Here is a 57,671-nt window from a genome sequence, read left to right as displayed (position 1 = left end):
AGCGAATGAATTCTACCTTGACCAAAGGCAAGCGAATTACGGACGCGACTTATCGCACTCATCTGATTCGTGCTGACGACATTATGTTCTCTGACCTGCTCGTGATAGCTCAAATCTTTTTCCAATCAAAGACAATGGTTAAGGAATGGATTGATAGTCAGTTTCAATTCCGTTCCGTTGGAGTTGAACCCGATAACAAAGAAGCTTAAGAAAGGATTAACCGCTTGAAGGATTTGCTACCCGACATTAAGGAATATCTCGCTGAGACTCTTGTTGTATAAGAAATGAAGTTAGAAATAGAAACGGCTTTCCTAAATGGACAGCCGCTTTTTATTTCCCTAAATTCAATTATGGAGTGATGAAATTGATTACGGAGAAGAAATATTCAAACTTCAACATTAGTGCCTTACCCAATAACTTGGATGTTTTAAAGTCCTTTTTTGAAAAGATGAATGCAACTTGCATTGTGAGAAGTACTGAAAAAGATGTCTATTCCTTTGATTATTCAGATAGTTTTCACTCCAAGGATTTGCATGTTACCGTTCAGTTTAACCTACAGGATACTTCGAAACCCAGTTTATTAATCCGAATTATTTGGGACGATTTATTAAACAGCTATGATATTGATGATTATGCCAATCATCTATTTACACAAATCTACTTGAAATTAATGGAGGGACCAACACGATATGTTGTGAGAATATATGCTAAATATTATGGTGCGAGATCACAGAACTTGAGTTTTTCATTTGAATGGGTCAACAAGATTAAAGTTACTCCTTATTATATAGAAGGACGTAATAAAACCTTTAGTGCAGATGATAGAGTCACAAGCTCGCCACACGAACAAATGATATTTTTTGATTTAGAAGTATACGCCGTTAATATAACGTCAGCTAGGACGTTAGCGTATAATAGAGCCAAAGAGGTTTTTGCATATTTTTCTGTCTTATTTGATTTAGGAATTAGTGAATTTTTATCTGAGCAAGTTTTAGCACTCGATTATAATGATTATAGGCAGCAGTTTTTTGGATTTGCAACGAATAAAGGTTTCTATGACGATGAATTGGATTTATTAGTTTTCGATAATCTAAATGGATTAGTCACCATTAATGAAGATAATACTATGAATTTGAGTGAGTATGAGCTATTTAGCTTTCTAATAGATGGTGAGGAGCAATCGACATTAATAAATTCAAATGACAATTCACAATTGGATATACTTTTTAAGAATCGGGAAGTTTCTTTTCAAAATAGTGAAATTGAACAGTCAGATTTAGTGAAGGACATAACCTTTTATAATACACCATTAAAAGTTACAAGTGCTCATTTGTCCTTCTTTAGAAAACTAAGGATATTCGAAACCAACCATTCTGAGAAGTTTAAGCGGTTTGGGAACGCCTGTAAAATGTATAATAAAGCATTGACTGTTTGCAGCAACGAACCAACTATGCTGATTTCATATTTATTAGCATCCCTCGAAGCATTGCTCAAAATGGAAGAAGAAGAGGATTATTTGAAACACACTAAAGGGGACATGAATAAATTTTTGGAGTTTACGAAAGCTTATTCTACTGATGAGGAAAGCTACGACCGGAATTACTTTAAATATTTATATGGGAGGGTTAGATCGGGACATTTTCATTCTGGTGAGTTTAAATTTCTTGAGTATAGCACATTATTCAATCATTCGCTTAGCAGTGATTTTATTAATGCACGAAACGACTATTTAAAATATAAAATGCATATGAGAGAAATCTTTATAAATTGGATTGAGAGAAATATTTTGTCTTTATCTAATGCCTGAGAAAGATCAAACTAAATTGCTTAAACTTTTTATGCTTGAGGTGCTGAGAAAATCAGCACCTCTTTCCTTTTATCCGATGAAGTATCCTCTCTTGTCACCACCAAAGTCAGATTTCATACCTTTAGGTGATGTGACGAATAGTCGATAGACGTTCCCCCGTTCCAAGGTAAGAGAGCCTTTAGTGGGTTTGTTCAAACAAGTACTTGCAAGCCAGCTCTGTTTCAAGTTAGAACTACAAAAACCTCAATAAGGGGTGTTTTCCTTACTGCAATGAAAATAATATGGTGTTCTTTTCTTACATGGTATTGGAACAAGGTGCATTAACTGAAAAATATAACGCGGAAAACCCTTTGCCAAGTGGCGCCAGAAGAGGCGAGGCATTTAATCCAGACATGCTTGCCAAGATCGATAGCTTAATTCAAGTAATGAGCGAAATTAGCAGCAAACACAATGCATCGATTGCACAAATTGCTACTGCCTGGTCCATTGCTAAAGGGACGGTACCGATTATTGGTGTTACAAAGGTCTCCCATATTGAGGATGCTATAAAGGATTCCGAGGTCAATTTGACAGATCAAAGTGATTTTGAATCAATTGGAATATCATAAGCAACGTTATGAGTGAGTTACAACAGCGGAAGCACGATCCTTTTTTAGAAACTACTCAGTCCATCTTTTAACCATCTGCAATAGTTATTAAATGGCAATATATCAGGAGCTTATAGTTCGGTGTTATTTAGTACTTACTTAAATATAACTCCTCATAACCCACTCCAAGCTTTATTCACATTCTATTTCTGCAAGTTCACTTATACTTATATGTGTTTTAAATTGTGTATTTTTAGGAGGATAGCAGCTATTATTTCCATTAGCCTGGTAAGCTATCAGGTATTGCCGAAATGAAAGTAACAGCAACTTCTGTTAGTGTTTTGTTGAATGATCAAGCGGCTTGAGCCAAGGAATTTTTTTCGGCTGGGGCTTTGATTTTTTTCATATCTCAAAAAATCAATGTGAACAGTTAGCTGACATCGCTCTTGGCAACACTGATATGAAATGGGTTTGGGCTAGTAAATGAGGTCAAACAAAATGAATCAGGAGTGTGCTTTTAATGAAGCATTGGGCAGGGAAGCTAGAAGATGTTTTGATAAAAGTTACTATTGTTATGCTATTTGGTTTTGGTGTAGGGATGATTATTATTCGGGAGGATTGGATAAAGGCAATTGAGGCGCTCGGTATCGGTATGTTAATGTTAGCGATTTACTTAATGGGCAAAAAGATAGATGGGTTCATGAAGGATGATGATGAGCACTAAGAAGTTGTCTGCACAGTTATGCATCAAGGGATATATCTGAAGATTAGTGTGGAGTGGAGGAGGTCTAGCACGAAATATCTAAAATAAGATATATGTATAAATTATATATTAAGGGATAAAATGGTGTTAGAAGAATATATTAATCTATGAAGGAGTTGTTCTATGGAAATGAAAAAACATTTACTGAGAAATGGATGTGCGAAAGTGACGGCACGAGGCATTATTTTCAAGGGTGCCAGATATACGTGCCCAAGAGCAATCAGAGATCAGTGGTTCGAAAAAGCAGCCTTTGAGAAAGAGTGGCGGGTAAGGATTCTATATACCCTCCAAAAGGAATTATCAGCGATTTACATGGTTGAAGATAATGGCGACTTGGAAAAGTGCAATCGAATATATGATACCAGGAGGCCTTCGGACGTTAAACTTCAGCTTTACTTTCAGAGCATTCAGAAACTTAAAGCATTACGAAAAAATGCAAAATAACAATGCGCACAACATAAAGCGAGATAAGCAAAGGTGGGAAGATGGAAGAATTAATTGAAGATATCGAACAAATCATCAACGTTTACAAGTTGAGCATCGAAAAGAAAAAAAGTACTATGATTACCCGTTCACAAACAACCCGGATCATTATTATAAACTTATGATGCTCCAGAAGACATTAGAGGTTTGGATAGTCTGCCTAGAGAAAATCCTGAGGTAAAAAAAACAAAGATGGGGACCGGTAGAACCAAGAAGAAGCAAGGAATTCACTAGTAGGATTAACATCGAGAGGAACGGCGTGCCCGGTTTTGTGACTCCATATACTCTTGAGGCAATGTTGACCTATATGAAGCGCTTAGAGAGTAGAATCGAACAACTGGAAGGCATATCTGTATAGAGGGAGGCCCGAACTCTTGTGTTTCCCCCTATTCATGATGGGCTTCATCAGGTGAAAATGAAACAAGAGTATGGAGATGGAACGATGATTTTTAAGATTACAGAAGAGATGTTTCAGAAAATAGAAGACTGGGATTCATGCAAACCTGTTGACGTTACAGGCGCTAAATTCGCTTATACCTTCGTTCCCACTGGGCTTGGGGTATTCATCGAGGTGCAATGTGATATATGCAAAAGGGTACTGGATCTAACAGAAGATTGATGATGCAGTTGAAATCACCTCATAACAGTAGAGAATCTTGATCCATACTTGCCGGGGAATCAAGCGGTTCCTCTTCTTTATCCTCACAGATCTCTTCGTTATTTCTGTTAATTATTGCCTCAATGATAGTGGCGATCAGTTTCTTGTCTTTAGGGGTAATTTCTTTATTATCTGCGGTTAGTGTAATGCCAGAACTCAGCAATTTAGGAAGATCCCAAGCTGCTCCTTTTACAAAAGAGTAGTCAATTGCAGGCATAAAGGAAATTTGCCCGAATGGGTCCCGAAAATGTGGTTCGGGAAAATTGCTTAAACCAAGCAAGTAGTCTGCCGAAACCTCAAAGGCATTAGCTAATGCGGTAATTTGCTCTGGGTCTGGATTACCTTTGTTGCGTTCCCAATTAGAGATGACGTGTTTCGTTGTGTCGATTTTCCCGGCGAGTTTTTCTTGAGTCCACCCTCTAGATATACGCGAGGTTTTAATTCTTTCTCCTAATATTAACACATATATCCCCCTACCCATAATCTGCTTATCTGAATACAAAACTGAACAGTAAAGTGAACACTTTACTTTATGGTAGCATATTGCGTTTGAGTTGTAAATTACTCGACTAATGGTGTTGACAAGTTGAGTAAATATCGATTATTATCAGAGTCAATTATAAATTGTTCAATTTTATTAAAATATAAACGGAAAATCGATTTTGGTGCGGAGGAAATAATCATGTCGAAAAGACGTCGACACACAACAGCAGCAACAATTGAAAGGTGGATTAAGGAAGGGCGTGGTAATGGGCACTTTGCGGAATATAAGCCTTGGTTAACCATTCATGATGTTCCATCTCATGGAGTTGTAACGAGAGTTCGGGGTTGGAAGAGTGGGCGATTGCATCATTATTTGTCGGAGCATTTTGAATTAGCTCATCATTATCAAATGGAGTGGGCTATGGACGTTATTGATATTAGAGAGCAATATCCTTTGTTACCATTAGAAAAAACGTTGTTCATTGCACAAAAGTTGGGCATCAGACATCCAATTGATCCGAAGACCAAGCATCCCATTGTAATGACCACAGACATGCTATTGACCGTAAAGTCAGGTCAAGAACTTAGGTTCATAGCTCATTCCGTAAAACCATCGTCAAAATTAAATCGAAGGGTATTAGACAAGCTTCAAATAGAGAAGTATTACTTCAAAGATCTGGATATAGACTGGCGGCTGATTACGGAAAATCAAATCAATTACGATTTGGTTAAGAACATGAAATGGTTACATTCGGCCAAGGTTTTGGATGAGATGGCGTATCTTAACAATGAACTGGTTTGTGAATTGGAACCAGTACTGTACGAATGGATTGTTAATATAGACAAGCCCTTGGCCAAAATTACCTTGGATCTTGATGCAAAGATGGATTTACCAATGGGGACCAGCATGAATGTTGTCCGATATCTGATCGCTAATCGCTTGTGGGATGTTGATATGAGTCGTCGCATTTTTCCTACACAAAAACGATTAGAAATACAAGCGAATCATTTTCAAAACTGGAGGGCTGGGCATGAAAATAATCTTATTAGCATCTCTAGAAAATAGCGAGGCTACATTAAAGTCTGTTTTAGAGTCCGAATTAACAAAGGAAAGTCAGGCGATTCAAACGATCAAAATAGATCAAACAATAGCTGATATATGCGTGATTAACTCGACCAATCCTACTGAAATTATAAGACCTATTCTAAGCTTTATTGAAATAGGAGGAGAATAACATGGAGTTGTTTATCAACACTCTGCTTGAGAAAAGAGATGCTGATTCAAAGCTTGTTGATTGTGAGAGGGTCATTTGGCTGAAGCAGTCGGAGGATTGTGCGGTTACTATTTCTATTATAAAAAAAACCGGGGTTCCTGAGTTTAAGCGTATCTCATCTATTGAACAGGAACTTATTGAAGGGACGATGATTAAGCGCGAGCATGACCCATATGCAAAGTTTATGGTTTCGGAAGAACTTCTAACCTCTAAAGAAATTAAACTCAGAGATGAAGCATGGGAATGTATCAAAGACATTGTTGAACTAGAGCCTAACATCTACAATCCAAAAGAGCGGTATGAAATTATTAAGAGCGAAATGGAGAGGACCGGTAAGGGGAAAAAGTTTTACTATAAATACTTACGCTGTTACTGGACTGGAGGGAAAGTGGTAAATGCTTTGCTTCCCAGATTCAGAAGATGTGGAGGGAAGGGAAGTAAGAAGAATCCAACTAAAAAGATGGGTAGACCCAGAGAAACCAGCATTTCGGTTGATCCCAAGTTAAAAGGAGTCTTAATAAGTGAGGGTCATCGAAAAATATTCGATAAGGCTATAAGAGATGTTTATTTGAAAATAAATCGAAGGGACTCCGTGAAATATACATATATTGAGATGCTAAAGAATCATTATAAAATTGATACCATCAAGAAGGGCAAATATGAGATCCCGATAATACCCCCAGGACATGATGTGCCAAGTATTGCTCAATTGCGATATCACATCAGAAGGTATTATACCAAACGCAAGCTGTTAATCGCTCGAGAAGGCGAAGTTACATTTAATCGTGATTTCAGGCCTTTGCTTGGATCTGAAACAAGGAAAGCAACCGGGCCAGGACAAATCTACGAGGTTGATGCTACTGTTGCGGATGTATATTTGGTAAGTTCGATTGATCCCAATATTATAGTTGGAAGGCCTGTCGTATATATTGTTGTCGATGTATACAGTCATATGGTTGTCGGGTTATATGTTGGATTTGAGGGCCCATCCTGGCTTGGAGTTATGATGGCTATTGAAAATACAGTGGAAAATAAGGTTGAGTTCTGCAGGCAGTATGATATTGAAATTACAGAGGAAGAGTGGCCGTGTCACCATATGCCAGAAAGTTTTTTGGCTGACCGAGGCGAGATGGAGAGTAAAAATGCTGACTCGCTTGCTAATGCGCTAGGAATCAAAATAATGAACGCGCCTCCGTATCGTGCTGATCTAAAGGGCATTGTGGAACAGCAATTTCGAACATTGAATGTGACGCTCCAACCATGGACGCCTGGTGCTGTAAAGAAAGAATACAAAAAGCGCGGGGGACCGGATTACGTCTTAGATGCGAAGCTCACACTTAAAGAATTTACACAAATGATGATCGAGATGATTCTTCAAAGAAACAACTATCATTACATGGAATATTACCCTTTAGACAAAGATCAAGCATTAGATAAAGTCCGGCCCGTTGCAAGGGATTTATGGAATTGGGGGATATCTCATAATCACTATTTGAAGAATGTTCATCCAGATATCGTTCGATTGAATGTATTGCCCGAGGCAAAAGTTTCTGTGAATCGGGAGGGGATATACTTTGAAGGGATGTATTATGGTTGTGAAGAATTAGCGCGTCAGGGTTGGTTCGTTAAGGGGAAAACGCAGAAAGTGCCGATCGCTTATGACAGAAGATGTATGAATCATGTCTATGTGAAGACGGACAATGGCAAGGGTTTTATAAAATGCGATCTATTGGTCAAGTCTTCCCGATTCATAAATATGAGCCTTGAAGAGGTCAAATCAACCCGGTACGAGGAAAAACTGTCAAGAAGCATGTATTATGATGAAACGGAACTTCAGGAAGAGGTAACCCTAAGCGCGAAGTTAGAAGCGATTAAGAAAGAGGCAATGAAGCGGAGTGCCGATAATCAAGACCATTCCTTAACAAAGTCTGAACGGAAGTCCAATATTAAAGGAAATAAAGCCGTTGAAAGAGATATGCTTCGAAAAGAACAAGCTTATGAGTTGGGTAAATCTCCGAATGAGGAGACTGACGAACAATCTAATCCTGACGATCATGTAATCCCTCTAGAAACATATAGGCCTAAATCAAAGTTGGGTCTACTCGCAAAATTGAAGGAAACGGAGGAGAAGAAGCATGGTTAAGCAAGCTCAACAGCAGGCCGACTTATATCATTATTCCCCGAGTCTTATAGGCAGGCAAGAGGAGGCGAGCTATTCCGATCAGGAGATTCCTGACTATAGGGATAATCCTTTTATTGAAGGTTTACCTCCGATATTTGAAGAAGAAGATGTCGCATTACAAATCAGAAAATACCCTGATTACGATGAAAGGCAACGTAAATTAGGACGGCAGACAAGGCTGCATCTTGTTCAACAGATATCCGATTATGTCGAGCCTTTACCTACACATTTTCTTGTGGAACAAAGGATTTCAAGATTAATCCGCCATGGTTATAAAGCCAGAAATCCTTTCTCTCCAGCAGTCATAAGACAATTCCATATAGGGTTTAAAGAAATTCTTGAAGGGGGAGTTGATTCAACAGAAAGTAATATCGCAGGGGTGAGATCTACTGCTGCCGGATTCGCTATCCTCGGAGTAAGCGGACAAGGGAAGACCACGGCAATCGAGAGCTCGTTACTCTTATACCCGCAGGTAATCCATCACTCAACTTATAAAGGGCAACCTTTTATCCGTAAGCAAGTGGTGTGGCTTAAGTTAAATTGCCCGTTTGATGGTTCGCTGAAAGGGCTGTGCTTTAACTTTTTACAATCCGTAGATTCGCATTTGGGTACTAAATACTTCCGGAAATTTTCAACTCAAAAAGTATCGGTAGATATGTTAATTCCAGTGATGGCTCATATCGCTACATTACATGGGTTAGGAGTACTAGTCATTGATGAAATTCAAAACTTGAGTTTTCTTAAGAGTGGCGGCGCTGAGAAGATGCTTAATTACTTTACTCAATTGATTAATACTATTGGTGTTCCTGTGGTATTAGTAGGGACCTTTAAGGCAATGAGGCTTCTTTCAGGTTCCTTCAGTCAAGCAAGAAGAAGTACGGGACAAGGGGATCTGATCATGGATAGATTAAGTGAAGGTGAGGAGTGGGAGTTCTTCTTAAATGCTCTGTGGAAATATCAATGGACTGCTACTGAAACGCCTCTAAAGCCTCATTTGAGTAAGAAAATGTATGAGCTTTCTCAGGGAATTGTAGATATTGCGGTTAAGTTGTACATGTTAGCCCAGTGGCAAGCCATCGAGGACGGAAACGATAATGAAAAAATAACAGGGGCTCTCCTGGAGACCGTCGCCAAACAGCACATGCAGCTGGTTCAGCCTATGTTAAAGGTTTTGAGAAGTAAAGATCCCCAAGCATTAGAGGCAATTGATGATTTATATCCTAAATGGAACGTGTTGGATCAATATTTACAAAAGGCAGATGAGAAAGTCAATATTCAAGGTGAGCTCAGAACAAAGGTATTGCGTGATGAAAAGATAGAGCAGGACGATGAGAAGCTAATTGAACTTGTAAAGACAGCAATGGATTTTGGGACTTCTTACGATATGGCTTATGACGCTGCTAATAAGGTTCTTCAGTCTAATGAGGCTGAGAAGGATATAGTAGATTTACGAAAACAACTTATTAAAGATATTACGTTCAATTCCATGACGGATGAAGAGGAAACTCGTGGTAACGAGGAGAGAGTGGCTCAAGAAAAGGGGAACAGTAAAGCCCCAAAGAAGAAAAAACAGCACCTTATCCTTGATGAGGATGACCTGAGAAATGCCGTAGCGAATAATGAGAAAGATACGGAAATCATTTACGAAAAACTAGTGGATATAGGGAGTATACCGTCGGAGGATGAGCTTTCAAAATTCATAGTCTAATAGATTTATTAAGTACTAGCATTATGTAAAACGGGGAAAACTAGCAATAGGATCTTATCTGAAAGGGTGATTCTATTGCTAGCCTATTTTCCGACGCTTTATGAAGATGAATTGCTTTACAGCGGCATTGCCAGATATCATGTAATTTCAGGCAATAAGACACAAAGACAAACCATCGAGGACCTTTTCGGTAATCGATCGGTTTGTGCGACTGCAGATCTGCCAAGTCACCTGACGAGTCTTGTCGTTAATCTGAATGGACAATATACGACTCACCAAATCATCAATGATCATACCCTACTTCCCTATTACACTTACTTTATGCAGCAAAAGAAAATTCATCAAGTACAATTAATGATGGAAAATGGGAGTAAACAAGGGGAGGTTCACGCCTCCCTGGGCTTGCTTGCTTCTTCTATAAAATTGCCGACGAAGCTCAGATTTTGTACTGAATGCTATAAAACAGATAGTGAGATATGCGAGCCTTATTGGCATCGCTGCCATCAGTTGCCCGGTGTAATTATGTGTCCATGGCATAAGGGCATATTAAAGGTCAGCGCGGTAGAATACTCCACTCTTCATCACAAATTTTCATTTGTGCCTTTAGCGATGCGCGGCGAGTCGGATTATACCGAACCCGCTATCGACGTCAACTGGTTGGATCATCTGGCATTTATTGCTGTTCAATCAAATTTACTTCTACAGTCCCAAGCAAAATCTAAAGAGGAGACTGCATCCTATAGAAGAGTGTTGCCAATGGAAAGATACCAAACAGTAGGCGGCCGGGTACGGTTTAATCGTCTCATTCAGGATTTTCGTAATTCATATACTAATGAACTATTGGAATATCTAGATTGTGATGTCGATCCTAACAGCTCTGATACATGGTTACATAAAATAATCAGGGACCAAGAAGAGATTAAGCATCCACTAAGGCATTTACTACTAAACCGTTTTATTGAAAAATCTGTCAGTGCCATTTCGGTCACCTCCAACAATTATCCATTTGGAAGCGGGCCCTGGCCATGTCTCAATAAAGCGGCTAATCATTACAATCAAAGTGTTATTGAGAAATGTGTAGTTACACGATGCTTAACAACTTCAAAGCCGGTTGGAACCTTCCATTGCAGTTGCGGATTTGAATATTCAAGAAGAGGCCCGGATACATGTGATGAGGCTCGGAATCGGATAGGCAGAATTAAAGCGTTTGGTCCGGTTTGGTATGACAAATTAAGATGCCTTAATAAAACGAATACATCTCTACGTCAGAAAGCAAAAATTCTCGGTGTCGACCCTGGAACTGTAAAAAATCAAACGGAGCATCTTGATACGAATAAAGCAGGTTTGAATAAGGCTAGAAACCAAAGTCAAACTACCGGGTCAAGGAGAAACAACGAGAAACGATGTTCGCTTACGAAGGTTAACCAAAAAGTGGATTGGGATCAGCGAGACGAGATTTTGTATGATGCGGTGATAAAGGCGGTCGGACAGATGAAACAGTTGCCTAATCCGCAAAAAATATCGTTGGCCTCAATAGCTAGACATACGGATTCAGGTAACCTGAAACATAAACTTATGAGGAATCTAGACAAGCTACCCAAAACCAATGAATTCATTAAGAAGCATGTCGATTCTACAGAGACATATCAAATTTGTAGGTTAACTTGGGCTGCAAACAAGCTTCATGAGTCCGAAGGTAGGGTATTAGGATGGAAATTATTGAAGCTAGCAGGCTTAAACCATCCATTAAGGAAAATGGTTAATGATAAATATATGGAACTTGTCAAGTAACAGTCATGAAAGAGGGCCGATTTGATGTTATCGTATTTACCGAGCTTATACCCAGATGAAGATAGTAGGTCCATTACATTTAGGTACCATGTGCTTTCGGGTAACAGCGATTTTTCGGTAACAAATTCAGAGTTATTCGGAAGAAAGGTCTACGGTGTAAACGTATTTCCTCGCAACTTGAATTTTTTGTTTAACCAGTTGCCAAACCAATTTATGTCAATGGATGATTTTTTGTTTAGCCACACCTATTTTCACTGGGTCAAACCATTCATACCTAATGATCGGTTATCAAGAGTCGTTGAAGAGATCACCGAAAATGCAGGTGATTCCAACATTGCTGTTTTACTAGGCAAGGGTAAAGATCGGTTGATTTCAGAGGACATACGATATTGCCCTGTGTGCATAAATAATGACAGCCAAAAATATGGTGAAGTCTATTTGCATAGGACCCACCAATTAAGCTTCTTAACATGCTGTCCGGAACATGGAATTAAATTGATTGTGAAATGTCCAAACTGTAATAAGAAGTTGGCAAGAGCGAAAGATGGACAATTATTAGCTTCTATAGAGTGTGAATGTGGTTGCAATTTATCGGGTTGCCAAGAAAAAATGACCTTCTTCAATTGTGATAGCGAACATCGAGTTCTTGCTAATTTCTATCAGATGGTTAGCTACTCTAAGAAGATATCGCGGGAAGAGATATTTGCAAAATTGAAAAATATAATGGGACTAAAAGGATATATGAAGTATTCTGGCGGTGTTGAAAGAAAGAAAATTTTTCAGCATTTCGATAATTTTCTAAAAGACAATGGCTTAAAAGGTTACATGGCTACAGACTGGAAAGGACAAGTTAATTCGGACAGCTTCTTTCTTTCATGCAAGGGTGTTAAAAGTATCCTGTTCTATGTGCTGCTTATGATGTTTTTATCTGGATCAGTTGAACATTTTATATCGGAGAACGGAGCCTTTAGTATACCAATTCCTTTTGGAAATGGGCCGTGGATTTGCAATAACCCGGTATGTGAAGGATACGACTTAGGAGTTATCAAAAGATGTGTTCGTGTTGATCATGATGGAAGATATATTTCGGGATTATTTGGTTGTCCGCTATGTGGTTTTAGTTTCTCAAAAAGATGGAAATTAAACGACCATAGTAACGAGAAGCCTTATGCAGTGTTAACAATGGGTCCATTGTGGCATTCAACTGTATTGGAACTTCATTCAAGTGGTTTAAGTAATAATGCTATTGCAAAAAGGTTAAAGACATACCCAACCCAAGTAAAACGTTCATTGAACCGGCATAAAGAGCCAGTTTCAGATACTAGAATACTTCAGTCGCTTGAAATGTTATGGGCATCGTCTATGTATAATAATGACGAAGTTGCTGCAACATTAGAGGTCTCCACGTCGTTAACAGAAAATCGCAAAAAGATACTTGCAATAATGCGGGGAAATAGCCACCTTTCAAGAACTGAGTTGGCTAAGAGCTATAATCATCTGTATCATAAAATGTTAAAGAACGACCGGGATTGGATGGAGCAAAACTTGCCTCCTAGCAAAAAAAATCGGATTCGGAAGGATTGGGCCAAGTTAGATCTAGAATACAGCGAAGTTTTAGCCGCGGCAGCAGATGATCTGTACAGATCAGATCCCGCTGAGCAGATAAGAAAGTATACCATTTTGGCTAATGCCCCCAAGATTATAACCGAGCATTTAGAGTATGCACCTGGAAAATTCCCAAGAACTACAGAGTTGATTAAATACAAAGTTGAGTCGGACGAAAACTACCTAATCCGCCATCTTACAGTAATTATTGAACAGATGAAAAAATACAACAAGAGAGTCATTTCCCTTGAAAGTATAAAAACGTTCAGTCCGATGTACAGGAAAAGTACAGCAGAGGTGGACGAAAGGATTATTAACCATTTGGAGACAATGACATTTTGACTGTAGAAGAGCCAAGCAATCGATGTGCCTGGTTCTTTTTACAAGACTTGTCAATTGAATTATGGGATAATAAACTAGGTATAAAGTATTAATATGGCTGAGGATAAAGCATATGAAATGAACTCGGGGGGAGATTAGGTGAGCCAGGTGGCCCTATCGGCATAGACTTTGTCCAAATTTCGTACATGCATTACCCGCGGCAGTATTTACGAACAAATATGGGGGTGAAAGTACTTGACTTTACTAGATGATACCGAGAAAGTGGCGTTTCTGATAAGTTCCTTGGACCGTCATATTAAAAAACTACCTAGTGAAAATGCCTTTGCTAATTATCTTGAATCAATCCGAATTTTCTTAAGCACAAACGATTCAATCAATCAAAAGGCGGCAATTTCCAATAGTGAATTATTCATAGATCATCTTACCTACCAACTATGTAACCAGATTACTGCAAAAAGGGCAGTAGGTACGTTAATAGCTTCTTTGAATAAAGTAGGCTATTTGGAAGCGATGGATGCTGCCGCGATCATTCTTGAGTTTGAGCAACTTCTTGAACAAATGTCTCTTGAGGAAGCAGAGAATATTTGTAAAGAACGTTGGGAAACGCAGGAGCAGTAATTATTATACGGCATGGATGATGCCGATTCGCATAGTATAAAAGGACGGCCTCAAACTGCTACAACTTACTTGGGTCCTAACGGGGGTCTATATATTGGCCAGGTTAAACACGTTTATAAGAATCTATAAGAATTACAACAATAAAATCATTTTCAAAGTTTTGCGCCGTAGTCGGAAATTAGGGATAATAAATCGCTTTATTATTGTTGATGTTCTTATTCTTTTGATTTATTTCTCCTCTTTATTGCCATGGTACTTAAAAGTATTATTAGCAGCATTATGGTTCATTCCATACTTGGGAATAACCGCATCTAAGACCAGACTAGCTAGTCGTCTGTGGAATAGAATTAGAATGTGTAACTATATTGGTATTGATAATACAGCTGAGGATTTAAAGGCTAGATTGAGATTGTTCAGAAAGGGCATCTCGCTGCTATTTTCTTATTTTGTGTCTTTTGGCATTATTATAAGTTGGATGTGGGGACCTTTCGCTTTTTCATTAGATAGGTGGTTGTTTAATGATTTTTTCTTTGCAGGATGGCTTGGATTAATCTTTTATGCCTTTTGCTTTTTATCCATTACGCGCCGACGCTGGCTTATACTATTGATTTCTTTAACCAGCCCATTTATTTCCTTGTCGTTTCTCCTAAGTGTATTAAATGAAGTAAACCAAATCTTATCCCATATTACAGGCATTCCATATTCGATACCAATTAAGAATTTTTTTGATAGCTATGTTTATATGTTTGTTCAATCTGGAACAGACAAAAGATTTGCCTTTTATAATTTTATGTATTCGTTCGCATTTCAACTACTATATGTCATCATTCAACCCGTATATAAATTAGAAAAAAGTAGGCTGGCCCTAGAGACAGTGGCCTTCCTTTTCGGAGCAGTATCGGTTCTCGGACTTCTTATGGCGCAGCCTATTTCACAAATATTGTTCGATTATTTGCAGACTAACAAAGAAATGCTTTCTTATTTTGAGTTGAAAGACGAAACTGGATTTAGATTGTTTTATGAGCAAACATTGAAATATGTGATCTTGCCCTTTTCATTAGGTACAACATTTCCAATCCTTATATTCAAATATAGAGAAGCGGCTAGTAAGAGTAAAGGACAAAAAGTATTTGATAGCACATGCAGCAACACCAACATCCCCACATCTGAAATAATACACTTGTTACGTAAGGCGATCTATTTTGGAGGCGGCTCGATCCGTGGGATGATTCATGGTCACTATATCCTACACTCATGTGTGCCGTTATTGAACGTGTACCGATCTCGTCGCAAGAGTTGGCTGCAAAAAAAGCGTGCATTAATTATCTCACGATGTAAAAAAAAGCTAGAGCGATTAAGGAATTTACCAAATTTGGTTCGACTGTCATTGTTGCAGATAGGTGCCTCATCTTATACAAGTTATAAAAACTTCCGTGTAGAGCTGGAACAAGTTCGGAATACGCGGCACTTTTGGGTTAGACTCACGATAGCTTTATTGTTCGCTATTGGTTCGGTTATATTGATATTATCGGGTTTTTTATCCAGAATGTTCTCAGCCTTATATGTATATTATGTAAATCTTTATGGCTCTGATGTTAAACGGGCACATGCTTCTTTTGTGGTTCTATATTTGCTTGTGGCTTGCTTGTACTATATGGGAAAATCATTAGCAAATCGCAATCACTCTTCGATTTTGCGTTTAGAACTGCGTAAGTTGTTTCTTCATCTTCTGTTCTTAGTCTTAACGGCAATAATCGTCTTTTTGACAGACTTTATCTACAATAAATGGTCAGCGCTTCTCATTTTACTTGTAATGCGGCATGCTATTTGGTTTTTAGATCAAGTTAACCGACCAAAACTAAATAATAAGATTGATACATTTGAAAGCTACAAGAAGTGATGCGATTATGGAGTCGCATAAGATCAGACGAGAAATAATGAATCGGTTAATGCTGGCATAACTATATAAGTTGAATCAAACAATTTCCAAAAACAAGCAAGGGATTTCCTTATGGCCGTCGAACTGGTTTCGTAAGATTCTGGATAAGGCGGTGAATGGGATGGCGAACAAAGACGCCCTGACTGAAGTGGAAGAACGGCTGAGATCCACAAAGGGCCGTCGGATGTACGAACGATTGCAGACGGTTCGGTTACGAATCATGGGAATGCCGGTTAAGGAGATCGCTGGCATCCTCTGTCGATCCGAGAAAACCGTTCGCAGTTACATCCATACCTATGAGACACAAGGGCTACCCGGTCTGCACATGGGGTTCTCTCCCGGCCGGACCTCGAGGTTGACCCCGGAACAACGAGAGGAATTGAAGAAAGTCATTGTCCATCAGGTGCCGGCGGATGTGGGCTTCACGGCCAAATTCAATTGGACGCTACAGCTGATTGCCGATTACATCGAGCGAACCTATGGATATCGTTACTCGCTACGCGGTGTGTCGAAGCTAATGGAGCATATGCAGATGAGCTATACGAAACCGACGTATACGCTTGCGGCCGCAGATCCCGTCAAACAACAACAGTTTGTGGAAGTCACATTCTCGACTTTAAAAAAGGGTTGAAACTGGCGAAATTGCTCATCTTTTGTTTGAAGATGAAAGCATGATCCGGGACTACCAGGCCCTTCAGCGGACCTGGTTTGAAAAGGGCAAACAACGGATCGTCCGGACGACCGGCAAACATCGCGGGGTGAAATTGCTTTCGACCGTCGATTATGGCAGTGGCCGGATCGTTTGGCACGAGGATGAAGCGTACAATGCCGAAACGTTTCTGGCTTTCCTCAAGAAGGTGCTCAATGCGTATCCGTCGGGCACGATTACGATGGTGCTGGACAACGCCCGCATCCATCATGCCAAGCTATTGAAACCGTTTCTGCACGAGAACACACGGCTGAGCCTCGTCTTTCTGCCGCCGTACAGCCCCCAACTGAATATTGTGGAAGGACTCTGGAAGTGGCTGAAAGCCGATGTGGTGAACAACGTTTTCTACCACACGGTAGCCGAAATCCGTAAAAACGTCTCTTCTTTCATGAATGCGGTCATGCAGCAACCTCTAACCGTCATTGACCGTCTCTGTATCCGTATGGAGCCTGATCATGTTGTGGAATTTCTTTAATTCAACTTATATAGGTCAAGAAAATAGCTTTTATTACGATACCAAGCGAACCAAGTCCTCGGGGACAAAGTTTCCTAAAGTAAGTTGCTCATAAGTATTAAATTAAGCATTATTTGGAGCGTGAAAGCAATGATTAGATTTGTAATGATCGACAGCAATCACAAACATTTTAATTTTGTTGAGTATACAAATGGTCTCATGGAAAAGGTCAAAACTGATTTAGGTGCTTTAGAATATGAGTTTTATTCAAACAAAGATCGAACTAGAAAAGCGACCATGGCAATTAACAAAAAAGAATACTTCATTCAATTTACATACATAATGACACATGGCACATTCCAATTAAAAATAGACATCTCAATGGTAGAAAAAAGTGCGCTTGACGCTAGTCTTCACGATTTGAAAATTAAGATAAAAGATTTAGTGATAACCGATTGGGAACAATGTGTTTGGTTAGAGGATCGTCAATCAGAAGCTTTTGCTGACAGTTTGTATAAAGATATTCATTTGGTAGAAAATTCGTTGCGGCGGCTACTAAACACTGTATTATTTTATAATTTAGGTGCCGATTGGTGGGAAACGTATATGCCCATTGATCTCACTAAAAAATATAATCAAAGGAATGATCCCTATAAGCGCCGGGCACCTAGCTTTGATAATATACATACCAATCTAATGTCAATTGATACGGGAGACTTAGTAAAAATTTTGGGTTTCAAAACCTATAAAATAAAAGAAAAAAACATATTTCAAGGTCATTCAACCGAATTGGACGATCCGTTTACCGACGCTAGGCAAACTTTTTCTTTAAGTAGAGAAGAAAAGGAAAATTTAAAGCAGTTTCAAAATATTATGAATAATATCATATACGACGAAGGAGCGGCAGTTCACTTTCAAACTAAGTTATCTTCACTCTTGGCTAATCAATTAGTAATCGATAAAGACTTTTGGAAGGACTACTTTTCAAATTGGTTCTCCTGTGATTTTCGTCAATTTGAAGGTCGGTGGGGAGAATTCAATACTGATAGGAATCACGTTGCACATAATAAGTTGATTGACAAAAAATTGTATGAAAAATTTAAAACGAGCATGAGTCAATTACAGAAAATTATTGATGAGGCTGAGGAGAGGTTCTCAGCTTATCTTGAAACCGAGATGTCCCAGTTTCTTGATGAGCTGGAACGAATGAATGAAGCTGAGTCGTTTCAAAGAGAACTTGATTATAAAAGTCTTATCGAGGAAGAATCTGGAGTTAATATTCGCCAACACGATTCGATAATTGAGTTATTTCAAGAGCATATCACTAATACCTTTGATGAGTTCAAGCAACAATTATATTACCGGGCTGATTTAGAAATCACGTATAGTGAACCGCTTTTAACTAAAAATGTTGAAGTGTTCTGCATTGATTACATGGTTGGTCAGAATAAGCTAAAAGTTATCACGGAGCCTTTTATAGATGATTCAGAAGGTGCGACTAGCTATGTTAAATTCAACATCAGTTATAATGATGTGGATCTTCAGAAAAGATTTAGAATTAGCTACACAAATGGTGAAGCAGAGTACAATGAAGACCAAACTAACTATATGCCCGTTACAATAGATGAACTGTGTGTTGCTGAACTTGAAGAACTTACAGAATACATTGATACTTTTCTTGAGGAGCATATGCCGGAAGTCGATGATGATGAAATAGCTGAATATGCATGCGAGGCATGTCATCAATTTACGATATTTTTATCAACTGAAAATGAAGAGAAATATGAGCAAGGGAAATGCCTGCATTGTGGTCATTCGAACCCGATAGGTAGTTGCATTAGATGTGAGTCGATATTAAATCAACCTACAGACGGACTATGTGATAGCTGCCAGGAATATATCGATAAACAATAAATAGTAAAATTTGTGAGTTGAGAGGGGAAGTTAATAATTAACTTGACTGTTGCGAACTAACGCCATTTCGAATTAAGAAATAATCAATATTAAATGTATTGGAACCAACAGATCGAGGACGAATTCTCGATCGACTACCAGAGATGAAATTCCTCCCTAGTACAAGATTAATGCTCGAGAAGTATGTTGAAACGAAGGAAGATTATTTAATTCGACATGTACCCAGTATTGTATCTCAATTAAAGGCAGCGGGTTACCGTACCCCAACGTTTTAAAGCATTGTTGCTTTTCGTAGATCTTATCGAAATCTTCCATTGAAAACGCAGATTAAAATAGAAGAGAAACTTAATGAAGTAATGGCAACATATGACGTCACAAGTATGCTAGAGAACAATAACACGCTTAACATTCTGTTGACGGATGGCTAGTATCGCGGTTCTATTGGTTGTTTTGGTCAGACAAACATGATTACATGTTGGGGCGGTTTGACGCTTATATAGCAAGAAATAAGAAGTTCTTTGCTTTATTCTTTTCCGTGGGCTTCATTAAAGAATCGTATATTTTTCTTTATGTCTTTTAAAATCTTTTTCTTTAATGAAGTAAAGCTCATTTGTAACTCTCGTCATCGCTACATAGAGTGGATTTATTTGGGCAGGTGTTAAATGATCACAAGAGAAATCTTCTTCAAATAATGATTCAAACGTCTTGGTTAGTATAATACAAGTTTTTTTGTAGGTATCGCCTTTAGAATAGCCCCAGTTTATAGTTGGCAAGCAGTTATATTTACGACTATCTCTAAAGAACAACTTTATTACATTGATATCTTCTATAACCTCGATTATTCTAGAATTTTCTTCTAATAACTCAAAGTGCCCTTTAACTATGCTTGATGACTGTATATGGATGCCTAGCTTAGTACTAATGAAATCACATATCTCTCTTGGAACACGTCTGCTTTTTATTAGAGTGTTTTCATCTATATGTGTTCCTTTAAAAAGTAATTTGTATTCATCTTTTGATATATAGTCTTTCCCTTTTGTAAATGGTTTACTGGCTGTAAAATTAGACTTACTAACTGAATGCTGGTGAAAGTCCCCTACTGCAAAGACTTTTACATTTTTTTCTTTTATAAGCATTGATAATAAATCAAAATCTTTACCCATAAAATCCTGAAGTTCATCAAAATAAAGCTGATCACAAAAATTAAATAAACGTTGAATTATTATTTTTTTTACTTCCTTCGATTGAGCTAAAACTAAACTGGAAATTCTTGATGCATAATACTTCTGATTAGTTATATAGTGTCTATAGTCATCTTGTTTACGATATTTATGATTTGGCTTTCCATTAATTCTTTGAGGTTCAGGTTCTTTATTTATTTCCACTCCAGCAGTTATTATAGCTGTTCTATCTCCAATGGTTAAGATCGGTTCGAAGGGTTTTAAGAGCCATCTATATACAAAACTAGTAAACGTTAAAACTTGTGTGTTTTTAGGTAGTTCTCCATGTATAATTTTTATTTCTCTCTTAAGATTCGCAACATTCTGTTTAGTATATGTAATGATTAGATTTTTTGAAGTTGGATTTAAATGCTTAGCAATATAATACGTTTTTCCTGAACCGGCCGCTGCAAGCATTATTGTTGAACGAGCCATTCAATTCCCTCCTGGATGTACTTCGGTAATACAACGACCTCTTTATAAGCATCTTCTTCGGATATCCTTAAAGCAGCTTCAGTTTTATTTTTAAGCATATAAGCTAAATTTTTATCTGTAGGAACGTCACGATATTCAGCTTTTGTACCTGGTTTAACATCCGAAATATTACTAAGGTTTGACGCATTCTTTTTAAAAAGACAAACTTCAAAAGTAAACTCATTAACAGAATCGGGACATTGGATTTGAATATTTGTATGTTCCTTATTTAACTCACGAATAGAGTCAACAGTTTCCTGATCTCCATCATTATCGGTTATAACTAATAAAGAGTTATCTACTACTTCTGATAGTTCAATATAGTGTTTATAAGTAATACCTCCACCAGATAAAATCTCAATATTTTTTTCTTCTAATGTATACAGTAGGGAATTCTTTACAAGTTGTGGTAATAGAATATATTCACTATTTCCCTCTACAAGAATTACCTTTTGAGCTAATATAAAATTTAGTAACTGTAAATTATCTGTTTTCATAAAGTAATCCGCGGCAACCTTATTAACTTTAGTTAGAGAATGACTTTTTTCTTTATTAATCCATATTGTATTTTGCAAATTTAATCTGCTGACGATCAATGGATTATGCGTAGTAATAATCATTTGAGCATCGCGGCACATAGTTTGAATATCATTAATTAGCTTCCTGGTATTGATATAGCTCAAATGGTTTTCGGGTTCTTCTAATAAAATTAGATCACACTCGACCTCTAAGGCAATTTCCGTTTTAATTAAATTTTCTTTCCCTTTTCCTTTGTTTTGGATTGATACCCCATCACTCTTTAAATCGAGTAAATTTTCTAATACAGTTTTGTCTTCATCAATTCCAAAATTGTATTCTTTTATATTAAGTTGTTCGGTATTTTCGTTTACGAAGTTTTGAATTTTTTTTCTAAATTGATACGAAAGATTTTGCCTATCTGTTACTTTAATATTATTATTAAAGATTCTTTTTGAATAAGAATCAAAGAGGTTATTTTTTCTAATTGAATTATCAATCAATACATTTTTTAAAGGGGATTTTTTATTAATATATTTTCTGCCAGCAAAAGTAACCCATTCTGCTATGTAGTAATCTGTCGGAATTAAGTTTTCATCATAACTCCCGTCATACATGCGCTCAAGAAGTTCACGATAATTTTCGTCAAATTTGTATGTGAAGTTAATACCGTTCTTCGATACGGGAGTAGAAGATGAATGGAGTCCATTAAAATACTCGGAATTTAAATCTTTCTCATCACTAAAAAATATCTCTATTTCAATTTTAGGTAGAGTATCAATAGAAGGATTTTTTTTGTAGTGATTAACAATATCATTATTAAAATATTTTTCTGAGTTATTCGTAGAATTAAAGATTTTTTGATTAAGTACGATATCAATAGCCTCCAATATTGTACTCTTACCAGCCTCATTTTCCCCAATTAGCACATTTATATGTTTGTTAAAGTCAATAGTAAAAGATTGGAACTTCTTAAAACCTTTAATCTTCAACTGTTCTATATACATTTAGGTCCTCCTCAATCGACCGGGTTATCATTAGTAATCAATAAAGATAATATCAATATCTTGTTATATTTGATTGAAGGCTCTAACAAGGCTAGCGTCATCTTAAGAATACTTTAACTGGGAATGTTTGTATATGTTCTTCTGTCGGAGAAGGGGAGTAAATGATAGGGGAGTTCCTTTGGTAACTCCTTTTTTTATATTCAGCAATTCTATTAGTTAGTAAAATCTTATATTTAAATTACTCAGTAAATAACATAGCAAATAGAGAGGGATAATTGTTTATTTCGTCGAATAATGTTAATAAAAGGAATCGGGTCTTTGGGAGGAGGAATTCTAATTGAAGCTATTCGAGATAGTTCCAGAGTCCTTTTTTCGATTGTTATCGGGGACCAATAAGCAATTAAACGCTGAGGCTGTCCAACTATTATATGAACATGCTAAACGAGAGCGCTTTGGTATACGAATTGAATTAATGCGAGATCTTTATCAAGAACTAATTGAATCGTGGGAAGAGTTGGGTGCGCAACTGGAGTGGGATGTAGAACCTTTGGTGAACTCTTCTGGACAATTGAATATAGAAGACGTATCGCGTGCTAAGGCAAACAGCTTGATACGAAGGTTGGAAGCACTGGGCTGGATTGAACTAGAGACACGAGATCGTTATGAAGTTTACATTGTATTGCCTCACTATTCCATTCGGATGTTGTCACTCATTCAGGAACTATGTGAAGGGAAGGCTATTGAATACCAGCGTTATGCTTTTGCTACCTATGGTATGTTGTCCGGTGAAGAATCAAGGGAGCGTCCTGCTATGGCTGTTCGGGAAGCGCTATCCAATACCCTTCAGTTTGATCGGGAACTCTTTACTCTTTACAATAATATGAAACATCATATGGAACAGGTAGTCAGTAAAAAATCGATTCAAGATGTGTTGGACCACCATTTTGATCATTATCAGAAGGAAATTGTCGAGAACAGTTACCATCGGTTGAAAACTTCAGATCATGTGGCCAGGTATCGTCATCAAATCCTTGATATAGTCCAGCGCTGGCAACTGGATGGAGCTTGGATGGAGCAAGCCGTACAGGATGGAATTTCAGGCGGGTTATATGCAAGTTTTGAAGAAGCAGAGTCACACCTGAGACAGTCATTACGAGATATTGAAGCAATCTACTTAGGTCTTGATGACACCTTTTACCGGATTGATCTTCGTCATAATCAGTATTTACGCTCTTCCTACGACCGGGCAAGATATTTGAGTCAGCATCACCAAGGAATCGACCAGAAGCTGGCGTCTATACTGGAAGCCCTGGGGGATTTATCGCTCTCTGTTCCAGACGAAGCTCTCACTCTACTTTCAAGATTACAGCGTATTCGGTTTTTAAATGAGGGATCGCTTCTCTCTGTTAGAAAAAAACGGATTCCCCACCAGCCTAGAGAACATTATGTACTGCCTATCCCAGGAGAAGTAAGGGAACAATTGCGTGAGGAGCGAATTGAGCGTATGCGTAAGGCTATTACGCGTAAGAAAGTGGATGATTTCGTTCTTTCTCGCTTGCAGAATAAAAATAATATGGAAATCGCGGAGCTGGCTCCTCAGAATGTCGAGGAAGTACTGCTCCTGACTTATGTTTATTTATATGGTCAAGATGGTGGTTCTCCCTACCAGATTGAACGTAGTAAAGATCGATTGATTTTACACGCGGGTCCCTACCGTTTTTACAACCATAAGATCAGACCACGAATATCTGAAGGGAGGCAGCGAACTTGATGTGGGAAGAAATCAGCGAACAAGAACGGCAGAAAATCAAGGTTGTACTTAACGGGCTTCTCGCGGTTAATTTTCTCATCCGAGAAAAAGATCGCGATGGATATGCTGTAGTCCGCCGTCATAAAGGAGCTATAGAAGATTATCTAAAAATGCTGGATTGGGAGATGATTGTCGATGAGAGGCACGAGTGCGTGTTTTTACAATCACCCTATAGCTCATTTCGACGCACTCTGGACCGAGAAATGAGCATTTGGCTTCTAATTTTGCGGTTGCTGTATCAGGAAAAACGACAGGGACTGAGCATCAGTGCTTTCCCCGCGACGACGATTCATGAAATACGTACGAAATACGAAACCTTTCGTCTGCCCTGGTTAGGTAAAACCAAGTTGGATCAGGCTATCAAGCTTTGTACCAGATACCAGCTTGCAGAGGCGCTTGACACAGATATTCGTTCCGACGATTGCAGAATCGTTCTTTACCACACCTGGCTATACGTTATTGATTTAGAACAATTGAATGGACTTCAGGATCGCATTGAACAATATGTGGCAGGGGAAGAAAAGGGGATATTTGATGAAGTGGTTCAAGAAGCTTCGGTTGATTAATTGGCATTACTTTGAAGATGAGGTCATGGATTTCGGCAAGCAAACCTTGATTACAGGAAAAAATGCTGCGGGGAAATCAACCATTATTGACGCTCTACAAGTATTGTTTGTAGCCAACCAGAAGATGATTAAGTTTAACCCAGCCGCTCATGAGGATGCCAAGCGTTCATTGTTGGATTATTTAAAGGGCAAGATTGGTAGTGAAGAACGGGGATATTTACGGGACGGAGATTTCAACACTTATTTGCTCGCGGAGTTTGAGGATCAGGAAAAACGGGAGTCGTTTGTAGTCGGCATGGTCGCAGATGTGTTTTCTAATCAAGAGCATGCTGAAGAGTTTTTTATTCTGGCTCCAATGACTTTAGACACGCTTGAACTGATTAAGAACGATGGAAGATTACGAAACCGAGATGAATTCAGAGGGTATTATCAAGGGACCAGTGTTATTAAATCCGTGTTTGAGCAGAACAAATCACAATATCAGAAAGCGTTGCTTTCCCGGATGGGACATGTACATGAGCGTTTTTTTCAGACCTTTACCCGGGCGTTGTCATTTAAACCGATACAGAATATTCGTGATTTTGTATACCAAAATATTTTGGATCGTCAGGAACTGCAGCTCGGTTTGATGAAAGAAAACTTTACTGTGCATGAGCGTTATAAGTTGGAGTTACAGGAACTACAGAAACGCAAAGACAAACTGGAACATATCCGTGATCGATTTCAAATTGTGGAAAAATACAGACATCTTGTCATTGAGCAAGACTATGTGCTTCGTTCACTGCGTGTACTCAAGGAACAGGAAACTTTTGAACAACTGGTGGTGGGGTTGGAGCGACTAAGCCATAAACTGAAATTGACCCTTAGTAATTTGGAACTGGCAAGAAAGAAGAAAGAGGAGGCAACCCTGCAAAGAGAGGATATCTCCCGGAAGCTATATGAAAACAATGAAGAAAAAAGAAAAAATGAACTGGACCAGAGCATAGAGAGCGGAGAGAAGCGTTTAAACGAACTAGAGCAACAGCTTGCCGTATGGCAGCGCTCTATGCAAAAGCAGGTTGAAAATATCACAAATCTTGGTATGTGGATCGGAAACGGGATTTGGAACTGGCAAGACAACGAGAGGGTGCAATTGCAGCTAGCTGCAGATCTGATTGGCGGAATAGCGTCGAATCTTTACGGTTATGACCATGATATCGAATTGGAAAAAGTGCATCTTCAGAAAATAGGAGAACAACTGGAGGGTATTCAAGACCGGATGTCCGAAACACGGATACGTTCGGGTGACCGTCTGAAAGAATTGGAACAAAAGATCAAGGATACAGAAGGAACTATTCGCAACCTGGAGCAGCGTAAGCGCCCTTATAGTGAAGGGGTATTGGCGCTTAAAACTCTACTGGAAGAACGACTTGGAACCCGTTCACCAGTGTGGATATTCTGCGAAGAGATGGAATTAAAGGATGAAACGTGGCGCAATGCGATTGAAGGCTATTTGAACACTCAGCGTTTCGATCTTTTGGTTGAACCGTCCGTATTCCGCGAAGCTTTGGCAATATATGAACGGGAGAAGCATAGTCGCCGAATTGAGGGTATAGGCTTGGTCAATACCGATGCGGAGCGGCAATATTTGAATACAGCACAAAAGGGCTCCCTAGCAGAGTCCGCGGAGGCATCTCATCCTGTTATCCAAGCCCATTTGGAGCATCTGTTGGGCAAAGTGATTAAAGCTGTCGATGAGCAGGACTTGCTGAGTTACCGTACTGCGGTTACAGCAAGTTGTATGGGTTACAGTAATCTAGTGGCCCGGCAAATGCCCGAGCGTCTGTATTCTCCTCCCTACATTGGATCGCATGCCGTCATTCGCCAGTTGGAACTGAAACGTGAAGAGCTTGCACAGTTGAATAAGGAGCACGGTATACTTTCTGTCGAGTTGGAACAGTTGCGAGGCTGGATAGAGCAATTGAAGGGTAAAAGGTCATTGTTCGACATACTGGCTGATCAACTTGAGCTTCCTCACCAGTTGGAGAATTGCTTGACAGATCTACAGTGTTGGCGAAATGAACGAGAAACAATTGATTTAAGTGAAGCTGATCTGTTACGCGAGCAGATAAAAAATTGGAAAAAGACAGAAGAAGATTGGGAGGAAAAGCGCGACAGTCTGAATCAGCAGATAGGTTCTCTAAATACAGAGTATCAGGAAGTTGAGACAAAAAAATATTTGCAAATCAATATCGTAAAAGATAAAGAAGCCATTGTGGAGCATTGGACGGCCACATGGCCGGAACGCCTGCAACAGGCATTGGGAAGATTGGAAGAAGCTAATCGCTCATCTATTGCCACGGAGTCTAAAATTAACAATTGGGAAGGCAATCGCAAAGGAAATGAAACAAGGCTTGCAGAGGAAGCCCGCAACTTATCGCAAAAAAGGACCGAATATAACACGGAATATACGTTTACAACGGATATTGATACAGAACAGAACGATGTTTACGATCATCTTCTGAAACAAGTGGAGGGACTGGATATTCCCGATTATCTTAAGAAGGTGGAGGCAGCACTCCAGGTTTCTGAAGAAGAGTTCAAGTCTCATTTTGTCTTCAAGCTGCGAGAAGCTATTGAGATGGCGAAAAGAGAATTCAGAGAGCTAAACTATGCGCTGGATCACTTTCCATTTTCATCTGACAAATATAATTTTCAGGTAGTACCCAGCGAAAAATATCGGAGATATTACGATGCGGTGATGGATCCTAGATTAATGGAGCGAGGAAACTTGTTTGATGTTATGGATGATGAAAGGGCAGAAGCATTACAAGAATTATTTGAACAGCTTGTACAAAATGAAGCAGAGGACATGGATGAGTTCACTGATTACCGTCGGTATTTGGATTATGATATCTTGGTTCGGCAAGGGGACAGTCAATACCGCTTCTCACAAGTGCTGAAGGAGAAGTCCGGAGGCGAAACCCAAACGCCGTTCTATGTGGCAATCCTTGCTTCATTCTATCATTTGTATCGTTCCGAACGAACCCTTCGACTGGTCGTATTTGACGAAGCATTTAACAAAATGGATGAGCAACGGATTCAGACTAGCCTTAAGTTAATTAAAAGAATGAATCTCCAACTGATAGCAGCGGTACCTGATGAAAAAATACAGCATATGGCACCCGAAGTGACTACTACACTTATTGTCACAAATCAGGATTACCGGTGCTTTGTCGATATGATCGACCGTTGGGAGGATGAAGAAGCTCAAACGATTGAGTCCAAGGAGGATCAAGAAGATTGGCAGCAGGAAACATTGTTTTGAGGTGAAAAAGGGTGAATGAACAGGAGTTTAAAGAGGAGTTCAAATATAGGTTGCTCAACCATCTAATAGATAAGTATGAGCGAAGTACGGCCTTTATCAAAGGGGAAGCAACTAAGCAACGGTCGCAGCTGGAATTAAATGATGTACCTTTTAAAGCAGACTACGAAGACGAGATGGATTTTCGCAAACGTGAATGGATGCATCAGGTCGTAGAGGTACTTGCGCTAGAAGGAATTGTCGATGTGAAACGAGAACGCTCATCTAATTTTATTAAAAAAGTTTATCTAGAATGGGATAAGATAACGGTCGCTTATGGACATGTGGACAGGCAAGCGAAAAAGGACAAGTTGGCCGAATTGACAGATATTCTTAGAGAGCTGAACAATCATCCATGGGACTGGGTAGTCAAATGGACTCAAGGGATAGTTGCTATGTTGGAATCACAACGCTCAGCGGGATTGGATTTAAATGATTTGAAAAGTTATGAAGATGCGGTTCGTGTATTGCAGGAAATGCCGTCTATATCAGGAGATATCCCAAAGCGTATGCTTAGCATGAGGGTTTTCGGAAACAGCAAGTATTTCGAGCAATTTGTTGAACGAAGGCTTCTTTCCATTGTCAGGCAGGGCATTGGAGAAGCGTCCGATCTGGAAAAAGGAAAATTGGATCTGATTGGAATCGTACCCCACCCAAAACCTGTCTTGATTGGAGGATGTGGTCACTTCAATCTAAATGGGGCTCATTTGTCATTGGAACTGTTCCCCGATGGAACAGCATTGTATCCTGAGACCTTAAAAACATTACGATGGACCCAGTTGGATGTTGAGCGAATTGTAATGATCGAGAACTTAAGTAGTTATCATCAATGGTTTCGAGTCCGTCAATCTGTGCGGGAATTGGTGATTTACACCGGCGGATTTCCACACCGTATTCTTCAATCATTCCTGAGAGATTTATGGGATATAGTTAAAAAAAGTACTGAATCCATTCATGTATTTCACTGGGGAGATATAGACTTAGGTGGCATCCAGATTTATCGGTTTCTACAACGAGATTGCCCCCTTACTATTCATTCTTTGTTTATGAGTGAGGGAATACTTCGGCAATTTGGAGAAACGGATTGGGATCATCCAGAGCGTTATCGAAAGAGAGCAAATGATCTAATTCAAAATGAATCGTATAGTCAGTGGCATGTCCTGTTGGCGACTATGGCTAAAACTGGTCTTAGGATGGAACAAGAGGCAATTCCTGATCAATTTGTGCAAGAGATTTTTAGTTCAGGAAGCACCAATATGAGATAAATTCAATTCGCTTCGGGATTGTATGTTCAAAAACTATGGAAAAGATTTAAAAGAAACCGGGCAATTAGATTTTAAACAAGAATGACGAAACCATTTACATGAACATATGGATTTTTAGCATCTATTCTATTTTATGGTTACGCGGATTGGAAAACGCTATCCTGGAGTCTCAAGCGACAATGCAGAAAGGTGGGGGGACTTAGGTTCTCCCTTTTTCTATTGATAAAGATATTGTATGGAAAATACTACCGGACGTTGTCGGTTGTATTATAATGGAAGGAGGGGAAAAGACAAGTTAGGAAACATCTGGGGGGATAGAATTGTTCATAAAACAAATGAGGATATGTAATTTTAGAAATATTGAGGACATAAACATTGATTTTCATAAGGGACTTAATATTTTAGTTGGAGAGAATAATACGGGTAAATCCGCAATAATGGATACCCTTAGAATTTGTCTTGGCTTTGGCAAACAAAATAGGGACTTATTATATAAAACAGAGCGATTTTCATATTGACAGTAACAGTATAGAGTCGCCTATAAAGCCAATAGAGTTCCATTTAATATTCGAAATGGAGAATCCTACTGAAAGTGGCGTTTTTATTGAGTTATTCTCGCAAAGCCAAGATGGTACTCAGAAAAGTCTTCAAATTCATTATAAATACTATTTGGAAGAGAGAAATGGAATGTACCGAATGAACAAAATAAAATCATTTGGGAAAGAAGACTTTTACAGCATTCAATGACAGGCGTTAGTGGTTAATTTACTAATTTATTAATTAATCTAAAGCAAGGAAAACTTTTGATAGTAGGATAGGTGATATTATGAATAGTACAGAGTTGAGGCCAGCGTTGAAAAAAATTTTTAATGATAATATAAGTTATAAGAACCCAACACAAGCAGCAAATCAAGCTGATTCTATAGCTGCTTTATCGGTAGATCTTTATACAGATTCAAATAGATTTATATATGAGCTTCTACAAAATGCTGATGACTCACCTTGTAACACTGATGGAGTTAAAGTTTGGGTAAAAGTATTTAATGATGAATTGGTAGTAGCACATTCAGGTAAAGTGTTTGATGAAAAAGATATTCGCGGTATTTGTAATATTAACAGCGGGACAAAAAAATCCGACTTAAAAAAGACTGGATATAAGGGTATTGGATTTAAATCAGTATTTGGTCAATCAAACAATGTCGTAATATATACTAACGGCGAATTTTTTAGATTTGATAGTTCTTATAATTTTGAATGGAATTGGGAAATATCGCAAAAAGAGTGGGAAGACGAAAATAATCGAAGATTTCAATATCCTTGGCAAATAATCCCGATATACACAGAAACCATAGAGGTTAGAGCAGAAATAAGAAGGTTTATTTCTGAAATTGGTTCAAGTGTTGCAACAGTACTTAAAATAAAGCATATCGATGAAACAAAAGATGCAATTCAAAACTTATCTCAAAATATGAATATGTTTATCTTTTTGAAAAATATTACAGAAATTCATTTTGAAGATAAAATTATTACAATTGATAGGAGTAGCGTAAATAAAATAATCTTAGATAAAGGAAAAAAGTCTCAAAAAGACTGGTTGATAAATAATGTAAGCTTAAATGTTTCAGAAGAGCTAAAAAAGACTCTTGTAGAAGAACGGCATATCCCTCCCAAATTATTAGATGCGGACTTTATTGAGATGACCTTTGCAGCAGAAATTGATAGTAATGGCATAGTTTCTTTAGAAAAAAAAGATAGAGTTTTATATTCATATTTACCGACTGGTGAAACAAAATATGAATTCCCAGTGTTAGTAAACTCTAATTTTCTTATATCCGCTAATAGAGAAAGTATTCACAAAGATTCAAAGTGGAACCAGTGGTTGTTTGAATGTATTTCTTATGAAATTTTTAAATGGATCTCTAAGCTAGTGCCTTCTGATATTTCATTTGAGGCATATAAATTAATACCAGATGAATCCCCATTTAGTGATGATTTGGCGAAATCTTATAACAAGGGGATTAAAAAAGCAAAAGAAGATATTGCTTTTATTCTATCTCGTAACAATACAATAATTAAGATTAGCGAAGCCTTGATAGATTTTACATACTTATCAGAAAAGAATTTTATTGGTGAAGAACCTATTAAAAATTTTATTACAAAACAAAGTTCTAATGCTGCAACTAAATTTTATGTTAAACAATGTAATTATTGGAATAAATTGAGCAAACTTGAGGTTTCATGCTTTGAATGGAAAGATTTTAAATTATTTTTGAAATCTGTGTTTTTTAAAGAGACACATTCGATTCAAAAAAATATTCAGTTAATAAAATTTTTAAGGTTGTCTTGTAATTCAGAAAAAGTTAAAGGTGTAACCGATGAATTTGTAAGCACTCTTCCTTTTATTTGGGATCATAAAAATCAAATTAACTATCCCAAACAAGTCTGTTTTCCAACAGCTGATGATGAAAACTGGAATAAAATAGACAATGAATTATCTTTTGTTCATAAAGATATATTGAGTTGGTTATTACACGAATTAGAGACAAAAAACTGGTTAGAAAGCCTTGGAGTAAAAGAAAAGACTGATATAACCTATATAACACAAAACCTCCTACCTCATATAAGTAACTATATTAATAAAGATAATGCAATATCTGAAGTTCAAAAATTATTTTCTTTATATAGAAAAGGTGAACTAAAAGAAAATCTTCTCTATCAATTATCAGAAATAAACCTTATGACTACAAAAAATACGCTGTTACAAGCATCTAAATGCTATTTATCTGATTTTTATAATCCAAGATTGAAAATCGCAAAAATACTTAGAGAAGATATATTTGTTAGTGAACAGTATTGTGTAAATACACTTGATAAAGATGAGTGGAAACGATTTTTCAAGATACTAGGAGTAAATGATGGTATAAATACCATACATTATAGCCAGAAAATCAATAAAACTTTATTGATAAATAAGGGGTTAGCTGTAGAATATTTTTCAACATCTGATATGGTGTTTAAACCATATATGAGTTCGTTTAGGGCGGATGAGTTTATAAATATTTATACTTTAACATTGATAAATCATGTTTCAGGAAACAATAAGTTCTCTAATTTGTTTTGGCGTGATTATATTGAAAACTATCAGCCCAGCGAAATTGTTGTTGGTGCAACTGCATATTGGGGCAATGATGGGATGCCTGGGCGTACCAGTGGTAATATAGTTGGCAATTATATACCTTGGTTAATAAAGAACATGAACTGTATCCCAACACTTTCAGGACAAATACTAGTTTCTTCATCTGTATTTTTAAATACAGATGAAATTAAGGATATTGCAGGAAAATATCTACCAGTATTTAGCGGTCCAGAATTATCACAAAATTGGAAGGCCTTTTTCAATTTTAAAACTCAACTCGAACTTGAAGATTATTTAGTTATACTCGCACAAATTCCATTGAGTATTCAAGATGATGGTAATATAAAAAGCGAAAATTATGAAAGAATACAATTAATATATTCAATTTTATTAGATAATTCTACTAATTGGAGTTTAGATAATATTGAATTAATCAATATTTGGTCAAATACAAACTCTCTACTGAATAGTAAAGACTCATTTACGGAATGTAAAGCTTTGCATTATTTTTTAGATGGCAATGAATCCATTTTTCAAGAACAATATGATTTTATAAAATTGAATGCAAAGAATAAAAGTCATCCGAATCTCAAAAAAATGTTGACTTATTTTCAAGTGAAATTATTAAGTCAAAATCAGTTTAATTTAGTCTGTGATAATGTAGAAATATGTGACAAATTGAAAATAAAGTTAAAAAGCATTGTTCCATACTTAAAAATATGGATAGAACATGATGAAAATGATGATAATATTGAGCAAAAATTATTGCAGATGCAAGATAAAATCAATGTTTTAGAAATTTATCAATCAAAAGAGCTAAAAATCACATATGATGAAATGAACTTTATAAAATATGTGAATTTGCATGTTGATGAAAATAAGATTTATGTAACAAACCCGTGGAATTCAAATAGCGTACTATTAAGATTAGCCGAAAAGCTATGTATTTATTTTGGCTTAGAGGGATATAGTAGTAAACTTGATTTTTTATTAAGAGCTGATGATGATGAAATTCGCAGATATCTTTCCCACGAAGGTATTGAATTGACTTTAGAAAATTTAGTAGGTGGAACTAATGTAGCTACATCAGAAGATGGTAAGGACAGCTACAAAGAAGACTTATTTGAAGACTTTTTTGAAGTTTCAGGGCAGCATCTTAGTAGAAAAGCATATATACAGTCACTTATTCCAAGAGCTATAGATAACGTGATTAAACATCTTAATACATTACCAGAATATGATTGCACGGCTGCAGATGTAATTTCAGAAAGCATTATTGGAGGAATAACTAAAAATGGAAATGATATAAAAGTGGTTGCTAGACCATCAGATAATGATAAAATAAGACTCTATTATGATTCTGAATTTGATGTCCTTGAATATGTAGATGCAGAGATTTGGTATGAAGATGGTGTTACACCTCCTAAACGGTTTACACTTGGTCAGCTCTTGAAAATGACAAAAATTAATAAAATACCAATCAAAAAAGTTGATATTAAAGATACTGAATTCAATAATCCGAAATCCGATATATTAGATTTTGATGCAGTACCTTTTTCACCTGAAAAAACAGCGAAAATCATTTCATCTTTCGCTAATACTAGCGGTGGTACTATAGTTTTTGGGATAAAAGAGCTTTCTCCAATGAAAAATGAAATAGTTGGCTTGAGTACTGATTTCAATGTAATTGATATTACCAATAAAGCAATCTCAATGCTTAATCCAACACCTAATGTAAGTTTTGATTGGATAATAAAAGGTGAGGAATTAGTATTTGTTATTGAAACAGAAAAAGCAAACGAGGATATACTTTTGAATAATCAAAAATATATCCGACAATTAACTTCTACAGTATTAATAAATGATAAAATAAGAAAAACTGATTTAATTGTAAATAATCCACAATTCAAAAGAACTATAGCTATTATTATTTCAATAGAAAACTATTTCCCAAAACAAAGAAATCAAATACCATCAGTAAAATATGCTAATAATGATGCTGCGAAATTCAAAGAAGTATTAATAAATAAATTAAATATAGATGAAAGTGATATCATAATTTTAGAAAATGATAATGCCATAAAAAATGAGATTGAAGATGTTATAAAATATCACTTGTTCTCTTTGACCAGTGACGATAGACTGATATTTTATTATGTAGGACATGGTTTTCATGATGGTGCGACTAACTACATCTCAACATACGATATGAGTAAAACAGATATTTCGAATACTGCAATTTCATTGAGAAAGTTATTGCTTGATCCTTTAAAACGCTCTGAATGCAATAATGCACTAATTTTTATTGATGCTTGTGCTCAGAGTTTTATAGATGAATATTCTAGAAGTACTATTTCTAATATTAATGACGAAGATTTGTTCATTTTATCAAATGAATTTCCTCATTATGCATTATTCTTATCTTGCCAAGATGGAGAGAAATCCTATTCTTGTGATGAATTAGAAAATGGTATATGGACTTATTATTTAACGAAAGCAATAAATGAATCGGTAGATGAAGTGATTTTTGGCCATCGATACCTCACAGATAGAAAGCTGGGGGATTATTTATCTTTAAATGTATCTCAGTATGCAAAATGCAAATATGATTGGAATCAAAATCCTAAGATAATACTTGATTCAAGCTATGAAAATGTTATAGCTGAAGTTAAATAGGATGAATGAGATGAAAAGATAACACCAAAAATTTTATTCAAGGTAATAATGTTTGAAGATCGGAATTGAACTGCCTCCTTCCAAGTAGACAATGTAAAAACAACAAAGTTAGGTTAACCCTCAGCTCAGATTAACAGAGTTGAGGGGGGGGATGCAGCCAGCTTGCCGGTAATCATCTGAATAATGCTAGTTATTGAAATAGGCTACATGAAGAGTGCTCTTTTTGAGAAGGAGATTTTGGAGTGGAATAGTTTCATTAAGAATATAGAAAAAAATCAAGTAGTTGGTTCCCAACTTTCTTTTCATGGTAATTCCTGGTGGTTCCACACTTTCTTTTTTTCATCTTTATCACGTACCGCGGCACACCCAGTAAAATCAACAAAATTGGTTCCACAGTTTTTTATCACCTGACAGTGGTTGTTCAATGACATTAAAGTTGGTGTATGGACATTAATATTGGTGTCTGAACATTATTGTTGGTGTTCGGACATTAATGTTGGTATCTGAACGTTATTCGTAAATTAAGATTATTGTTTGTTATTACTTTAGAGGTTGCCCTGATTCGAGGGCAACCTTTTTTTCATGATAATAACCTTTGAGTAAAATTAGGTTATAAATTGATATTTCGATTGCCTTGCCGTTAAGCTAATGGGCAGGATAGCGGAATTGATAGGAGGAGTTAAATGGAAATGCAACATCAGTGGCCCTTCGAGGAGTTTAGAAACGTCATAGTATTTACAACAAAAAGTATTTTGGAGCGAAAGCTCCCAATTCTATATATGTATCTCATGACGAAGACGATATGATCTGGCAATTCCTTTTGGAAGAAATCGTGGATATAGATTTAGGGTTGATAGAACAATCAGATTTGTCTATAGGTTGGTATGTCTGGAGAGACGGTATTAATAAGCCATGGAAACGGGCTTTAAAAGCAAATTAACGCGAAACTATTTGATCAATTTAAAGATTTAGGATTATTGTACCTTGGGCTGTCAAAGAAGTGTTGACCCTCGTCTACGATGACGTTATTCATGGATATCCTGATGGTACCTTCAAGCCTAAAGGATTATTGAATGTGACGGGGCAATGTACTATAGTTCTCCAAGTGCCCGAGATCTGGAATCCAGAGGCTAGACGATTGAGCGAATCTGGAGCCGAAACTGGTGGAGAAATCCTATAAATGAAATAGAGCGTATTGATCAGCGGATTAAGGAGTTAATTCGTAAGAAAAAGGTAAGAGAAAGAGTAGAAATGCTGTAGTGTAGCGATCATAAATATAGTTTGAAGATAAGAAAAAAAGGTGCTATTTAGTTTTCTAAAGTTAAAAAACTATAGGCCCCTTTTTTATAAGCTTTATCGACATGCACTACCTTTAGATCGGCACGGAGAGCCATACCATAATTGGCGGTGAAAAATTGGGTATAAAGAAGGATAGAGAGAACTGTGAGATGACGGAAGAAGAGACAACAGAGTTATGTATATCCCCCTAGAGACGGACTTAAGGGGGATATTTGTATGACTAAATCGACAATGTTTTCCAAATGCGTGATATAATTATCATACGTTTTTGGGAAATTGGAAGACATGGATACGGCGAAAAACTGAAGTATAAATGATATTAATAATTCTATGGAAGTGGGGAGGAACATGAACTGGGCTGCATTTCAATCACACGGAGAAGCACTTACTGGTGCATTCGAAGCATTTTGTAATCAACTATTTGATTTATACTGTAAGCGTGAATATAGTGGCCGTATCATCTCCTTCGCAATCGTGAACGGATCTGGTGGGGATGGTGGGGTCGAAGCGTATGCAAAGCTAGATGACGGTTCGTTCGTAGGAATTCAATCAAAATGGTTCTTAAACTCTATTGAAGCGAGAGAAATCAGCCAAATTCGTAATTCTGTAAGAACTGCCATGACCGTACGACCAACATTGCAGAGGTATATTGTATGCATACCCAGAGACTTGGCTTCTTCGACTGCAAGAACAACGAATTCGGAAGATGCCCGTTGGGCTTCATTTATCAAGGAAATGCTTGCCGTGTACCCTAATTTGGAGATTATCCTGTGGCACGAATCCAAATTGCGTGAAGAACTCCAACTTGATGTAACAGGGGGGATTCGGCGTTATTGGTTCGAACAGGAAGAGCTTTCGATCGAATCGATGAAATTTCAGTTTTCTAAGGCAAAAGCGGGGTGGCTGCAGCCCAAATATATTCCGTCTTTGCATGGACAAGGGCGAATTCATGACGAAATGAAGAACATTTTGCCGGATCGCTCGCGACACGATGAATGGATACGATTGCTGAGACGCAATTTGGAGTCCGTACAATTCATCAGAAAGGAAATCGCTCATGCAATTGCATTTTTTCAACAAAAAGAATTGACTGTAGAGCTTACCGTAATTGATCAATACTTGTCTCAAGTAGAGCCAAATATTGTACAACTAGTGGAGAGTTGCCAGTATGGTACCGAACCCAAGGAATTCTCGATGTCAAAACGTCCAAATCCGAGCCCAACTTTAGAACTGTTGAACAAAATTCCGATCCGCTCATTAACCTCTATTAACAAATCTGACATTACGAAAGCAATAACTCAATTTGCAGAGCTTGAGGTTGAAGAGCACATGCTACAAATTAAAAACTTAATAAGCCGGAAAATGTATGCGTTCTTAGGAGATCCTGGAACAGGGAAGACCCACGGAGTTGCCAATGCAATAGAGGAACACGTCGAATTGGGTAACAATCCGGGGTTTATCATACAGGCGAAATCGTTTACTGCAAGTAGTACATGGCGTTCTATTTTGGCCGACTCCGTTGGATTATCAGCATCTTGGACGGAGGAAGAAATATGGAGAGCGTTGGAAGCCTCCGCATACAGATGCGATGTTAGGAATGCGAGAGGTACGAATGAAAATCATGAGTTTGTACCTACTAAGATCCTGATGTGTATAGACGGGCTCGATGAGTCGATTCCATGGGATCATTGGCATGAAAAAATACGCGAATTGCAAATCATTACAGAACGTTTTCCACGTATTCGTGTTGTAGTCGCCAGTAGACCGTATGTGTTTTCTTCTGCTACCTTGCATGGCCTGACACCTATTCATCTCTCTGCGGAAGGAGACCTGCGGGTCGGCGACTTGTTCGAACGATATTTAAAGGCGTATCATATCCGTTTTGAAGAGGCGGAATACTTTGCATGGCTGAGATGGAGTTTGAAAACCCCTTTGGCTCTACGTTTATTCTGCGATCAGTACTGTGATCAAACGCTTCATAAACAAGATGGCGTTTCCACCACGATATCTCATCTACTCGCAGGGAAAATCAAGCAAGTCGATGAAGAAATAGGGAGGAGCCTTGGAGCTTTATGGAATACAAAGGACCAATTAGTTTTGCGTGCATTATTGTCTATCGTAAACCATGTACTTGAACATAGCAGCATAGAAAGGTCTTTGTTGTCCTCACTTATATTGGACAGTGTGCCTAACGGTGCGATCAATGCGAGTGCCGCTTTACATATGATTGATTTTTTGACGAAGTACGGTTTGCTGTATGAAATAGCAGAGCAGACGAATCCATTAATCCCGACAACTGTTCGATATGAGGTAGCTACACAGCCGTTAATGGATTACTTGCTTGCAGTCAAACTTGTTGAGGGTTTTAATCAAAACGGCAAAGTATCCATTCCTGAAATCTTTTTCAAGCGGGTCGGCGCGCAACAAATGGCAGCGATCATGTTGCTGCAGGACCATAATACTTTAGTCACTCAACAAATAGGTTGGAATAGATCAAATCTGTTTGACATCCAACTTTTTGCTCTAGCTAATGTTTCGGCAGATAAAACAGTGCCTTACGTGGAAAAAACCAAAGAAATGCTCGTTAAGTCGATGCCCTTGAGCAGACGAATCGTAAATGAACTAATTGGAAGAGTAGCGCGTGTGCCTAATCATCCTCTTGGTCCAAATCTACTTCATGGTGTTTTGGATGCTTTTAAAACGCCAGCAGAGCGTGATTTGTTCTGGTCTTTGCCTGAATATGTTCCGGGTCAGGGGTATTATAGCTGGGAAGGGCATGGCGAGTGTATTTGCTCCATTGAAGAGTATGAATTATTTCCCGACGATCTCCACTGGGGTTTGCCGCTTCTTTATGCATGGAATCTCACGAATACGGACAATACAATCCGAAATAATGCCAGAAAAAAATTGACAAGGTGGGGGATGCAAAATCCGAGTGAGTTTACTGAACTGCTTAAACTGACATTTAATACGAATGACCCGCAAATGAAAGAAGATCTTGCATGCTGCGCATACGGAGTAGCAAGCCGTCTGACTCATGAACGTATTGCCTTAAAAGCGTTGACGGAATGGGCATTGAATGCGATCTTTCATAAAGACCGGATACAAAGTAACATGAATGCTGTTGTTAGATTTGCTGGCCGCGCTATAGCGGAGCGTGCAATGGTGTATGGGGCAATCACTGAAGAAGAAATACAGATGGCTCGCCCACCGTATTCCCCTGCCACGGAACTCATGATGCTCAATTCTGAGGGGGCTTCAGCAGGTCGTGACGGTTTTGAACCGATAAATAGTGATTTGTCGTGGTACGTGATAAAGAAAGGATATGAAGACTTCTTCCAAATTGATGATGAAAAAGAGTCGGGTCATCCTCACACCCAAATCGAACGAGCACCTACATCATTACTAGTGAAACTGGCCGATCACATCCAGGACATATCGGTCAAACAAGAAATTGAAAAGGAATTGCTTCAAAGAGATGAAAAGGGTAAACAGTATGAACAATTTCAGAGGATGCTTCACAAGGACTATGAGTTGTTCAACGTATCCCATGAATATGATGTCAATGAAAATGAAGTTCAAGAAGCTGAAGATGATATTGATTGTTTGTTGAACGATGTTCTAAATAACTTGGAGAATAGTCGCCAAACTGAAGAAACTATGGAAGTCAGTGCTGAGCGAGACCGATATTCTAGGGAAGCGAGAGAATTCCTCAAACGACATGCCATTAATGCGGGACTATCCAAGTTGACGCCGCATCAGTTTGCAATTGCGAGCGCTTCTGCTTATTTGAATCGGATGGGATGGAACCGCGAGCAGTTCATCGGAAAGCCGAACGGTGGAAAATCAGGCGAGGTACTTGGTGTGGATATCTCAATTATTCGTGCGTACCAACAGGCTACTCATGGTAGTCGCAGCACGGTTATGCCCTTTAGCGAGAAATATGTTTGGTGCGCAGTGCATGATATGTTAGGTTACCTAGCGGATAGATTGCCTCATTACTCCTATGGTGATGACGGTAAAGAAAAAGTATGGGTATCGGACTACAGTATTTTACTTAACGTTCCGAATCCAGTTCAAGAATTGTCGAGCCAATCGCCTGATGAGGTTCGAGGACGCACGGGATGGTTTATCCCTGATGATTTGTCACCTTCATTATCTGAATGTGACGATGACCAACCCGAAACAATCACTAATTGGATCAGAAATGCCCCCATTCCAGATTTTAAGCGTTGGATCTACTCGACAGAGGATGAAATGACCGCTGTTTCTGGAGATTTGACTGGAAGCTGGGTTTGTTTATGCAACCAGACCACCCTGACAGAACCGAATACATTGTCGGACTCTATTCTTTGGATGAAGAGTTGCATTATCAAAGAGACGGACTTTCCTTTGTTCATACAGGATCTGCACGAGAAGTCCAGTCAACTAATTGATAATTTGTCCGATCCAATCGACCAATTACACTCTTCTCCCCGTACGGATACCTATATGAATCCATCGGCTTTAAGTTGGATGCATTGGATAGAGGATTTGTACAGTTCATTTCGTGTTTTTAGCGTTAATGAGCAGGACTTGAAAGAGTACGAAGTATGGAAATGCGTATCGGAAGTAACTCATAGCTCGGTAGAAGAGCGAGAATTCACTTTTACACTTCCATCAAAAATTATCCGAGACATGGTACAGGTTGCGGACGGAGATGGATGGCGTTATTGGGATCAGAATATGAATGTTTTATCATTTTATAGTATAGCAGGAAGCGAGTACCGCAATCATCAGGAGTTGCTTTTTGCAAGTAAAAATACATTGGATAATGCATTGGCTCAGCATAAATACCGAATGATCTGGGTTATTCGTATGCTACGGGAACCGTCACCTAAAGTGAGGGAGAAGCATGGGGATTTCTTTATTGAACATGATCGCGTATGGGTAGCATATGAACATCAAGGAACGTTCCATCTCTCATTGATTAAAGAGATTGTTGATGGAAGGCCTTAAATACTAACGCTTAGTTAGAGCCGAAAATATGCGGATTGGAAACAAGTATTTTGTATGGCAATGCTGTCGCCATTGCGAATGAATTTGACATCGTTCGCGGGTATGACAACGGCAATTTCAACGGCAGTAAGCAAATCACAAGAGAGCAAGGCTTAGCGATGATTGTCCGCACGTACTGCTTTTTCCAGTTCGAAGGTTTGCGAAGGTGGAAACTAACGGCGTATGGTACACCGAGAACGGTGAAATACCTTTGAAGGTTAAAGGGAAGAAACTATCTGGCCAGGTAGATGTCCTAGCCTATAAGCCGGACAAGCAACTCCTGGTCATGCTGGAATGCAAAGTTTACGAACTACCAAGTTCGCCCAATCAAATGCTGAATCTTCTGAACAAGTTCGGGAGTGGTGACCGAAAGAAGATTCACAAAGATCTAGACGCCAAGCTTGAATGGGTGCTTAAGAGTGATTTATTTGCAAATAAGGAGCTTAATCTCTTCAGGGGGCTGATGCTCGATCGGAAATTCCCAGGCATGTACCATGACGACTTTACCGTTATGGATCCCAAACTATTCGAGGAAGTTCTTCAGGAACTGGAAGAAGTGGAGCGAATTCCTGTGCGGAAGGACGCCATTGGTTAAGAATCTGGCTAGTGAATTTTCCTTAAGTCAGGAAATTCCTAGACTCAACTAACGGGAACGTTAGTTCAATAAAACATCGGTAGTATAGGACTTTATTTTTCTATCCGAGGTTACTTTGAAAATCGAGTAGTTGAAGTTGATGAAAGACTTCGTGGAAAAGAAGTAAATTACTATGAGAAACAGCTTAGGGAAGAAGGGCGTGGTTGGATATAGCCAAAACAGAGAATGGATTAACCAATTCGTTCCGTGGCAAGTTCATCAGAAGCTTACCTAATATGAAAAATCCGTTTGTAGCAATGCCCGTTCCAACTATCTTTAAAAGTATCACAGCCCAACCATAAGAGATTTACTACTTCAAGGTTATATCACTTATGGTTGTATATATTTTTAGAAACAAGACAATAAAGAAGATATGAAACATTTTTGGTTATAAGCTAATGTTCTTAATAATGTAAACTTGTAGAAATTGGATGTAAATCGTATAATATATTTGATAAATTAACAAAATTATCCTGATGGCTTCGCCTTTAAAAGGCGAAGCCATCAGTTGTATATAGGTATCTAATATATTAATTAATATATAACTTTGTTCTTGGGGGTGTAAGGATGTCAAAGCGTGGCTCTCGAATGGCTCAACTTCAGAAGAATTACATTAAGAAGGGTAGAGGATTGGGAAGAGGAGCAGACTACAGACCATTTATCCAAGCCCATGACAATAAGATTGCTTCAGAAGGCTGGATTACCCGTCATAAGGGCTGGAAGACTGGAAGGACGCATCATACACTCTCGGAACATGAACGCAAATATCTGTATTACTGTGAGTGGCTTGACATGGTCATAGATATTAGAGAGCAATGGCCGTTATTACCAATTGAAAAGACGATCGAGATTGCAAAAAAATTAGGCATTGAACACGCCAATCTTGATGGTACCCCTGTAGTTATGACTACCGATTTTAGACTTACCTTATCTACTTCAAAAGGTGATTTTGACGTCATTCGAACAATCAAGCCAACTAATAAATTAGATAATAGAACAATCGAATTGTTTGAAATAGAGCGAGTGTATTTTGCGGAAGAAGGGATTGATTGGTGTATTGTCACTGAAGAGAAAATTCCAGATATTCTTGTCAAAAACGTTGAATGGATGGCAGGTGCGAAATATTTAGAGACTAGGAAGGGGGTAAACGAGGAGTTGTTATCTTTGGCTTCGGAGCCACTGTTTCAGTTATTCGACGATGATGCTGGTAGAACCTCGGTAGCAAATTTATGCCTTCGTGCAGATAAACTTTTCGGGTTACAGTCAGGTACATCGATGTTTATTCTTCAACATAATCTTGCAAATAAGCGGTGGGGAGCAGCAATTGAACAGAAACTTATTAGAGAAGGAGAGCCGCTGGTCATATCGGATTTGACAGGGGCTAAGGAATCAAGCCGGTTTGCGTAATGAAAGGAGCGGGAGTTCATGAAAATCGTTGTTAATTCTGTGATTGAAAGATTATCCGAAAATAATGAAATTGAAGATCTCTTGCGAGTTTTGTGGATTGATGCAGAATTGGAAAATGTAGTTGTAATGAGTATTAAAGATCTTAAAGAGAAAAGAATGCCTATTATTATCAAATATATTGTCTTAACAGAAGAAATCGCTGGGGGTAAAAGCAGGATTATTGAATTTGATGAGGATATACAACTATTATCTCCTGATGAAGATTACTTGGAGAAGTATAGAGAAAATCGGAATCGCCGGTGGGAACTTATTAAAGAAATCGCTCAACGTGAACCCGATATTTATATATCCAAAAATAGAGGGAAGCTTCTTAAGGAAGCACACTTGGCAACAGGTAAGCCTATTAAAGTAATAAAGGATAACTTGTTGAAGTATTGGTTTCACGGAAAATCGATAAATGGCCTATTGGACAATTACCTGTCCTGCGGGGCTCCCGGAAAGGGGCGAGTTTATAAGCAAAAGCCAGGACCTAACTCGACAAATAGGTATATTGTAACTGAGGCTGATACTGAGATTTTCAAGTCTGCCATACGTATATTTCACATTCGGCAAGGAATGAATATTTCATCGACGCATGAAAGAATGTGCGAGACATTCTATAAACGTGGATACTACAGGAAATATAGTGTACGAGTACCAATTGTTGACCCCGACAGGTCGCCTAGTTTACGTCAGTTTCGTTACTGGTACACAAACAACACATCAGCATTTGGCCGTGAAGAAAATAAGCGGGGGAAACGGAGAGCCGCAATGAGCACCCGTCCGTTAATTGGAAATGCTTCAGAGAGAGCTAACTGTGTAGGAGCTGTTTATGAAGTAGATGCGACGAGGTCTGATATCATACTAATATCCTTTGACCGTAAGACCATATTAGGCAAGCCAACTTTGTATGTAGTTTTAGATGTCTTTAGTAGGCTTGTTGTTGGATATCATGTCAGTTTGGCATCTGAGTCTTGGTTCGAAGCTATGGTAGCCATAGATCACGCAGCGACTAATAAAGTTACATTCTGTGCTCGGTATGGAATTCAGATCAAAGAGGAAGATTGGCCTTGTCAGGCTCTACCTCAAAGCCTGGTCGGAGACAGAGGAGAACTGAAGGCTCAAATGTCTGAAAGGTTTGTGAATCTGAATGTAGATGTTTTAAATGCACCATCTTATCGAGGAGATTTGAAGCCCTACGTAGAATCGCACTTCCATATTACGAATGAGACAATTAGGCAGTTGCTCTCCGGATCCACAGAAGCTAAACAATTAGTTAGGGGAGATTATGATCCTGCTCGTGAATCTGCATGGACAATTGAAGAATTCAATCGATTCTTGATCGTATTTTTCTTAACTTACAATAAAAGTGCGCTAAGTAAAGATTACGTTCCTACTAAGGATATGTTTGCGGACCAGGTAGAGTTAACCCCCCTAAAAGTTTGGAATTGGGGTAAGGGAAGAAGATTGCTCCATGAAAAAACATCAGATGAACTTCGTCATAATCTATTGCCCCGTGGAATTGGCAAAGTAACCCGCTTTGGTATCGAATTTAAGAATTTATTCTATACATCTCAATTGGGGATTAATGAAGGATGGTTTGAAGGGAACGGTTTGGGAATAGATGGAAACCGCGAAGTGGAAATTAGTTATGACCCTAGGAACTGTAGTAGTATTTTCATCAAGCATGGTAAAAAGCTTGTTTTTTGTTTCCTAACCGGTAGGTCAAAGGAATTTGAGAATTTACACTTTGAAGAGACCAAAAAAATATTTGAATATCGTGACAACCAAATTAAGGAACAAGAAAAAAATGAAAAGCAACACCGGGCAGAGCTTCACGCATACACAAGTGAACTTGATAAATCGGCCACAAAGTCTACGAAAGAAGCAACTCAAGATACTAGCTTTTATTCTAGAAAGCAAAATATGCGTGAAACACGCGCAACGGATAGTAAAACTTGGGGAGCAAAGTCGGCTATAACTCACGTTGAAGGCTCAAAGCCCGTAGATGGAATATCATTGTCAACCGCAGAGGTTATCCTATTTCCTAATAAGGAAGCAGAAGAAGAAAGTCCACTAACCACAAAAGACAATGTTGACATCCACACGCTGTTTTCGAGAAAAAGCAAAGAGAGGAGGAGAAACGATGAGCCAACAAAATAAAGGTGGGTTTTCGGGCTTTAATGGTCCACATGTTACAGCAGAATATAAAGAGCAAATTAACCCTAAAAATAACGGTAATCCCTTTATTGAGGCGTTGCCGGATCGAGTAGGGATCGAGTCTTTTATTGATGTACTTACTTCAAGACCTCCTGACGATCCAAAGTTTAATCAGTTACCTACGGAGGATAGGCTAGAACTTGTGCAGCAGATTAGGCCTGATTTTTGGGTTCCATTTCCGTTTCATTACGATAAGTATAGGAACTTATACTCAATGATAAAGCTGGGATACCAGTCACGTAATCCGCTTCAAGCGATATATAATCGGCAATTTGCAATAGGATTAGATAAAATCTATAAGGCGGGATTGGACGAAGAGGGTAGAAACTTAGCCGGTAATGTTCATACATCACAGAGCTTGGTGGAGATCGCTATTAATGGCTTTGGAAAATCACAAGTGTATGATCGTATGCTAAATCAACTTTTCCCAAAGGTCATTCACCATAGTCAATATCACGGGAGGGCTCTCCCGACAACTCAACTTGTATGGTTAAAAGTCGAATGTCCGTATAACAAGTCTGTGGGCACTTTTATTAAAAGCTTTTACTTAGAGGTCGACAGAGCTCTTGGTACAGCTTTTTATGATAAGTGGGGTGAGAAGCCAGGCAACATCGACAAACACGTTATGCGAATGATTCAAGTAGCTGCGCAAGTGAATCTGGGTGTGTTAATCATCGACGAGATCCAAAAAATCCAGAAGGCATACTCCGGCGGGGAAGAGAACATGATCAACTTTATTACTCAACTCGTCAATACATTAGGGATTCCAACAGTACTAATAGGGTCCTATAAAGCGTTGTATCTATTCAAAGATTCGTTGGCAAATACTCGTAGAGGTATTCCGAATGGGTTTGCAGAGAATATATCTGGTCATCTGTTAGAGGACAGTTGGGAATGGGAACATTTTCTCGAAAACCTATGGGATCAGCAATATACTCGAAGTTATACAGAACTTACGCCAACCCTCAGAGAGGCTATGTACTTTTACTCCATGGGTATTCCCGACTTTGCAGTAAAATTGTTTATACACGTACAATCAAAGACGATAGTCAACGGTGGATCTGAAAAAATTACAGCGAGCCGAATCCGTGAAGTAGCAGAAACAAGTTTAGGGCTAGTACAGCCTATTTTTAACAAGATCCGTTCTGGAGATTACTCAGCCTACAAAGATTTAGACGAGGTAAAGCCAGATTGGGCACCTCTAAACGGCTATATTAAGGAAGTGTCTCACCGAATAAGTGTTCATGGTAGTGTTGCAGAAGATCATGCACGGATCCTACAGAAAAAGAAGAAGGACGAAATTCTTAAGCAATTAATTGCTTTTGCAATGCAATTCGGCCGATCAGCAACAGTGACCGAAGACATCGTGAGCCAGGTTTTCGATGCAGGCGATGGTATGGGAGACATCTCACTAATGTATGCTCAAATCGCCAAGTTGCTTTTAGAAAAAGAAGAGCTTCAAACGAAAGATAAAAGTGTGAGTCTCAATCGGCTCCCCCAAAAAACAAAATCAAACCAAACGACTCCCACACATTCCGCAGATGATATCCGGTATGTTGTGGATGAGGGTCATAAAAAGGGATTGACTACGGAAGAAGCGCTTGAGCAAAAGGGATATATCCGGGATGAAGATGAACTGTTTAACTTTATCTCCTAAACGAGGTGGAAAACTTGAATCGTCTTATTTTTTTTCCTGAGCCCCTACCAGACGAAGACTTTAAAAGCCTAATTTTTCGCTATCATATTCGTTCTGGTAATAGTGAAATATTTCAAAGTAAAAATGATTTATTCGACGTTCGTTCCTACAAACACACCTTTTTCCCAAAACGCTTACAAATCTTACTCGATAGACTGCCTCTCGGACATACTGTTACCCTTGATCAACTCATATATGATCATACTTGGTATGGTTTATATCGGGCATTCTTTACATTAGATAGGCATATTACAATGCTTAATGTGATTAAAAATGGGTCAAACAATCAAAAAAATGCAGAAGGCCAGCCAATAGTCTCCTCCGATGCAGTTATCTCAACTGAGATCAAATATTGTCCTCATTGTGTACTTAACGACTACGAACAATTTGGTGAGATCTATTTGCATCGAGGACATCAGGTATCATTCCTGGAGTTCTGTCCTATCCACAGCGTATGTTTGGTTTCTAGATGCGCTATATGTGAAAGTCAGTACGGATCGATTGAGTCAGGTCAGTTGTTGCGTGAACCATTTTGTAAAAATGGTCATGTTTTATCTGTGAAGATGGTTAACAGAAATGAGATGGAAAATCAACTTCAGATTGCAATGATGGATGATTTGCTTTATGTTCGTGATCATCATAAGGAACTTACAGTTCAAGAAATCAAAATAAAGTTTCATGAACAATTGTTTGATAGAGGCTATATAACATTAACCGGCGTCATTCAGAAAAAACAGTTGTTATCTGATTTTGAAAAATGGTTCACTGAGCAAAAATACACAATTTTCAATTTTAATTTCCTTAGTAGTACATATTTTAAGAACTCACTATTAAGACCGGACTCGATGGTTCAATTCATGGGGTTTTATTTGTTGCTTGCTAGGTTTTTGTGTGGTTCACTAAAAAGGTTATTGTCAAGTCAGAAGCCATATGCATTGCCTATCCCTTTTGGTAATGGTCCTTGGTCATGCCATTATCCTATGTGCTCAAATAAAGACATCCCCCAAATAATAAAATGTACACGAAGCGTAATTAACGGACGAACCGGTGTGTTTTCAATTCGTTATTTCTGTCCAAGTTGTGGGCGACAAAATATCATTAGAGGAGACCACACCGGTGTAACATCAGTTAGATCGAAGAGTAGCACTGATATGAAGGGGACATCCATTCCTAGTGAAATTGCCCTGGCATATGAACAAATCGCGATTGCTGGGGATATAAGTACTTCTATTCTAAATCGGCGTACAAAAATCAAAGAACTCATAGGTAGTCATTCACTCCGTAATCGCAAAGAAATTAGAAATGCAGCTGAATCGCTATACCGTTGGTTACAACGTAATGATAAAGAGTGGTTAGAACAAATATTGCCTGATAAGATTCCAAAAAGTCAAGTAAAGCTTGATTTCGATACACTGGATAAACAATTGGCGTTCAAGATTCGAACAGCGGTATCTAGGATAGATCCCCAATATAAGCTGCCCATTAGAAGAACAACAATAATTAATCTCTTAGAACCGTCTGATAGGAATCAAGTTCGTCATTATCACCGTCAACTCCCATTATCTATGAAGGAGATAAATCAGCATATTGAAAGTAGTAAGGATTTTTTGATTCGTAGCATACCCAGACATTATTCGAAAATCACAAGCGAGGGAGCTGTTGCAATAACAGTTAAAGATTTTAAACGAAAGTCATCAGTATCCTATTATTTAAATGGTGATACTGAAGTGGACGATCATATACGTGCTTTTTTGCAAAAGAAAGGAGCATTAAGGGAGACATAAGCGGAATATGCTTATGCATTGTTGGGGAAAATATTAAAGAGGTGAGCTCTTTGATATATTTCCCTGCAGTTTATCCAGGCGAATTATTATATAGTGCATTTGCTAGATACCACCGAAACTCCGGAAACGAAAGCAGTAGGCAAACCATGAAAGAACTTTTTGACAATCCATCCACATGCTCCTCAATTTGGTTTCCTTCACAGTTAGATCATCTTACTAGTCAAATACCAGGCCACGTATATTCTTCAGACGAACTAATTCAAAAACATACACTGATCCCTTACTTTACCCCATTTATCCCTCCCGAAAGAGATAAAAGAATAAAAGAAACTGTAAAGGTTAATACTTGCTCGTCCGTAAATATGTTACTAGGTCGAGCCGCTTTATCGGTCAAGCCTAAGCAAAGATTGATGTATTGTACCGGGTGTGTCAGTGAAGATAGAGCCAAGTATGGGGAGGCATATTGGCATCGTTGCCACCAACTGGAAGGTGTGTGTCTTTGCCCTAATCATGTTGAACCGCTTTTACAATCAAATATTTCTCATCAGGTACAAAAGAGCCGGTATCAGTATATTACGCTTGAGAAAGCACTCGTTGATGTCGGAGTATCAATTTCTACTGACATATCTCCCGGTGGATACTCTCAATTTATTGCAGCTCAATCCCTATTGTTATTAGAAAAACAATTTCCCTCAGTGGGTTTACAAAGCATTAATCTATATTATGTGTCAAGGTTACGAAGTGAAGGATATGTATGTAGGGCAAGTAACAGAATTAGATGGGATAAATTAATCCCTGCCTTTAATTCATACTTTGGGAGTGAGTTTTTGGCATATTTTAGTGGAACGATAAATGAACATGATAGTTGGCTACATAAGTTGCTACGTAAGCCCAGAGTATCGTGCCATCCACTCCGGCATCTTCTATTACTCTGTTTCTTAGGAGAAAACGTTGAGAGAATGTTGAGGAGCTTATCAGAAGTGCCATTGATCGATTATGAACCATTTGGAAAGGGACCTTGGCCTTGTCTTAACAAAACAGCTGAGCATTACAAGCAGCCTGTAATTATGTCAGTTAGGATTACTCGCGGCTCCAAAACAGGTAATCCCGTTGGTACATTTATTTGCAGTTGTGGTTTCGTCTATTCGAGGACAGGACCGGATAAGACGGATAGTGACCGGTTCAAGATCGGAAGAATTAAAGAATTTGGTGTCGTGTGGAAAAATAGACTTAATGAGCTCTCTTGTCAGCAACTAGCTTTGAGAAAAAAAGCAGAGATACTGGGGTGTGACCCTCAAACGGTTCTGAATCAACTGAAGCGAATGAGTTAGGATCTATTTCTGCAGTAAACTGGCATACGACGTAATTTTGTTTGGAGAAGGGAAATTACGAGGTCTTTTTTTAATTGAAGTATTTTTGGTATAAGTGAATTAAGGACTCTGGTTTGTATTTTTGGCTTCGCCCTTCTTGTGATGGGGCGAAGCCTTTAATAGTTAGTGGCCACCTTGTTTTGGTATAGAGGACGATTTATTGCAGAGCATATCATTTGTGAATTTCTATGTGCCAGTGCAATCATGGACTTCAAAACGATAGGCAGTCTAAGGTCGGGTATCTTCCAATACAAACTAAAAGTAGGCCATTAGATAATTACAGATTTCTACAAATATTGAAGGAAGAAATAGGTCTTAAGTCGAAACAAAGAAATACATAGTTTTTTTTGGCTACTAACAAAGGGAGGGAATATTTTGACGGAGAAAAGAACTCTCATGCTGCTCAGGGCAAAAGAAGGCTTACAAGCGATATTTAAGTACTGTAAGGAAAGAGTACTAGCTTCACTAAAAAGGACGAATGAAGTTAGTGAGGGGAAAAGTAAATATAAGTTTCAAAAATTGACTGCATATGATGAAGTTGAGTTGAATTTATATGAGGATGCAATTAACTATTTATTTGATAATCCAGATGTTGTTAATGTAGCTATATCTGGAGCGTATGGAGCTGGTAAAAGTAGCGTTATAGCATCATATAAGAAACGACACAGAGACTTACGTTTTGTGCATATATCACTGGCTCACTTTAAAACATCCGATCAAGAGAATGAAATAGAGGTCAGGGAATCTGTTTTAGAAGGAAAAATACTAAACCAACTTATTCACCAGATACCCTCAAATAAAATTCCTCAAACCAATTTTAAAGTTAAGAGAACAGTTGAGACTAAAAGTTTTGTAATTAGTACTTTGTTAATAATGATATTGTTTATTTCGTTAATGCACATTTTATTGTTTGAAAAATGGAACAAGTATGTCTCATTGCTATCTGCTTCTTGGCTGAAGGATTTACTGAATTTTTCTACAAATAGTTATTCTTCCTTAGTAAGTGGTCTATTATTCGCTATCTTGTCCTCTATATTTCTTTACAATTTGATAAAAGTACAAATAAATAGGAATATCTTTAAAAAAGTCAGTATTCAGGGCAATGAAATTGAGATATTTGAGAAGAGCGAGGAATCCTATTTTGATAAATATCTTAATGAAGTTTTGTATCTATTTGAAAATATTGAAGCAGATGTTATTGTGTTCGAGGATATGGATCGCTTTAATGTAAATAGGATTTTTGAGCGACTCCGCGAGATAAACACGTTAGCAAATATTCAAATCAAAAAAAAGAATACCCCCCCTCCGATTCTTTTATCTTTTGAGAGATGATATATTTGTTTCAAAAGATCGCACGAAATTTTTTGATTACATAATTCCAATTGTTCCTGTTGTCGATAGTTCAAATTCATACGATCAATTTATATCGCATTTTATGATAGGCGGTATTTTTGATTTGTTTGATGAGAATTTCTTACAGGGCCTTTCATTATATATTGATGATATGAGAATTCTCAAGAACATATATAATGAATTTGTTATTTACTTTAACAGACTTAATACAACTGATCTTGATAGTAATAAAATGCTTGCTATGATAACCTATAAAAATTTGTTCCCTAGGGATTTTAGTGATTTGCAACTTAATCAAGGCATGGTATTTGCTATATTTGCTAAGAAAGATGATTTTATAAAGACTGAAATTGAAAGACTTAATGAGCTAGCTAACCAAAAGAGAAGCGAAATTTCGAATACTAATAATGAACATCTAACGTCCATTGAAGAATTAACAGAGGTGTACAATGCAAAAAAGTCTCAACTACATCGTTATAATTATCGTGAACAAGAATCATTAAGGAAGCAGTATGATGAAGAACAAGCAGTTCGTGAACAAGCTGTAAAAATTAAGCTGAGTAATTGTCTTCCTGAGTTGGAAGAAGAATTGTCACATATAGAGCAAGAAATAGTTTTAACCCAAAACAAACAACTTAAGGATATTATTACACGGGAAAGTATAGATAATATATTTAAAATTACAACGACTAATGAAATAGGAATTGAGACAAAATTCCATGAAATTAAAGGTAGTGAATACTTTGACCTGTTGAAATACCTTATTAGAAATGGTTATATTGATGAAACTCATCCTGATTATATGACCTATTTTTATGAAAATAGTCTCAGTAGAGTAGATAAAATATTTTTACGTAGTATCACAGATAAAAAGGCAAAAGAATATACGTACCAATTAAAAAATGTGAAATTAGTAGCTTCTAGAATTCGAGAAGTGGATTTCGACCAAGAGGAAATACTTAACTTTGATTTACTAGAATATCTTTTGCAAATCCCGGATAAGGTTAATTATCTAAAAAGGTTATTACAACAGCTTAAGGAGACAAAAAACTTTAATTTTCTGGGAGCATACTTTAATACCGAAAGGGAGATTGGGGCTTATGTTAAGTGTTTAAATCATCAATGGCCTGAGATGTTTCAACTTGCTTTGGAAAAGAAGAGTTTAACCGAGAAACAGCTTCGCTTATTTTCCATCTATACCCTTAATTTTTCTGATGTTGAAGATATACATGCTGTTAATTCAGAGGATTACCTCACTAACTATATTTCTTCTAGCACTGATTATTTAGATATTGATGAACCAAATGTTAATAAGCTAATTCATGGGTTTATTGAGTTAAATGTTTCTTTTGTTGGTATTGATATGGCAAATGCAGAGATTTTGGAGGAAGTTTACAATAAATCATTGTACAAAATCAACTTTGAAAACTTAGCACTCATGCTTAAAAATTTTTACCCGATTGAGGATGAGAAAAATCTCTATGATCGAAATTATACTTTAGTTCTCTCTCAACCTGAATCTCCATTATCGGAATATATCCACGAACACATAGGTGACTATATTGATGTCGTTTTGTCAAACAACAATGGTGGGATTGGTGATGATGAAAATGTAGCACTATTATTACTGAACAATGAAATAATTTCTAAAGATCAGAAAATCAAATATTTAGAATTATTAACAACACATATAACTTCAATTAATGATGTCAAGGATAATAATCTGTGGAACTCGTTGCTAAATAAGAGTTTGGCTAGATATACAGAAGAAAACATAATTCAATACTTTGAATTTATCGGAACGTTTGATCCTATATTAATATCATTTTTAAATAGTAATGAGGCCCAGTTAGATTTTACTGAGATAAAAAAAGACTATGGAGATGAAAGGGCAGAAAAGTTTTTTGATGCGGCTATAGTTTGTAATCAACTGTCAAATATCAAATATATAGAGATATTGACTTCACTTGATTTCGCTTATGGAACATTCAAAATCGACGGCATATCCAATGAAAAATTCCGTATTATTGCTGATAAAGGGATTGTTCCTATGGAGTTGGAGACATTACAATTTATCCGTGAACACTATTCTGACCAAGCTTTATATTTTATCAAAACAAACATATTTGAATATGCTAGCATAATGAGTAAAGAAGCGCTTGTGCTAGATGAGCTTCTTGAGATACTCTCATGGGAGATTCAAGAAGACATTAAAGTCGAGCTACTTGCATTTACAAATGAACGAATATCCATTTTAGATAAAGGATACTCTGATATTGTTAATGCATATATCTTAGTGAATAACCTAGATCCTAATGATTTTCCTCGTTTATTTATAACTTATGATCAATGGAATCATGAAATTCAGCAGATAATTTATGGCTTGGCAAAAGAAAAAGTTTCAATAATTGTTAGTGAATCAATAAGAGTCTGTAGACCTTTATTAAAAGAACTTTTTAAGTCTGATGATTTGGACATTAGCCAAAAAGTTAATTTATTTGTTTCTTCTTTACACAATATGGTTGAAGATGAATGTAAAGAATACCTTGATTTACTGGACTTGGAAGAGTATAAAAAGATCTTTGAGCCTCGCACTCGACCTAAGTACGAAATTAATGAAGCAAATGAAAAGCTATTAACTGCATTCAAAGAAAATGACTGGATCTTTGATTTTCTCGAAGATCATGATAGAAAAGGACATTACAAAATCATACGAAGTAAACCGACATTAAAGTCATTATTGCCCGGTTAACTAACAAGATCGAAAGCAAGATGATAAATGCACGGGCCGAAACGCTCACGGAGAAGCCCACTTTTAACAGGTTGCTGTCTTCCCGTCGATGCATTATTCCTGCGGACGGATTTTATGAGTGGCAGCAGCGTGCAGGATCTAAGCAGCCGTACAGGATCATTATGCGCGATGGCGGGATTTTTTCGTTCGCCGGACTTTACGATTTATGGACTAATCCGGATGGAAATAAACTGGCCACATGTACCATCGTTACGACGCAACCCAATAGCCTTATGAAAGACATCCATAACCGCATGCCGGTGATCCTTCGCCAGAAAGATGAGGCGAAATGGCTTGATAGGGAAAATTCGGACGTTCCAATGCTAATTCGCTTACTCCGGCCATACGATGCCGATAAAATGAGAGCTTACCCCGTTACGGTCGAAGTTGGAAACATGCGGAATGATTCACCTGAACTTTTGGAAGAAGTAAAATAAAGCTCCGCTAGTTCATTAGCGAGGTTTATATTTAGTTCTGGTTTTCATCTTTAAACGCCGATTTGAATTTTTTGATGTCTGGCGCTTTATAGATTCGTCAAATTACAATCAAGTTATTTTTAGTAACATTGAACCGGATATACAGCTTGATTATTTTAAATATGAATACAAAGTGTAAATGCAAGTAAAGAAATGGGGGATTTGAATGGACTTATTTGAATTACGAAATTCAATAAACTCCTTCCAAAGAATGTGTTTGGATGAGATATGGTCTACATATAAGACCAATTCATTGGGAAATGAAGGTATGTTTCCTCGGATTTTGCATTTAACTCATGGTAAAGAAAAGGTGCTGTCAGCGCTGAATTCGATGGGAGGTTCCATCGTATATTTGAGCTCTCAGCGATATAGGTTGACCCCGTTGGGAATTCTCTTAACAACCGAAGGTACAGGAGCAGAAGAGATATTAATTACGTTCCTTAAGTATCTTAAAAAGATCTCCCAAGAAAATCCGGCTTTTATTGGGGTCAGCAGTTCTGAGCTAGCTGACGCAAATGTTTTGAAAGAAACAGAGATTCTTTTATTGGGTAGACTACTAGTACTTGGTGCGTTTAGTTCAGGCTCGATGAGTTTTAACTTAAATGGTTGGTATATAACGGCGCCTGATTATGTTGAAGATCTACCTGATTTAGAGGGAATACCAACCTATACAATCAAGGAATTGGTGAAAAAATACGATCATAATGTACCCGTTGATGAATTTTCTAGGTACTCCTATATAAGCAGAGGAACAGTTGTAGAAAGTTCTGAGTTTTGGTTTATCGATCAATCAGAACTTAAAGAGCAATTGGAAAATGACAAGAAGGAGCTAGAACAAACAGCCAAAGTGGGGGCCTGGAAAAGCTGTGTAATTCTTTCTGGTGGTCTTGTGGAAGGAATGTTATTGAATATATTATCAAGAGTGCCTCGTGAAGCATTCGATGAATACCAGAGACAAAAAGGAAAGACTTACCAGGATTTTAATAGGTGGGGGTTAAACGAGTTAATGGAGGCGAGTTTTGACCTTGGGCTAATAACCAAATCCACTTTTCATCTTGGTCATGCTCTTCGTGAGTTCCGTAATTTGGTTCACCCAGGAAAACAGATTCGTGAAGGTACAAAAGCAACCCGCTCTGAGGCAGAAGTGGCTATTCAGTTAGTTGAGATCTGTAAGAATGAGTTAGCCGAGCGAATACAACAATTGTCAAATGGCAGTGATACGTTCCAAAAGGAAAGATAATACAGTACTAAAGTAGAGCGTCAGCTGTATAACAAGTATTGAACAAATTAATATGAATTTTTAGGTCGTCCTGTATTTTTCACTACAGGACGACCTATTTTTTGGAGTGTAAATCTTGTATACATTCAATGACAAAGTGCTAACCAAGAAACAAAGCTAAAAATGGAATGAGATGTGGCGGAACATAAGTGGAATAGTCTTAGAAAATCCTGGGCTTTTGCGCAGGCTTTTTCTGCTTTCGCCGAGCCAAATGGTCTTTTTGCAACGAAAGGACCTATCAAGAAGGGGGAGTAAGACATGGTGATGGCATAATCTCTGATCAGATTGTAATAATATATAATTCAATTCATTTTTGGAGTCACTTTTGGAGATTTTATAGTATCGAGCTATACTTCAGCGATTCATATTTTAACTGTTAATATGTGTCCGGAACTATAGATAGAAGGATTTGTACAAGTCCTGATGTTCCACTACTCAAATCATGGAACAGATACAGTGCACGATTTGTTCTCGTTAAAGTTTCCACGAAAACCTTTCAAGATGAAATTATGAATCAGTCAGGAGGTGACCACACGATGTTTAAAAAAACCCGAAAAAAAATCAAAGAGCATGCACCGGCATTTTTGTTGAAGATTGCTCAAAACACTCTCATCAATATACTCTCAAAGATAATAGCCATTATAGTCCTTACACGTTTAGGAATTCACATGATTTAATTCATCTGTGCGGTTTGCACGCTGCCGGCATGCCCATCAACGGTGTTCAAAGGGAATGGCGTGTTGGAAAATCACGTCGCCGATGCCCAATTGGATTTCAACCAGGGTCAACGCAAACCGAAGACATCTGCAAAAATAAAAAGACCACTTCAATTGTAAACTGGTACCCATAGACTGGACACTTTGAAAAAAAGGTGTCTGGGCTATGGGTACTTTTTGTATACTGGAAGAGGCAATGGAGGGGATGACATGAGTAAGAAACATTTTAACCAAGCAGAG

At 37.8% G+C, this 57,671-nt stretch carries 37 protein-coding genes and 2 pseudogenes (1 of these 39 running past the window's edge); 35 read left to right on the top strand and 4 right to left on the bottom strand.

Translation table 11 applies throughout. The features are described 5' to 3' along the window. The 6 genes and pseudogenes from AC3ZPD_RS21115 to AC3ZPD_RS21090 all read left to right on the top strand — a co-directional run. On the top strand, nt 1–209 hold the end of the coding sequence (locus AC3ZPD_RS21115) for a hypothetical protein (protein WP_490986250.1). The gene continues 979 nt to the left of window position 1, outside the view; the window shows 209 of its 1,188 coding nt (coding positions 980–1,188); the start codon falls outside the window, past its left edge; its stop codon occupies nt 207–209. Nucleotides 210–364: 155 nt separating this feature from the next. Next, nucleotides 365–1,807: a hypothetical protein gene (locus AC3ZPD_RS21110; RefSeq protein ID WP_490986249.1), complete on the top strand. Its 1,443-nt coding sequence runs from the start codon at nt 365–367 to the stop codon at nt 1,805–1,807. A 257-nt stretch (nt 1,808–2,064) separates the two neighbouring features. After that, a pseudogene (locus AC3ZPD_RS21105) lies at nt 2,065–2,415 on the top strand (aldo/keto reductase); the annotation flags it as partial. A 499-nt stretch (nt 2,416–2,914) separates the two neighbouring features. Next, nucleotides 2,915–3,118, top strand: coding sequence for a hypothetical protein (locus AC3ZPD_RS21100; protein WP_490986248.1), 204 nt, complete (start codon nt 2,915–2,917; stop codon nt 3,116–3,118). Between the two features lie 162 nt (nt 3,119–3,280). After that, nucleotides 3,281–3,601 carry a hypothetical protein gene (locus tag AC3ZPD_RS21095; protein ID WP_490986247.1) on the top strand — a complete coding sequence of 107 codons (321 nt, stop codon included), beginning with the start codon at nt 3,281–3,283 and terminating at the stop codon, nt 3,599–3,601. Between the two features lie 415 nt (nt 3,602–4,016). Then, entirely contained in the window at nt 4,017–4,259 is a 243-nt protein-coding gene (locus AC3ZPD_RS21090; protein ID WP_490986246.1) for a hypothetical protein, read from the top strand. 19 nt (nt 4,260–4,278) lie between these two features. Here the strand turns inward: AC3ZPD_RS21090 and AC3ZPD_RS21085 are convergent, their stop codons facing one another. Beyond that, nucleotides 4,279–4,761 (bottom strand): helix-turn-helix domain-containing protein, encoded by a 483-nt coding sequence (locus AC3ZPD_RS21085; protein ID WP_490986245.1) that lies wholly within the window; start codon nt 4,759–4,761, stop codon nt 4,279–4,281. A gap of 219 nt (nt 4,762–4,980) precedes the next feature. Here AC3ZPD_RS21085 and AC3ZPD_RS21080 point away from each other — a divergent pair, with 219 nt between their 5' ends. The 10 genes from AC3ZPD_RS21080 to AC3ZPD_RS21035 all read left to right on the top strand — a co-directional run bounded on the left by AC3ZPD_RS21080 (nt 4,981) and on the right by AC3ZPD_RS21035 (nt 19,317). Beyond that, nucleotides 4,981–5,847 carry a TnsA endonuclease N-terminal domain-containing protein gene (locus AC3ZPD_RS21080; RefSeq protein WP_490986244.1) on the top strand — a complete coding sequence of 289 codons (867 nt, stop codon included), beginning with the start codon at nt 4,981–4,983 and terminating at the stop codon, nt 5,845–5,847. Beyond that, on the top strand, nt 5,813–6,016 hold the full coding sequence (locus tag AC3ZPD_RS21075; RefSeq protein ID WP_490986243.1) for a hypothetical protein: 204 nt from the start codon (nt 5,813–5,815) through the stop codon (nt 6,014–6,016). Before AC3ZPD_RS21080 ends, AC3ZPD_RS21075 begins: the two co-directional genes overlap by 35 nt. A 1-nt stretch (nt 6,017) precedes the next feature. After that, nucleotides 6,018–8,198: a transposase gene (locus AC3ZPD_RS21070; protein ID WP_490986242.1), complete on the top strand. Its 2,181-nt coding sequence runs from the start codon at nt 6,018–6,020 to the stop codon at nt 8,196–8,198. Further along, complete coding sequence (locus tag AC3ZPD_RS21065; RefSeq protein WP_490986241.1) at nt 8,191–9,945, top strand: ATP-binding protein; 1,755 nt, start codon at nt 8,191–8,193, stop codon at nt 9,943–9,945. The genes AC3ZPD_RS21070 and AC3ZPD_RS21065 overlap by 8 nt, the downstream gene beginning before the upstream one ends. 66 nt (nt 9,946–10,011) lie before the next feature. After that, on the top strand, nt 10,012–11,736 hold the full coding sequence (locus tag AC3ZPD_RS21060; RefSeq protein WP_490986240.1) for a TnsD family Tn7-like transposition protein: 1,725 nt from the start codon (nt 10,012–10,014) through the stop codon (nt 11,734–11,736). A gap of 24 nt (nt 11,737–11,760) precedes the next feature. Continuing rightward, nucleotides 11,761–13,683 (top strand): TnsD family Tn7-like transposition protein, encoded by a 1,923-nt coding sequence (locus tag AC3ZPD_RS21055; RefSeq protein WP_490986239.1) that lies wholly within the window; start codon nt 11,761–11,763, stop codon nt 13,681–13,683. 234 nt (nt 13,684–13,917) lie between these two features. Then, complete coding sequence (locus AC3ZPD_RS21050; protein WP_490986238.1) at nt 13,918–14,301, top strand: hypothetical protein; 384 nt, start codon at nt 13,918–13,920, stop codon at nt 14,299–14,301. 94 nt (nt 14,302–14,395) lie between these two features. Next, the gene (locus AC3ZPD_RS21045; protein WP_490986237.1) at nt 14,396–16,201 is read left to right on the top strand and encodes a hypothetical protein; all 1,806 of its coding nucleotides are present in this window, start codon (nt 14,396–14,398) and stop codon (nt 16,199–16,201) included. A 160-nt stretch (nt 16,202–16,361) separates the two neighbouring features. After that, a protein-coding gene (locus tag AC3ZPD_RS21040; RefSeq protein WP_490986236.1) for an IS630 family transposase occupies nt 16,362–17,424 on the top strand; the annotation gives its coding sequence in 2 pieces (ribosomal slippage) (nt 16,362–16,865 and nt 16,867–17,424; 1,062 coding nt in all). A gap of 129 nt (nt 17,425–17,553) precedes the next feature. After that, on the top strand, nt 17,554–19,317 hold the full coding sequence (locus AC3ZPD_RS21035; protein ID WP_490986235.1) for a hypothetical protein: 1,764 nt from the start codon (nt 17,554–17,556) through the stop codon (nt 19,315–19,317). Between the two features lie 545 nt (nt 19,318–19,862). Here the strand turns inward: AC3ZPD_RS21035 and AC3ZPD_RS21030 are convergent. Both AC3ZPD_RS21030 and AC3ZPD_RS21025 read right to left on the bottom strand, forming a co-directional pair. Beyond that, nucleotides 19,863–20,972, bottom strand: a complete 1,110-nt coding sequence (locus AC3ZPD_RS21030) for a DEAD/DEAH box helicase family protein (RefSeq protein WP_490986234.1) — start codon at nt 20,970–20,972, stop codon at nt 19,863–19,865. Next, nucleotides 20,954–22,534: an ATP-dependent nuclease gene (locus AC3ZPD_RS21025; protein ID WP_490986233.1), complete on the bottom strand. Its 1,581-nt coding sequence runs from the start codon at nt 22,532–22,534 to the stop codon at nt 20,954–20,956. Before AC3ZPD_RS21025 ends, AC3ZPD_RS21030 begins: the two co-directional genes overlap by 19 nt. A gap of 337 nt (nt 22,535–22,871) precedes the next feature. Between AC3ZPD_RS21025 and AC3ZPD_RS21020 the strand changes: the two genes are divergently transcribed. From AC3ZPD_RS21020 to AC3ZPD_RS20930, 19 genes and pseudogenes are all read left to right on the top strand, one after another. Continuing rightward, complete coding sequence (locus AC3ZPD_RS21020; RefSeq protein WP_490986232.1) at nt 22,872–24,305, top strand: Wadjet anti-phage system protein JetA family protein; 1,434 nt, start codon at nt 22,872–22,874, stop codon at nt 24,303–24,305. Beyond that, complete coding sequence (locus AC3ZPD_RS21015; RefSeq protein WP_490986266.1) at nt 24,305–24,910, top strand: DUF4194 domain-containing protein; 606 nt, start codon at nt 24,305–24,307, stop codon at nt 24,908–24,910. The genes AC3ZPD_RS21020 and AC3ZPD_RS21015 overlap by 1 nt, the downstream gene beginning before the upstream one ends. Then, a complete protein-coding gene (locus AC3ZPD_RS21010) occupies nt 24,879–28,217 on the top strand; it encodes an ATP-binding protein (RefSeq protein WP_490986231.1) in 3,339 nt (1,112 codons plus the stop codon). Before AC3ZPD_RS21015 ends, AC3ZPD_RS21010 begins: the two co-directional genes overlap by 32 nt. A gap of 11 nt (nt 28,218–28,228) precedes the next feature. Then, complete coding sequence (locus AC3ZPD_RS21005) at nt 28,229–29,518, top strand: Wadjet anti-phage system protein JetD domain-containing protein (RefSeq protein WP_490986230.1); 1,290 nt, start codon at nt 28,229–28,231, stop codon at nt 29,516–29,518. 335 nt (nt 29,519–29,853) lie between these two features. Next, entirely contained in the window at nt 29,854–30,036 is a 183-nt protein-coding gene (locus AC3ZPD_RS21000) for an AAA family ATPase (protein WP_490986265.1), read from the top strand. 308 nt (nt 30,037–30,344) lie between these two features. Continuing rightward, nucleotides 30,345–35,330, top strand: coding sequence for a sacsin N-terminal ATP-binding-like domain-containing protein (locus AC3ZPD_RS20995; protein WP_490986229.1), 4,986 nt, complete (start codon nt 30,345–30,347; stop codon nt 35,328–35,330). 1,000 nt (nt 35,331–36,330) lie between these two features. Continuing rightward, the gene (locus tag AC3ZPD_RS20990; protein WP_490986228.1) at nt 36,331–36,510 is read left to right on the top strand and encodes an S-layer homology domain-containing protein; all 180 of its coding nucleotides are present in this window, start codon (nt 36,331–36,333) and stop codon (nt 36,508–36,510) included. Between the two features lie 467 nt (nt 36,511–36,977). Continuing rightward, the gene (locus tag AC3ZPD_RS20985; protein ID WP_490986227.1) at nt 36,978–41,627 is read left to right on the top strand and encodes an NACHT domain-containing protein; all 4,650 of its coding nucleotides are present in this window, start codon (nt 36,978–36,980) and stop codon (nt 41,625–41,627) included. Between the two features lie 35 nt (nt 41,628–41,662). After that, nucleotides 41,663–41,881: an S-layer homology domain-containing protein gene (locus tag AC3ZPD_RS20980; RefSeq protein WP_490986226.1), complete on the top strand. Its 219-nt coding sequence runs from the start codon at nt 41,663–41,665 to the stop codon at nt 41,879–41,881. Beyond that, nucleotides 41,833–42,261: a hypothetical protein gene (locus tag AC3ZPD_RS20975; RefSeq protein ID WP_490986225.1), complete on the top strand. Its 429-nt coding sequence runs from the start codon at nt 41,833–41,835 to the stop codon at nt 42,259–42,261. The genes AC3ZPD_RS20980 and AC3ZPD_RS20975 overlap by 49 nt, the downstream gene beginning before the upstream one ends. A gap of 606 nt (nt 42,262–42,867) precedes the next feature. Then, nucleotides 42,868–43,707, top strand: coding sequence for a TnsA endonuclease N-terminal domain-containing protein (locus AC3ZPD_RS20970; protein ID WP_490986224.1), 840 nt, complete (start codon nt 42,868–42,870; stop codon nt 43,705–43,707). Nucleotides 43,708–43,725: 18 nt separating this feature from the next. Further along, nucleotides 43,726–45,909, top strand: coding sequence for a TnsB C-terminal domain-containing protein (locus AC3ZPD_RS20965; protein ID WP_490986223.1), 2,184 nt, complete (start codon nt 43,726–43,728; stop codon nt 45,907–45,909). Continuing rightward, entirely contained in the window at nt 45,893–47,623 is a 1,731-nt protein-coding gene (locus AC3ZPD_RS20960) for an ATP-binding protein (RefSeq protein ID WP_490986222.1), read from the top strand. Before AC3ZPD_RS20965 ends, AC3ZPD_RS20960 begins: the two co-directional genes overlap by 17 nt. Before the next feature lie 14 nt (nt 47,624–47,637). Then, nucleotides 47,638–49,446: a TnsD family Tn7-like transposition protein gene (locus AC3ZPD_RS20955; RefSeq protein ID WP_490986221.1), complete on the top strand. Its 1,809-nt coding sequence runs from the start codon at nt 47,638–47,640 to the stop codon at nt 49,444–49,446. A gap of 41 nt (nt 49,447–49,487) precedes the next feature. Continuing rightward, nucleotides 49,488–50,777, top strand: a complete 1,290-nt coding sequence (locus AC3ZPD_RS20950; protein WP_490986220.1) for a TnsD family Tn7-like transposition protein — start codon at nt 49,488–49,490, stop codon at nt 50,775–50,777. 468 nt (nt 50,778–51,245) lie between these two features. Then, nucleotides 51,246–54,921, top strand: a pseudogene (locus tag AC3ZPD_RS20945) (YobI family P-loop NTPase). Further along, nucleotides 54,897–55,397 carry an SOS response-associated peptidase gene (locus AC3ZPD_RS20940; protein WP_490986264.1) on the top strand — a complete coding sequence of 167 codons (501 nt, stop codon included), beginning with the start codon at nt 54,897–54,899 and terminating at the stop codon, nt 55,395–55,397. The pseudogene AC3ZPD_RS20945 and the gene AC3ZPD_RS20940 overlap by 25 nt, the downstream one beginning before the upstream one ends. A gap of 205 nt (nt 55,398–55,602) precedes the next feature. Next, on the top strand, nt 55,603–56,676 hold the full coding sequence (locus AC3ZPD_RS20935) for a hypothetical protein (protein WP_490986219.1): 1,074 nt from the start codon (nt 55,603–55,605) through the stop codon (nt 56,674–56,676). A 575-nt stretch (nt 56,677–57,251) separates the two neighbouring features. Next, nucleotides 57,252–57,392 carry a hypothetical protein gene (locus AC3ZPD_RS20930; protein WP_490986218.1) on the top strand — a complete coding sequence of 47 codons (141 nt, stop codon included), beginning with the start codon at nt 57,252–57,254 and terminating at the stop codon, nt 57,390–57,392. 36 nt (nt 57,393–57,428) lie between these two features. Here the strand turns inward: AC3ZPD_RS20930 and AC3ZPD_RS20925 are convergent. Next, nucleotides 57,429–57,671 (bottom strand): hypothetical protein (locus AC3ZPD_RS20925; protein ID WP_490986217.1); only part of this gene is annotated, 243 nt, incomplete at its 5' end.

Source organism: Paenibacillus mobilis, from assembly GCF_058267595.1.
The sequence above is the reverse complement of the archived record's forward strand: the minus strand, read 5'-3'. Positions and strand labels throughout refer to the sequence as shown.

What these genes read in the sequence shown, in the direction of transcription:
- AC3ZPD_RS21070 (WP_490986242.1), top strand. Translation starts at nt 6,018, where the DNA reads ATGGAGTTGTTTATCAACACTCTGCTTGAGAAAAGAGATGCTGATTCA.
- AC3ZPD_RS21010 (WP_490986231.1), top strand. Translation starts at nt 24,879, where the DNA reads ATGAAGTGGTTCAAGAAGCTTCGGTTGATTAATTGGCATTACTTTGAA.
- AC3ZPD_RS20970 (WP_490986224.1), top strand. Translation starts at nt 42,868, where the DNA reads ATGTCAAAGCGTGGCTCTCGAATGGCTCAACTTCAGAAGAATTACATT.
- AC3ZPD_RS21000 (WP_490986265.1), top strand. Translation starts at nt 29,854, where the DNA reads ATGAGGATATGTAATTTTAGAAATATTGAGGACATAAACATTGATTTT.
- AC3ZPD_RS20985 (WP_490986227.1), top strand. Translation starts at nt 36,978, where the DNA reads ATGAACTGGGCTGCATTTCAATCACACGGAGAAGCACTTACTGGTGCA.
- AC3ZPD_RS21100 (WP_490986248.1), top strand. Translation starts at nt 2,915, where the DNA reads ATGAAGCATTGGGCAGGGAAGCTAGAAGATGTTTTGATAAAAGTTACT.
- AC3ZPD_RS21065 (WP_490986241.1), top strand. Translation starts at nt 8,191, where the DNA reads ATGGTTAAGCAAGCTCAACAGCAGGCCGACTTATATCATTATTCCCCG.
- AC3ZPD_RS21080 (WP_490986244.1), top strand. Translation starts at nt 4,981, where the DNA reads ATGTCGAAAAGACGTCGACACACAACAGCAGCAACAATTGAAAGGTGG.
- AC3ZPD_RS21015 (WP_490986266.1), top strand. Translation starts at nt 24,305, where the DNA reads ATGTGGGAAGAAATCAGCGAACAAGAACGGCAGAAAATCAAGGTTGTA.
- AC3ZPD_RS21095 (WP_490986247.1), top strand. Translation starts at nt 3,281, where the DNA reads ATGGAAATGAAAAAACATTTACTGAGAAATGGATGTGCGAAAGTGACG.
- AC3ZPD_RS20930 (WP_490986218.1), top strand. Translation starts at nt 57,252, where the DNA reads ATGTTTAAAAAAACCCGAAAAAAAATCAAAGAGCATGCACCGGCATTT.
- AC3ZPD_RS20960 (WP_490986222.1), top strand. Translation starts at nt 45,893, where the DNA reads ATGAGCCAACAAAATAAAGGTGGGTTTTCGGGCTTTAATGGTCCACAT.
- AC3ZPD_RS20965 (WP_490986223.1), top strand. Translation starts at nt 43,726, where the DNA reads ATGAAAATCGTTGTTAATTCTGTGATTGAAAGATTATCCGAAAATAAT.
- AC3ZPD_RS21035 (WP_490986235.1), top strand. Translation starts at nt 17,554, where the DNA reads ATGATTAGATTTGTAATGATCGACAGCAATCACAAACATTTTAATTTT.
- AC3ZPD_RS21030 (WP_490986234.1), bottom strand. Translation starts at nt 20,972, where the DNA reads ATGGCTCGTTCAACAATAATGCTTGCAGCGGCCGGTTCAGGAAAAACG.
- AC3ZPD_RS21055 (WP_490986239.1), top strand. Translation starts at nt 11,761, where the DNA reads ATGTTATCGTATTTACCGAGCTTATACCCAGATGAAGATAGTAGGTCC.
- AC3ZPD_RS20995 (WP_490986229.1), top strand. Translation starts at nt 30,345, where the DNA reads ATGAATAGTACAGAGTTGAGGCCAGCGTTGAAAAAAATTTTTAATGAT.
- AC3ZPD_RS20935 (WP_490986219.1), top strand. Translation starts at nt 55,603, where the DNA reads ATGGACTTATTTGAATTACGAAATTCAATAAACTCCTTCCAAAGAATG.
- AC3ZPD_RS21075 (WP_490986243.1), top strand. Translation starts at nt 5,813, where the DNA reads ATGAAAATAATCTTATTAGCATCTCTAGAAAATAGCGAGGCTACATTA.
- AC3ZPD_RS21025 (WP_490986233.1), bottom strand. Translation starts at nt 22,534, where the DNA reads ATGTATATAGAACAGTTGAAGATTAAAGGTTTTAAGAAGTTCCAATCT.